Origin of the sequence: Corynebacterium sp. ACRPO, assembly GCF_022347205.1 — a bacterium.
In the GTDB taxonomy this organism is placed as follows: domain Bacteria; phylum Actinomycetota; class Actinomycetes; order Mycobacteriales; family Mycobacteriaceae; genus Corynebacterium.
Window position 1 is genome coordinate 1 of sequence record NZ_JAKRNE010000008.1, and the last position, 57,671, is coordinate 57,671.

At 55.6% G+C, this 57,671-nt stretch carries 53 protein-coding genes and 1 tRNA gene (1 of these 54 running past the window's edge); 20 read left to right on the plus strand and 34 right to left on the minus strand.

Annotated features, from left to right (window positions below; translation table 11 throughout):
* Positions 1-421 precede the first annotated feature (421 nt).
* Complete coding sequence (locus MHY22_RS06725; protein ID WP_239278646.1) at positions 422-619, minus strand: hypothetical protein; 198 nt, start codon at positions 617-619, stop codon at positions 422-424.
* Between the two features lie 552 nt (positions 620-1,171).
* Here MHY22_RS06725 and MHY22_RS06730 point away from each other — a divergent pair.
* Together MHY22_RS06730 and MHY22_RS06735 are read left to right on the plus strand one after the other, a co-directional pair.
* Entirely contained in the window at positions 1,172-2,224 is a 1,053-nt protein-coding gene (locus MHY22_RS06730) for a hypothetical protein (protein ID WP_239278647.1), read from the plus strand.
* 69 nt (positions 2,225-2,293) lie between these two features.
* Positions 2,294-3,442, plus strand: a complete 1,149-nt coding sequence (locus tag MHY22_RS06735) for a hypothetical protein (protein WP_239278648.1) — start codon at positions 2,294-2,296, stop codon at positions 3,440-3,442.
* 113 nt (positions 3,443-3,555) lie between these two features.
* Here the strand turns inward: MHY22_RS06735 and MHY22_RS06740 are convergent, their stop codons facing one another.
* Positions 3,556-4,470 (minus strand): UTP--glucose-1-phosphate uridylyltransferase, encoded by a 915-nt coding sequence (locus tag MHY22_RS06740; protein ID WP_239278649.1) that lies wholly within the window; start codon positions 4,468-4,470, stop codon positions 3,556-3,558.
* A 734-nt stretch (positions 4,471-5,204) separates the two neighbouring features.
* Here MHY22_RS06740 and MHY22_RS06745 point away from each other — a divergent pair.
* The gene (locus MHY22_RS06745) at positions 5,205-7,202 is read left to right on the plus strand and encodes a glycosyltransferase (RefSeq protein WP_239278650.1); all 1,998 of its coding nucleotides are present in this window, start codon (positions 5,205-5,207) and stop codon (positions 7,200-7,202) included.
* Positions 7,192-7,797 (plus strand): hypothetical protein, encoded by a 606-nt coding sequence (locus MHY22_RS06750; RefSeq protein WP_239194304.1) that lies wholly within the window; start codon positions 7,192-7,194, stop codon positions 7,795-7,797. Before MHY22_RS06745 ends, MHY22_RS06750 begins: the two co-directional genes overlap by 11 nt.
* Positions 7,798-7,845: 48 nt before the next feature.
* Here the strand turns inward: MHY22_RS06750 and MHY22_RS06755 are convergent, their stop codons facing one another.
* Positions 7,846-8,790: an NAD-dependent epimerase/dehydratase family protein gene (locus tag MHY22_RS06755; protein ID WP_239278652.1), complete on the minus strand. Its 945-nt coding sequence runs from the start codon at positions 8,788-8,790 to the stop codon at positions 7,846-7,848.
* Positions 8,791-9,111: 321 nt separating this feature from the next.
* On the opposite strand from MHY22_RS06755, the gene MHY22_RS06760 reads away from it, so the two are divergent.
* Positions 9,112-10,155 carry an ATP-grasp domain-containing protein gene (locus MHY22_RS06760; protein WP_239278653.1) on the plus strand — a complete coding sequence of 348 codons (1,044 nt, stop codon included), beginning with the start codon at positions 9,112-9,114 and terminating at the stop codon, positions 10,153-10,155.
* A gap of 168 nt (positions 10,156-10,323) precedes the next feature.
* Complete coding sequence (locus MHY22_RS06765; RefSeq protein ID WP_239194310.1) at positions 10,324-11,487, plus strand: hypothetical protein; 1,164 nt, start codon at positions 10,324-10,326, stop codon at positions 11,485-11,487.
* A gap of 53 nt (positions 11,488-11,540) precedes the next feature.
* On the opposite strand, the gene MHY22_RS06770 is transcribed toward MHY22_RS06765, so the two are convergent.
* From MHY22_RS06770 to MHY22_RS06800, 7 genes are all read right to left on the minus strand, one after another.
* Positions 11,541-13,388 carry a hypothetical protein gene (locus MHY22_RS06770; protein WP_239278654.1) on the minus strand — a complete coding sequence of 616 codons (1,848 nt, stop codon included), beginning with the start codon at positions 13,386-13,388 and terminating at the stop codon, positions 11,541-11,543.
* An 8-nt stretch (positions 13,389-13,396) separates the two neighbouring features.
* Positions 13,397-15,607: a glycosyltransferase gene (locus tag MHY22_RS11630; protein WP_239278655.1), complete on the minus strand. Its 2,211-nt coding sequence runs from the start codon at positions 15,605-15,607 to the stop codon at positions 13,397-13,399.
* A gap of 9 nt (positions 15,608-15,616) precedes the next feature.
* Positions 15,617-16,537, minus strand: coding sequence for a hypothetical protein (locus MHY22_RS06780; protein ID WP_239278656.1), 921 nt, complete (start codon positions 16,535-16,537; stop codon positions 15,617-15,619).
* 8 nt (positions 16,538-16,545) lie between these two features.
* Complete coding sequence (wecC, locus tag MHY22_RS06785) at positions 16,546-17,811, minus strand: UDP-N-acetyl-D-mannosamine dehydrogenase (protein WP_370658841.1); 1,266 nt, start codon at positions 17,809-17,811, stop codon at positions 16,546-16,548.
* A 123-nt stretch (positions 17,812-17,934) separates the two neighbouring features.
* On the minus strand, positions 17,935-19,842 hold the full coding sequence (locus MHY22_RS06790; protein ID WP_239278657.1) for a glycosyltransferase: 1,908 nt from the start codon (positions 19,840-19,842) through the stop codon (positions 17,935-17,937).
* Positions 19,839-21,380, minus strand: a complete 1,542-nt coding sequence (locus MHY22_RS06795) for a hypothetical protein (RefSeq protein ID WP_239278658.1) — start codon at positions 21,378-21,380, stop codon at positions 19,839-19,841. The genes MHY22_RS06790 and MHY22_RS06795 overlap by 4 nt, the downstream gene beginning before the upstream one ends.
* 115 nt (positions 21,381-21,495) lie before the next feature.
* Positions 21,496-22,272, minus strand: a complete 777-nt coding sequence (locus MHY22_RS06800; protein WP_239194322.1) for a DUF6270 domain-containing protein — start codon at positions 22,270-22,272, stop codon at positions 21,496-21,498.
* Positions 22,273-22,344: 72 nt separating this feature from the next.
* Here MHY22_RS06800 and MHY22_RS06805 point away from each other — a divergent pair, with 72 nt between their 5' ends.
* Both MHY22_RS06805 and MHY22_RS06810 read left to right on the plus strand, forming a co-directional pair.
* Positions 22,345-23,289: an ABC transporter permease gene (locus MHY22_RS06805; RefSeq protein WP_239194323.1), complete on the plus strand. Its 945-nt coding sequence runs from the start codon at positions 22,345-22,347 to the stop codon at positions 23,287-23,289.
* Complete coding sequence (locus MHY22_RS06810; RefSeq protein ID WP_218840688.1) at positions 23,279-24,124, plus strand: ABC transporter ATP-binding protein; 846 nt, start codon at positions 23,279-23,281, stop codon at positions 24,122-24,124. The genes MHY22_RS06805 and MHY22_RS06810 overlap by 11 nt, the downstream gene beginning before the upstream one ends.
* Here MHY22_RS06810 and MHY22_RS06815 read toward each other — a convergent pair.
* Both MHY22_RS06815 and MHY22_RS06820 read right to left on the minus strand, forming a co-directional pair.
* Complete coding sequence (locus tag MHY22_RS06815) at positions 24,107-25,513, minus strand: glycosyltransferase family 4 protein (protein ID WP_239278659.1); 1,407 nt, start codon at positions 25,511-25,513, stop codon at positions 24,107-24,109. The two genes, MHY22_RS06810 and MHY22_RS06815, sit on opposite strands and share 18 nt — an antisense overlap.
* A gap of 143 nt (positions 25,514-25,656) precedes the next feature.
* Entirely contained in the window at positions 25,657-26,994 is a 1,338-nt protein-coding gene (locus MHY22_RS06820) for a glycosyltransferase family 4 protein (RefSeq protein ID WP_239278660.1), read from the minus strand.
* A gap of 251 nt (positions 26,995-27,245) precedes the next feature.
* Between MHY22_RS06820 and MHY22_RS06825 the strand changes: the two genes are divergently transcribed.
* Both MHY22_RS06825 and MHY22_RS06830 read left to right on the plus strand, forming a co-directional pair.
* Positions 27,246-27,318: transfer RNA gene (locus MHY22_RS06825), tRNA-Asn, on the plus strand.
* Positions 27,319-27,672: 354 nt separating this feature from the next.
* Positions 27,673-28,566, plus strand: a complete 894-nt coding sequence (locus MHY22_RS06830; RefSeq protein ID WP_239278661.1) for a hypothetical protein — start codon at positions 27,673-27,675, stop codon at positions 28,564-28,566.
* A 721-nt stretch (positions 28,567-29,287) separates the two neighbouring features.
* Here the strand turns inward: MHY22_RS06830 and MHY22_RS06835 are convergent.
* The 4 genes from MHY22_RS06835 to MHY22_RS06850 form a co-directional block, all read right to left on the minus strand.
* Complete coding sequence (locus MHY22_RS06835) at positions 29,288-29,953, minus strand: DUF1707 domain-containing protein (protein ID WP_239278662.1); 666 nt, start codon at positions 29,951-29,953, stop codon at positions 29,288-29,290.
* A gap of 38 nt (positions 29,954-29,991) precedes the next feature.
* On the minus strand, positions 29,992-31,173 hold the full coding sequence (wecB, locus tag MHY22_RS06840) for a non-hydrolyzing UDP-N-acetylglucosamine 2-epimerase (protein ID WP_239278663.1): 1,182 nt from the start codon (positions 31,171-31,173) through the stop codon (positions 29,992-29,994).
* A gap of 87 nt (positions 31,174-31,260) precedes the next feature.
* Positions 31,261-32,475 carry a phosphatase PAP2 family protein gene (locus MHY22_RS06845; RefSeq protein ID WP_370658842.1) on the minus strand — a complete coding sequence of 405 codons (1,215 nt, stop codon included), beginning with the start codon at positions 32,473-32,475 and terminating at the stop codon, positions 31,261-31,263.
* Between the two features lie 190 nt (positions 32,476-32,665).
* On the minus strand, positions 32,666-32,815 hold the full coding sequence (locus tag MHY22_RS06850) for a hypothetical protein (RefSeq protein ID WP_239278665.1): 150 nt from the start codon (positions 32,813-32,815) through the stop codon (positions 32,666-32,668).
* A 156-nt stretch (positions 32,816-32,971) separates the two neighbouring features.
* Here MHY22_RS06850 and MHY22_RS06855 point away from each other — a divergent pair, with 156 nt between their 5' ends.
* Positions 32,972-33,253, plus strand: a complete 282-nt coding sequence (locus MHY22_RS06855) for a hypothetical protein (protein WP_005324241.1) — start codon at positions 32,972-32,974, stop codon at positions 33,251-33,253.
* 79 nt (positions 33,254-33,332) lie between these two features.
* Here the strand turns inward: MHY22_RS06855 and dnaG are convergent, their stop codons facing one another.
* Positions 33,333-35,255: a DNA primase gene (gene dnaG, locus MHY22_RS06860; RefSeq protein WP_239278666.1), complete on the minus strand. Its 1,923-nt coding sequence runs from the start codon at positions 35,253-35,255 to the stop codon at positions 33,333-33,335.
* Positions 35,256-35,466: 211 nt separating this feature from the next.
* Here dnaG and MHY22_RS06865 point away from each other — a divergent pair, with 211 nt between their 5' ends.
* Together MHY22_RS06865 and MHY22_RS06870 are read left to right on the plus strand one after the other, a co-directional pair.
* The gene (locus MHY22_RS06865; RefSeq protein WP_239278712.1) at positions 35,467-35,937 is read left to right on the plus strand and encodes a ribonuclease domain-containing protein; all 471 of its coding nucleotides are present in this window, start codon (positions 35,467-35,469) and stop codon (positions 35,935-35,937) included.
* A gap of 2 nt (positions 35,938-35,939) precedes the next feature.
* A complete protein-coding gene (locus tag MHY22_RS06870) occupies positions 35,940-36,173 on the plus strand; it encodes a barstar family protein (protein ID WP_239278667.1) in 234 nt (77 codons plus the stop codon).
* Positions 36,174-36,324: 151 nt separating this feature from the next.
* Here MHY22_RS06870 and MHY22_RS06875 read toward each other — a convergent pair whose 3' ends face one another.
* Positions 36,325-37,617, minus strand: a complete 1,293-nt coding sequence (locus MHY22_RS06875; RefSeq protein WP_239278668.1) for a deoxyguanosinetriphosphate triphosphohydrolase — start codon at positions 37,615-37,617, stop codon at positions 36,325-36,327.
* A 48-nt stretch (positions 37,618-37,665) separates the two neighbouring features.
* The gene (locus tag MHY22_RS06880; RefSeq protein ID WP_239278670.1) at positions 37,666-38,241 is read right to left on the minus strand and encodes a YdcF family protein; all 576 of its coding nucleotides are present in this window, start codon (positions 38,239-38,241) and stop codon (positions 37,666-37,668) included.
* 54 nt (positions 38,242-38,295) lie between these two features.
* Here MHY22_RS06880 and MHY22_RS06885 point away from each other — a divergent pair, with 54 nt between their 5' ends.
* Complete coding sequence (locus tag MHY22_RS06885) at positions 38,296-40,305, plus strand: YgcG family protein (RefSeq protein WP_239278671.1); 2,010 nt, start codon at positions 38,296-38,298, stop codon at positions 40,303-40,305.
* Between the two features lie 90 nt (positions 40,306-40,395).
* Here MHY22_RS06885 and MHY22_RS06890 read toward each other — a convergent pair whose 3' ends face one another.
* Genes MHY22_RS06890 through MHY22_RS06900 form a run of 3 tightly spaced genes read right to left on the minus strand, consistent with a single transcriptional unit; the run spans position 40,396 to position 42,727 of the window.
* Entirely contained in the window at positions 40,396-40,836 is a 441-nt protein-coding gene (locus MHY22_RS06890) for a hypothetical protein (protein WP_239278672.1), read from the minus strand.
* Complete coding sequence (locus MHY22_RS06895; protein ID WP_239278673.1) at positions 40,836-41,345, minus strand: hypothetical protein; 510 nt, start codon at positions 41,343-41,345, stop codon at positions 40,836-40,838. Before MHY22_RS06895 ends, MHY22_RS06890 begins: the two co-directional genes overlap by 1 nt.
* A gap of 2 nt (positions 41,346-41,347) precedes the next feature.
* Positions 41,348-42,727 carry a glycine--tRNA ligase gene (locus tag MHY22_RS06900; RefSeq protein ID WP_239278674.1) on the minus strand — a complete coding sequence of 460 codons (1,380 nt, stop codon included), beginning with the start codon at positions 42,725-42,727 and terminating at the stop codon, positions 41,348-41,350.
* Between the two features lie 184 nt (positions 42,728-42,911).
* On the opposite strand from MHY22_RS06900, the gene MHY22_RS06905 reads away from it, so the two are divergent.
* Together MHY22_RS06905 and MHY22_RS06910 are read left to right on the plus strand one after the other, a co-directional pair.
* A complete protein-coding gene (locus tag MHY22_RS06905; protein WP_005324221.1) occupies positions 42,912-43,202 on the plus strand; it encodes a helix-turn-helix transcriptional regulator in 291 nt (96 codons plus the stop codon).
* Positions 43,203-43,272: 70 nt separating this feature from the next.
* A complete protein-coding gene (locus MHY22_RS06910; RefSeq protein WP_005326453.1) occupies positions 43,273-43,692 on the plus strand; it encodes a Fur family transcriptional regulator in 420 nt (139 codons plus the stop codon).
* Positions 43,693-43,803: 111 nt separating this feature from the next.
* On the opposite strand, the gene MHY22_RS06915 is transcribed toward MHY22_RS06910, so the two are convergent.
* Positions 43,804-44,466, minus strand: a complete 663-nt coding sequence (locus tag MHY22_RS06915) for a CPBP family intramembrane glutamic endopeptidase (protein WP_239278675.1) — start codon at positions 44,464-44,466, stop codon at positions 43,804-43,806.
* Positions 44,467-44,605: 139 nt separating this feature from the next.
* Between MHY22_RS06915 and MHY22_RS06920 the strand changes: the two genes are divergently transcribed.
* Complete coding sequence (locus tag MHY22_RS06920) at positions 44,606-45,055, plus strand: hypothetical protein (RefSeq protein ID WP_239278676.1); 450 nt, start codon at positions 44,606-44,608, stop codon at positions 45,053-45,055.
* 3 nt (positions 45,056-45,058) lie between these two features.
* Positions 45,059-45,253, plus strand: coding sequence for a helix-turn-helix transcriptional regulator (locus MHY22_RS06925; RefSeq protein WP_239278677.1), 195 nt, complete (start codon positions 45,059-45,061; stop codon positions 45,251-45,253).
* Between the two features lie 12 nt (positions 45,254-45,265).
* Here MHY22_RS06925 and MHY22_RS06930 read toward each other — a convergent pair whose 3' ends face one another.
* From MHY22_RS06930 to era, 3 genes are read right to left on the minus strand one after another with little or no spacing between them, the layout of a single operon-like run.
* Positions 45,266-46,021: an isoprenyl transferase gene (locus MHY22_RS06930; protein WP_200288787.1), complete on the minus strand. Its 756-nt coding sequence runs from the start codon at positions 46,019-46,021 to the stop codon at positions 45,266-45,268.
* Positions 46,022-46,031: 10 nt separating this feature from the next.
* On the minus strand, positions 46,032-46,748 hold the full coding sequence (gene recO, locus MHY22_RS06935) for a DNA repair protein RecO (protein WP_179386829.1): 717 nt from the start codon (positions 46,746-46,748) through the stop codon (positions 46,032-46,034).
* 6 nt (positions 46,749-46,754) lie between these two features.
* Positions 46,755-47,792, minus strand: coding sequence for a GTPase Era (era, locus tag MHY22_RS06940; protein ID WP_239278678.1), 1,038 nt, complete (start codon positions 47,790-47,792; stop codon positions 46,755-46,757).
* A 140-nt stretch (positions 47,793-47,932) separates the two neighbouring features.
* On the opposite strand from era, the gene MHY22_RS06945 reads away from it, so the two are divergent.
* Positions 47,933-48,508 (plus strand): hypothetical protein, encoded by a 576-nt coding sequence (locus MHY22_RS06945; RefSeq protein WP_023021002.1) that lies wholly within the window; start codon positions 47,933-47,935, stop codon positions 48,506-48,508.
* Between the two features lie 82 nt (positions 48,509-48,590).
* On the opposite strand, the gene MHY22_RS06950 is transcribed toward MHY22_RS06945, so the two are convergent.
* The 8 genes from MHY22_RS06950 to hemW all read right to left on the minus strand — a co-directional run bounded on the left by MHY22_RS06950 (position 48,591) and on the right by hemW (position 57,066).
* Positions 48,591-49,607: a formamidase gene (locus MHY22_RS06950; RefSeq protein ID WP_005324207.1), complete on the minus strand. Its 1,017-nt coding sequence runs from the start codon at positions 49,605-49,607 to the stop codon at positions 48,591-48,593.
* A gap of 374 nt (positions 49,608-49,981) precedes the next feature.
* Positions 49,982-50,830 (minus strand): pyridoxal kinase PdxY, encoded by an 849-nt coding sequence (gene pdxY, locus MHY22_RS06955; RefSeq protein WP_005324206.1) that lies wholly within the window; start codon positions 50,828-50,830, stop codon positions 49,982-49,984.
* Between the two features lie 52 nt (positions 50,831-50,882).
* On the minus strand, positions 50,883-51,500 hold the full coding sequence (gene ybeY, locus MHY22_RS06960) for an rRNA maturation RNase YbeY (RefSeq protein WP_005326445.1): 618 nt from the start codon (positions 51,498-51,500) through the stop codon (positions 50,883-50,885).
* On the minus strand, positions 51,497-52,477 hold the full coding sequence (locus MHY22_RS06965; protein WP_040425220.1) for a PhoH family protein: 981 nt from the start codon (positions 52,475-52,477) through the stop codon (positions 51,497-51,499). The genes ybeY and MHY22_RS06965 overlap by 4 nt, the downstream gene beginning before the upstream one ends.
* A 23-nt stretch (positions 52,478-52,500) precedes the next feature.
* Positions 52,501-53,259, minus strand: coding sequence for a 16S rRNA (uracil(1498)-N(3))-methyltransferase (locus MHY22_RS06970; RefSeq protein WP_023021001.1), 759 nt, complete (start codon positions 53,257-53,259; stop codon positions 52,501-52,503).
* On the minus strand, positions 53,259-54,410 hold the full coding sequence (gene dnaJ, locus MHY22_RS06975; protein ID WP_239278679.1) for a molecular chaperone DnaJ: 1,152 nt from the start codon (positions 54,408-54,410) through the stop codon (positions 53,259-53,261). Before dnaJ ends, MHY22_RS06970 begins: the two co-directional genes overlap by 1 nt.
* Before the next feature lie 69 nt (positions 54,411-54,479).
* A complete protein-coding gene (hrcA, locus tag MHY22_RS06980) occupies positions 54,480-55,529 on the minus strand; it encodes a heat-inducible transcriptional repressor HrcA (RefSeq protein ID WP_023020999.1) in 1,050 nt (349 codons plus the stop codon).
* A gap of 397 nt (positions 55,530-55,926) precedes the next feature.
* Entirely contained in the window at positions 55,927-57,066 is a 1,140-nt protein-coding gene (gene hemW, locus MHY22_RS06985; protein WP_239278680.1) for a radical SAM family heme chaperone HemW, read from the minus strand.
* Between the two features lie 147 nt (positions 57,067-57,213).
* Here hemW and MHY22_RS06990 point away from each other — a divergent pair, with 147 nt between their 5' ends.
* On the plus strand, positions 57,214-57,671 hold the start of the coding sequence (locus tag MHY22_RS06990; RefSeq protein WP_239278681.1) for a hemolysin family protein. It continues 940 nt past the right edge of the window; the window shows 458 of its 1,398 coding nt (coding positions 1-458); its start codon is at positions 57,214-57,216; its stop codon lies beyond the right edge, outside the window.

Genomic DNA, 57,671 nt, shown 5'->3' on the forward strand with positions numbered 1-57,671 from the left:
CTGGCACGCGGCTTGCATCGACATATTTTCTGCCAAGATGCGATCTTCCACGAGACGGACCACACGGTCCTTTGCATCCTGGTCAAATTTTCTTGGCATATTCCAGATTTTCCCATCTACTCAAACGGAACAAAACCTGGGACACTTCACGTCAGTAAACTGAAGCTCCCCGGACTTACCAGGATTGATGCGGCGCAGCGGGTCAAAAACACACGGCCCAGAAGGTAGCGACCGGTGGCCGCTAGGTTCGACGGCGCATCCTCAACCGCGGGCTCTTCCACCATGCCCACGACCTCCTAGATCCGATCATCGTCAGCAGCCGCAATATCAAAGACGCCATAATTCGACACATGCAACGGTTCCACCTCCACCGCAAACAACGGCGAACCGCCATACTCTTGGTGCGCTCGGATCGTCTCACTCATGGGACGTTGGGCTCAAAACCGTCGCAAGGGAGCATCACGGCAAAGCAGTCTTCAAAATCACCCAAAATAGACCCGGCCAAACCTGCAGCTTGTCCTAGCACTAAAGGATTCTCCTGAGTCAGAGCAACTGGCTGAATAACCTCCACTTTCACTACCTTTTCATCTTTGCCGTTCGGGCGCGATAATGCCGCCAAGAAAGAATCTCCTCAAAGCCGCAACACCTCTTGCTTGATTAGCGACGTCACGCTAGCACCAATCTGGTGCCTCCGCTGCAACAGCTTCTTCCGTTGCTGCTCCGATCTAGCCAGATAAAGACTAAGCACAGCTATTCCTAGACAGGTTGCAGTGGTTTTCCTCGTTAACCAGCACTGCAGAATTAAAATCAGTCCAATTCTATTTATAGTTTCCTGTCCTATACCCACAGGAAACATCTACCGTGTAGTTCTCGCTAAAAGTAGTTAAACATTCCCGCCCCTACGTGAATATGTTCACCAAGATGATTGGGACTTGAACCTTACAGGGAAACATATCGGGCCGCTCATTCAAGTTTGTCAGTTTAGAAGAGAAACTAGCACAGCCGCCAAATAAACCGGCAAGTGCTATATGATCTATGTCACTTCCTCAGTACCGTCAAGCAGGGCCAGTTCCTACCCTGTCAAGCGACTAGTAATATAGGCTTCCAAAACGCCTCAACTACTCTTGGCAACCCCAGCTCCAAGGCCCTGCTTCGAACCTAAGGAAAACATATGGACCTACACTCATCAGTTCGCAATTTCATCCGGAATGAGATTATAAGCCCTGAGCTTGCTTTCAACGAGGTGCCGACCACCACCTCGGCGATTAAAAAAATTGTAGCTGACTTCAATAAGCTTGGCTGGGATACGCGCGTCTTAGACCCAGAAGGGAAACCACTGAGGCACGAGTTCTCCTGCACTAACACAAACGAAGTCCTTAAAATGACGGGGCCGAAAGTGTTTCACCACTCAATTCGAACTGAGCAGATTTGCCAGCGCAAGCACCTTACCAAGAAGCTCTTAGAACTCTCCCACGTAGCAGTCCCAGTAGGTGCAGATTTTACTAAAGGCGAGTACAAGGCAGCTACTGGATACTTCGAAATGATGGACTCACCGGCGGTTGTTAAACCCACCAACAGCGGAGGCTCGGCGGGAGTAACCATCAACGTACAAACCCCGGAGGAATTTACGCGCGCTTGGAAATTCGCGAAAGAAAGCGGAACAAATGACTCCAATATCCTAGTAGAGGAGTTTGTCACCGGCGTCGAGCTTCGCGCGATGGTGATAGGCCATGAGGCGGTAAGTATCGTAGCTAGGGTCCAACCGTATGTAGTAGGCGATGGCTCTTCAAAAATCTCCGAGCTAATCCGTGCGGTAAACGAGGAAAGGTCGAAGCACCGTCGCGCTGTACAAATGCCTATTAGATTAGATTGGGACTTTATTGGCAAACAAGGCCATCAAGAGAACTCTACCCCAGATAAAGACGAAATTGTCCTTCTTAATCCCCTTCCCCTTCCGGCACAAGGGGCGCTTACAGTCGACGTAACAGCTGCGGCCTCTCCTGTAATCAAGAACCTGGCAGAGACCGCTGTTAAAGCCATCCCTGAACTTGAATACGGAGGCGTCGATATTCTGGTAGATGACATAAGAAATGCGACAAAGCCCGTTGTTCTTGAAGTAAACACCGCGCCATCGCCGAACCTTCATCGCTATCCCACCCATGGCGACAGCCGAGAAGTCTTGGACGATATCGTCAACCATTTCCACCAGACATACGGAATCTAACGTCTCTTCAGCCGCCAAACGCTGCGATTTCTGTATTACTCAAGCCACACCCGAAAAGAAAATTTAGATATGCCAGGCAGTATAGAATTCACGAGATTAGTTACCACAAGTCAAAGCATTGAGGTCCTTGCAAAATTTGACGGTCAAGAACACAAACTATGGTACGAATTTGATCGCTCAGTACGCCCCAGTACTAATGCTATTGCGACAGCCTTGAGTACACTTTGCGGTACAAAATTTGACGCGATTTACTACGACTTTCCTGTTGCAGATCAAGTAGTCGAGCGCCTGGAGAACTTTACAAAAAGCTCGGTCAAAGCAAGTGAATCGACTTCCCCAATCGCGCCCCGCGGTGGTGGGCACATTTTAAGCTTTTCGGGCGGATTCGATTCATACGCCGCGCTAAGATTGCTGGGCCCTGAAACTCATCTCGTATCCCTTGACTTTGGAGGTTGGTTCGAACGAGAGGCTCGCTTCTTTACCGATTTCAACCCCCTAGTTATCAAAACGAACATCCGGCGAACTCCGACTCAAAAAGACTCGCTAGCGAGGAACCATTGGACGTTTATGGCGACTGGTGCAATTCTTACCGCCGAGTATTTCGGTGCCACTCAACATTCTTTTGGCTCCATCCTTGGTGAAACTTTCTCGAGGCCTGTAAAAGCACCCAAAAAAGTCGCCCCACTTGAAATCATGGGCCTCCAAGAGTCGCCTGTTACAAATGGAATTACCGAACTTGGTACAGCTAAACTTCTCCTTCAAAGCGATCCCGATCATCTAGCGGATTCAATCGATTCACTTGCTGGTAACACAGACCGGAAAAAGTTTTTAAAGACCGCTATCACTACGTTGCTAGCACCACAATTTTGCGAAAATATTCGTCTTCCACAGTTGCCAAACACATGGTCTAAACCAATTGACGTAACCGACTCATATACCACCACGATGAGTCTTCTATATTTTATTTCCCAAGGCCACAAGGAACTAATTGCCCCTCTCTTCAAGGAAATCCCAGATTCCTTGAATACATTCGCTTCGAAGACCGATATGAGCTTTATGCTTAAGGCCAACACGGATTATTACCAGTTTCTTCCACATCGGGTGGCCGGAAAACTGCTAGCGAATCTCGAGCGTTACGGATTCTCGCCTTACACGGAATTTGACTGGGAAAACGCGAAAGCTGCCCGAGAATTCCTAAATCAGCTTTTTGGAAAGTAAGACCCTTTGACTCACAGGCTTCGGTGGTGGAAAGTTCCTGCCTATAGCGAATCAATACGGAAATGGCTCTCTGGGAGGGCAAGCTTATTGATCAATCTCCCACAATGGCAGAGCTAAAATTTCGTACTCAACTGATTCCGATACTTTTCCATAATCGCTTCCAAATCACGGAACAGCGCCGGACCGTACTTTGGATGGCGCAATCCGAACTCGACGCTGGCGGGAATGAATCCTGCCGGGTTGCCGAGGTCGTGGCGGATGCCGTCGTGGACTACGACGTGGACGGGATGGCCTTCGGAGATGAGTAGATCGATGGCGTCGGTAAGCTGCAGCTCCCCGCCCTTGCCTGGTTTGATGCGACGGAGGGCGTCGAAAATCGCGCGGTCTAACAGGTAGCGACCGGTAGCCACTAGGTTCGACGGTGCATCCTCGACCGCAGGCTTTTCCACCATGCCCACGACCTTCTTCACGCGGGCGTCGCCAGTAGCCTCAATATCAAACACACCATAACTGGAGACGTGGGCGGGGTCGACTTCCACCGCCAGCAACACGGAACCGCCTTGCTCCTGGCGTACCCGAATCATCTCGCTCATGGCTACAGTCGGCTCAATGACGTCGTCCGGAAGCATGACGGCAAAATAGTCTTCATCGTCATCCAATACGGACTCGGCCAGCCCCACCGCGTGCCCCAATCCCAAGGGCTTGTCCTGGGTTACGGCAACTGGATGAATGATCTCCGCGGCACGCTCAACCTTTGCCGCCTGCTCATCCTTGCCACGAGCACGGAGAATCTCTACAAGGTCCGGGAACTCATCAAAGTGGCGCAGAACTTCATCTTTGCTTGGCGACGTCACAATAGCCAGCCTCGCTGCCCCCGCCGCCGCAGCTTCCTCCGCGATCATTTCAATACCTGGAGTGTCCACAACTGGGAGCAATTCCTTGGGGACAGTCTTGGTCGCGGGCAAGAAACGAGTACCCATACCAGCGGCGGGGACTACGACGGTGCGGACAGATTGAGAGTTAGCCATGAGGCAATCGTATTATATTGTGCACTCTGACCATCGTTACACCCTCCAGATTTCCGGCAAGCAAATTTCTGACTCGCGCCGACAATAGGGCTGGCTTCGCCCACGCTTAATGAGACTCCAAACGGTTCTTTGCCTCTGTATGCTAGACGCGCTGTGACCACGCATAAGTTAGAACGATGAACACTAGAGCTTCGAATTCATCGGCAGTACACATTTGATTGAGTCTCAAATAATGGGACGATGATGGACCAAGCTTTTATTAAAGCCTATCTCAGGTCCCGACCTTGTCTCGCCTGTCGCACCTATGCCCAGTATCATTAAAGATCTTGGTCTAGACCAGTAAAGGACTCTCTCTATGAAGAAAAGATTTTCCATTCCTTTCGACGCCACTAGTTGTTCCATAGCTCTTCGGACCGACAAGGACTTACGCTGGGCTTTTTATGCCTTCAAAATCGATTTCCCAAAGATTGAAAACCCTGAATCTTTGGCAGAATCGACTGGACTCAAATGGAGCCCCGGCCTCAACTCCCTCTACCGATATTCCAGTAGCTCTCAGGGAGGCGAAACCACGTACAACTCCCCCTTCAAACTGCCCCAAGGCTGTGACGAAGTAATCATCGAGCCCGTCCAGTGGAAGGATCGGGCTAACCCAATTCCCACCCCACCATTCGAACTAGTTGTCACGGCCAATTGGCCTGGGGCAAATGTAGTTACTATTTTTGGAGAGCAGCTTAATGACTGACATTTCTGTAGTAATTGGATTCCGCGATTGGGGCGCACTCCGGCTTGAGCTAGCACTGGAGTCTATCCGTCAATCTTTTGGCCAGTTCGATGGTGAGGTAATTCTTTCTGACTTTGGCTCTACCGACCATGAAGCAAACCGCAGGCTGGCACAGCGACTGGGCGTGAAATACGTATTTACGCCGGACCAAGGTTACTGGTCTCGTTCCGAAGCTCTTAATGCAGGATTCGTGCACGCGGACGGCGAAATCCTGGTATCTACCGATGCAGACATGGTTTTCACGCCTAAGGCATTTGAGCGCATTGCCGCCGTAGCTAAACAGGATGGACAATCTGCTTACTTCTTGCAGTGCCGAGACCTTCCCGAGGGAATGGACGATTCATGGGTAGCTGAGCACCCCAATAGCTGGAAGGAAATGGAACGAGCTTCTCGGCTACGTCCACGCTGGGGAATGGGCGGAATGATGGCCATTCCTCGAGAAGGCTTCGACCTCATTCGTGGGTTCGATGAACGCCTTCACACCTACGGCGGTGAGGATCTCGATTTCGCGCAACGCGCCCGTCGAGCTGGATACAGGACGGTCTGGATAGATGACCCCGAGGTGCGCATGTACCACATGTGGCACCCCAAGACGATCAACACCGTTAACCAAACCGACGAAGGAAGAGAAGCCGTACGCTTCAACAGGTCCGTCGTCCACCACGATAAGTCGTTCGTACGAAATACCAATCAGTGGAAACATCGCCGTGGCGACGAGAACCCGGCGGTATCGGTGGCCATTTCCACATACAACCGCGCAGATTTCCTGAGAGAAACGATTCTCTCGGTACTTAACCAAACGATGCAAGATTTCGAAATCGTAATCGTCGACGATGGCGGCTCTGACCACACGAAGCAGGTCGTAGACGAATTTAACGACTCCCGGATTAAGTACTATTGGCAAGAGAATCAAGGCATTTCGGCTGCACGAAACCTTGCAGCCGAGAAAAGCACTGGCTTCTACACTGCCGTCATCGATGATGATGATCTCATGCACCCTCACCGGCTCCAATGGCAGCTCGAGGGAATCGAGGCCGGCGCCGTTGGAAACGTTGGCAGCTTCATCAACTTTGAGCACGACGACGGAACCATGCAACTCTTCGTGGGTAAGAATCCTACCGCGGAGCGTTCCATTCCTACCGGTTCTGCACCGGGTCATGGTACTTGGATGCTGCAAACAGATGTCATTCGAAAGCTAAAATATGACACTTCTCTTTCCAGCGGCGTAGACAACAATTTCTTCCTTCGCCTGCTCCGCTCTGGCTACAAAGTAACCCACACAGGCAAGCCCCTCACGCTTCGCCGTATGCATTCAAGCCAGGTAACTAATACCGACGTAGGCAATCAAACGCGTGCGGCCGCAGAAACCCTCAACTTCTTGCGCTGGCGATATGACGGAGCACAGCGCAAAATCGCTGAAGAACGGGCCAATGCCACACCACAGTGGCCAAAGATTGGTGACAAAAAGGAGATGATGGAGGAAGCACGCCGCTACCTCCCCGATCACCTCAGCACCAAGAATTTAATCGTCACCTCGCCCCTACCCCAAGCGGAATGGACCGGCCAAGTTACTGCCACGAAGGTCCATCTACTAAAACACGGGGAAGACGAAGCCGAGGAAGTCATCACCGACGTTTCAATCATTCTCACCGCTAGCTACGAAGATATGGTTAAGCTGCGCCAAAGTGGGGCCGAATTCAGCGTTGCCCTGGCGGACGGAGATGCACCTAGTGATCCGTTAAATGTACTAGCAAACGGCATCATTCCTTCCCTGAATGCCAGCGAGCCCGATGCAGTATTTGCACTTTTCATCCGGCTCGCACCGGAAGGCAAGTTTGACGTGTTCGTAGGCGACCATGGCTTGATCGCCGACAAGTTCAACACTCTAGAGAACAAAGCCAACGCGTTTGTAGTAGGACCGAAGCACTTCGAGGCAGATAATGAAGTTTAAACGAATTCAGGAACCAGGAAACCGAACTGGCTACGAAGCCGTTCTCTCGGAATACGACTCTATTCCCCCGAGCAACAAGGTCATCATTGATGAACTGCCGGAAAAGATTGACCCGAACCGCGAGGCCATTGCGCTATATCTCATCTTTGGAAAGTGGGTAGGTTCTGATTTCGCAGTCCCGCAGTGGATGTCCCCTCATACCGGTGAAACCATTGCGCGGGCAGCATCACCTATCACTGTTCACCCAACGCCTTTTGAGTACTACCCAAAGGGCCTTCCTATAGGCAACCGAGACCTCTTATGCACCGACTCAGTCGAGGTTGGCAACGAGCAAAGTACGGTTTCAGTCCTTCCCGCTCACTCTTGGTCTGGCGCAGTGAGAGGTTTCGATTCGCTCATGGTTTCTTCTAACGCCTTTGTGTTTCAGGAAACCCCCGAAGACGTAGCCCCGCTAGTAGGAATCGCCGTTCTTTTCGCTGAGGATCTGAACGCCGATTCTGTTTGTGTCCGAGCTAATCTTGCCGAAAGTGAAGAGAACCGAATAGCCGAGCTTCTTTCAAGCGTCCGCTTGGGTTTTAAGGCTACACAGGGCTAACCACACAGAAATAAGGGCTCTCGCAAGTTCTAGCGAGAGCCCTTAACTCTATTCAGCGCCGAGGCCACGGAAATAATCAAGGGTTTCCTCAATTCCCCGCCCAAGGTCATACTCCGGCTGCCAGCCCAAATACCTTTTTGCTTTTGAAGAATTTAGCGAAGAACGAGGAACATCGCCCAATCGAGCCAGGGCAAACTCCGGGTCATCGGCCACACCCGCCGCCTTCGCTACTGCTGTGTGTAGTTCCCTATCGCTAGTCTCCACTCCCGTACCGATATTGAAACGCCCGAAGTCACCGGGTGTGGTAGCCGCCAAATAGAAAGCTCGAGCAACATCTTTGACGTACACGTAGTCACGAGTATTGGAGCCCGAACCAAATACCTTGGTGGGTTTACCGCTCAGAAGCCGCTGGCTGAAAATCGCAACGACCCCGGCTTCACCATGGGGGTTCTGGCGTGGACCATAAACGTTAGCCGGCGCTACGAAACTTACGCTGATGCCATACAACCGGTGGAACATCTCCAGATATAGTTCGCCGGCAGCTTTGCTGGCAGCGTAGGGGGACTCGGGAGCGAGCGGATTATCCTCGCTTACAGGAAAACTTTCGGGCCTGCCATAAATCGATCCTCCGGAGCTAGTGTGAACGATTTTCTGTACACCACTGCGGCGGGCCGCATCTGCCAGTTTGATCGTTGCAATAATGTTCGACTCAGCGTCTTCAACTGGGTCTGCCACCGAATGCCGCACATCAATCTGGGCCGCAAGGTGGAACACAACATCAGTGGGATGTTCTTGGAAGAAGGCACCGAAATCAAAATTCTTTATATCGCCTTCAATGATTTCAACTGTTCCGGATTTCATGGCGGATTCTAGATTGACTTTCTGACCCGATGAAAAATTGTCCAACACAGACACAGAGTGTCCCTCAGAAACAAGTAAATCCACCAAGTGAGAACCGATAAACCCGGCTCCTCCGGTAACTAGAGCGCGCATGCCCTTAACAATAGCACCGCTTCAAAATTCCCTGCCAATTAACTGTGAGCACAAAGAGGACCAGGGATTACTCCCCCTTTTCCTTCCCCCAGCCTCTTCTGCCATAAGCGTGAAGGACCACATGCTATAAGCCAAATGCTCTCAGGACTCTACCGACCAAGCATAGAAGCCCCGCCACATCAGAGACAGCATCTTATGAAAGCTCAAGGAACTGCCTCCACTCACGCCGCACGTGTTGCGGAGATTTTGCAGGCTCATCGATGGGGCGAATTAGTGAGTTAGTCGGTGCAAAAGCGAGAACCTTAAATGTACTATGACTACGTGAGCTATGATCCTAGAAACCTAATTGCTTTGGTAAGTGACGAAATTTTGAAACCAAAGCTGCCAATCAATACTTATGACCGGATTAAGTCCCGCACAAAACTTATGCTGGGCGAAGCGAGGTCCCGCGGCTGGGAGACCCAAAAAGTCAAAGACGGCACATGGATATTTTTGAATAACGGTAAAACGGTGGGAGGAACCGTTTACCACGGCCCTTCTACCCAGAGCATGTTCGCTAGACGGGTTTCCAACGACAAACAGGCCACAAAATTGACCCTTCAAGCCAATAACGTGCCGACGCCTAACGGCCAGAAGTTCAATTCAGCGACTAAGGCTGAGGCCCTCGAATATTTTAAGGCGCAAGATCGCCCTGTCGTGGTTAAACCGAATGGCGGTACCCGAGGGCGAGGCGTGTCTCTCAATATCAAAGATACCGAGTCGTTTGAAAAAGCTTGGACTAAAGCAGCTGACAGCGGCTACGGCGATGAAATTGTAATCGAAGAATACTTCGCTGGTTTCGACATTCGCGTCTTAGTCATCGGTGGCCGTGTACGCGTTGCTTGCTCTAGGCTAAACGCATTTGTAGTAGGTGACGGGAAGCATACGGTTCAAGAACTGGTGGATCTCGAGCTCCAACGCCGACAGGCCGATGCTTACCTAAAATCTACGGAGATCAACATAGATGAAGATTGGCTAGCCGAAAGCCCTTGGGCACTCGAGCAAGTGCCCGAGCACGGCGAAGTAGTCGTTCTAAATCCAATATCCTCCGTAGGTGGAGGCGGCTTCACGCTTAATGTCATCGATAAAATTTCTCGTCAACACATCGCGGTTGCGGAGCGCGCTGCTCGGGCTTTCCCAGGAACGGGAACAGTGGGAGTAGACATTTTCACCTCTTCCCTACAGCCTGACGCCGACATCACAGTTCTAGAAATCAATACGCAGCCTTTCTTCGACATTCACCACTATGTAAGTTACGGAGAGCCTGTTAATGCGGCTAGCTATATTGTCGACCAGATCGAGCGAACACAGCTGCTCTACTCTTAGGCACTAGTTAAGACTCTAGGCTTTGCTGGGTCGGCGTAACACCGCTGAACCTCTGCACTGCCTCGGGCTTAATAGTGAGAACCAAGGCGAACTAACTTGTCAGCCTGCCCTCGTTGCTAGAATCTGTGCGATAAGCAACCCACTCCTAGCTCAGATGATTGGAACTACATGCGTACCGAGCACCTAAACCATATTCTGGACTCTCTGCCCAGCCTTGAACAAAATTATTGGCAAGATGGCTACACCACAGGCATTCACAACGCGTGGATTCGGACTGTCCGCCGCTCGGGGCGCAACTTCCATATTGACCGCTCGAAAAAGAACCGTCCGTATATCACTCTAAAGGATTCTGCAGATGCACCCATCGGAGTAGTTACTCCTTGGAACGTACCTACCTGCACTAAGACAGCTGGGCGAATCTGCCAGAACAAAGTAAAAACACAAAAAATCCTGCACACTGCTGGCATTAATGTTCCCTGGTACCAGGTTTTTGGACCGGACGAGGCTGACAAAGCCTTCGACACCGCTTTTGCTCAAGGCCGGAGGGAAGTTGTGGTCAAAGCACCAAGCTTCTCCCAAGGTCTCGGAGTTTTTCTCAACGTTACTGAACAGGACTTCAAAGAGCGCTTCCACGAATGCGTGGAGATGCAAAAGGAACGAAAGCGAGAGCCCTCGGTAATTGTCCAAGAAATGGTTGACGGCTTTGAATTGCGCGTCACCGTTGTGGAGGGAGAGTTTTTCGGTTCAATCATCCGAATCCCTGCCTACGTTACCGGCGACGGAACCCACAATATCGAAGAACTGATGGCGCTTAAGAATGAAGAGCGTCAGAAGGACCGCGCACGAAGCAAGCGGCTTCTTCGCCGAAACGCGAACATGGAAGCGTTCATGCGCTCCAATTCATTGTCTTTCTCCGATATTCCCGAAGCAGGAGAACGCGTTCTCCTCAGCGCAATCTCTAATATTTCTTTCGGTGCTGAAACTGCAAATATCACCGATATCATTTCGGAGGAAATTAGGGACACCGCTGTTCGAGCAGTTGCCGCGATTCCGGGTCTATACACTGGCGGCGTCGATATCATGGTGCGTAGTTTGAAAGACGACATGCCACGAGTTTTGGAAGTCAACTCTTTCCCTCACGCGACATCCTTTATCTACCCCACTTACGGGGAATCTATAAACCCCATCGCGCACTATCTGGACTCGTACTACGCCCAGCACAAGTTTGCAAAAGGCACAGAAGAGACCTTCTCATTGAAAGAAAAGCAGATGCTTTCTTCTCGCCATGACTTCTGCAAACTAAAGCTGCAGCTATTTCCCACCCAAGACTAAAAGTGAGGTCGGTGAGCATGAGCACATCATGTTCACCGACCTACAGCCTTGGGCTAGTCATCTTTCGCCGCTAGCCATTCCTTCCGCAGCCAACGGTCAGCCACGTACAAACGCCAAATGAATTTCACGATCTCTCTTTGAGACGACTTTTCGGGAACGATAAGTTCTCCGTTTGCGGCCGCTTCCAAGATCTTCCCAAATTCGGGAGTGACCTTTGAAATGAGCAGATCCCAGTTAGCAGATTCCACCAACTCACTGGCCATCTGAACGGCCACAGCTTTGGTGTACTCTATCGCTTTTGAGTCTTTAAGCCGAGGATCCACCTGTAGGAATTCATCGCTCTCATGAGCAGGAACTTCGGCATATCGCTCGGCAAAGGAGTCTTCCCCAAGATTCTCCGCCGGACCAGCACTCTCAAACCGCCATTTATTGCCGTTGGACAAAGGAATGCGGTTCGCTTCGGGCCAAATCATTTCTAAGGCCCTAAAGAGAACACGCTGTGAAACCTTCTCTGACATCGTCATAGCGTCAGAAATCGCAGCTACCTCTTCATCAGCGATTGGATAAGCAATGACTGCATCACGCTCGTAAAGGTTTATATGTGCATGCAGCCAACGTCCCGACCTAAAGTTTCGGGCAAAGAGATACAAGTACTCGAGGTCGATAGACGTCTCTACTTCACGCTGCCATTGTTCAAGGAAATAAGCGTACTGCGCTCTGATCCCCTCGTTTACGAACCACCCGGCTTGTCGTCGCAAAGCGTTTTGCAAGCCCGACCCAGAATAGTGCAGCTTCTTTGCCTGACCGCCCTTCATTAGTGGCCACTGCCCCAGCATGATTGCGTCACCGGCAACACGCGGCGAGGATCCATAATAAATAGAAGTATGTGGTTCAGATGCCGGGATGCCATCAGACATGAGAATTGTTCGATCAACCTTTTCCGCCAAGCTTGACCGATCAACTGGGGCTGGTGCAGTTACTTCCAAGTTCTTTTTAGCTGCTCGGCACAAATTATGCGCCACTCGGACTTCTTCATCATTCGGCTTGCCAAAGGTTACCCCATAGACAGATTGCTCCGAGTCCCTAACTAGTCCGAGCAATAACCGGCTGTCTTTACCGCCACTCATTCGTACTTGGACGTTTTTGCCCGAAAAATTCGCTAAAGCTCTGTGCGTAGAGGCCTTTAGCGCGTCGGCGAGTGCTTCAGCTGCTTCCTCTTCAGAGTGAAGGTTAGGGAGGTTCGCGGTTAGACCTGCTGGACGAGGAATAATCTTTACTTCTCCGCCATTAACCTCGAGTGCCTCGTCCACTGCAATCGTAGATACGCCTTCAAACGGAGATACGGCATCGAGGTTAAACCCAAACATCAAATACTGATCTAAAAAGTCAGTTTCCAATGCCACTGGAGAAGCTTCTCCCTCTGCTCTTGCTACTGCAGCAAGAAGTGGTCTGTTGCTAGCGAAAACATAATCTTCCGTCTCCGCATAATGTACCGCTTCTAGAGCCGGAATTGTGTTCCATAGTATGACGCGATCGCGATAGCGCTCACCCCAGATCGCCGTATAGCTACCCCAAACAGGATCGGTGTAAACAACCTCGCCGCCACGCCTGGACACCTTCTCTAACAGGAGCTCGGAAACATCCTGGCCGCTCGAATGCGCCCACCAGTCTTTCTTTGCGACGACGCGGTTCGACTCGTTCTCCCTTTTCCACACGCCTATAGAGGCAGTCCCATGCTGTCCCGGTGTGGAAACTTTTATTTCACTGCGATAGTGATCACTGACCAAACTGCGGTATCTCTGGAAGCACCGCCGTAGCAATTCGGAATTATGCTCTGCAAGGTCGTCAGAAACGGTAGAGCGAAGCTTCTTCTTAGGCACCGCCAAAAGGTAAATGGACATCCTAGCTCCTAGATAGTTTCCGTACGCTCAGACTCCTTGACGGCAATATTTTGCCCGTTCAAGGCATCGATCCATTCGGAAATAATTTTCTTAACTCCCCAACGGGAGGCGTATTCACGTGCCTTTTGCCCCTCTTCTGCAAATGTCTCCGGTTCACGTAGGGCGAGTACGCGATCGATTGCGAGGTCACTACCTCCATCTACATACGGACCAAAAATGTTCTTCGCCCCGTCTCTCTCCCACACGATGGGGACTGCACGCGAGGCCATTCCTTCTGCAGGCGCAAGATGGAAACTTTCCTCATCACTTGGCGACAACACGATGCCGATCTTCCTAAACCAAGACGCCATATCTGGCCCAAAATCTTCAAACACTAAGTGATCCCGTAGTCGCTCGTTCGAGGCAATAGATGAGAAAAAATCTAGATACAACTGCTTCTGCAGCGGCTTACTCCATTCGTGAGGGTATTCCCATGGGGCCCTGCCTCTTATGTGAAGGATGTACCGGTCGTCTTGTTCCAATAGCTCTTCAAAAAATGAAACAGCTCTATCTGGTCGCTTCAAGAAGGGAACGTAGCCGACCAGACCAATATGGAACTGAGCTCCAAAAAGCTTTTCCCGGTCAAAGTCCACTAAATCAATTGCATTTGGAATTACCCGAGTAGCCGTGGATTGCAGCGGAAGTCGTTCCAGCGCCATTTCCTCGTAATGCTGCGAAACGAAAATCAATTCGTCCACGCCTTGCCAGTCGATTTCCTTCATCCATGGGCCGGGACCACGAAGTTCGAATCCATGTAGACGACTAATTAGCCTCTGCGCTGGTCGCTTATGCTCTGCATACCACCGAACTGACGGACCACACCATTCGCAAAATACAACGTCCGCCCAATCGACTAGTTTTCGGCTGCGTTCTTCGTCATGCTGATGCAGAGACGACCACACGTCCTTCTCGAGTATGAACCGTGGATCCTTCTCAAGCGCATCCACTAATTCGCCCATGAACTTGAAATCGTGGGATGCGATTACGACCTTAATCGCATCCATAGGCACCGCACGCTTACTAGAACGGACTATGCCGGCCGCCTCGAAGTAGCCAGTTAGACGCTCTACCGCTGAATCCATTGAAAAGTTTGCTACCTTACCCCGAACCTGTGGGCTCATTAGGTCAATAGAGTTTGCGGCTTTAGCTATGACCTTTGCGGCATCCACGGCAGTAGCTTGTGCATCAATAAAGAATGGATAATCGCTACCGAACAGAGCACGGCTGTCATCGTTAAAATTAACTAAGGCAGGAGTTCCAAGGGCAGAATATTCTAGCGCCTTTGTGGAAACCTCAAGGCTTGAATCTAGTACCGCTGTCCGCCAACCTAATCCAATATGGGCGGACGAAATGGCTGCCATGGATTCATCCCGAGATACACCACCTAACCATTCAACTCCGCTATCAGCATCTGCCGCTGCCTTCTCTAGCGCCTCTTTCATGTGGATGTGCCAAGAAGGATCTCTCTTATCCCTATTTATCTTGTCTCCGACAACTAATAGCTCTGAGTCGATTCCCAACTTTCTCAGATGCTTGGGAATCTCCAGCATTTCGAGTGTCTTCCAGTCCTTAGCCATCTTTCCCGCATAGACAATGCGGAGCTTGTCCGACTGTTCGTAGTTCTCCCCGCTTTTCTCCTTGGAAAACGCCTCACTCGGTACCATCGGGAGCATCAAGCAGGTCTTCCCTGCCGCGAATGGAGCGATCGATTCTAGATAGCTTCGGGCCGCTTCAGTTTGTACAAATACTCTCCGAGAGTTCGCCGAGATTCTTTGCAAACGGCCTACATTGGTTTTAGAAAGCTTGGTGATTGGGAAAGGAAGATCCGTTATATAAGCCCAAAGTATCGGCGCCAAGGTCGAAGAGCGACTTAATGTGTGTGCCAAATTCAGTCCTCGAGAAACGAGGATGTCAGCACCGACCTTATTGGCCAACGATTCAAGGACAGGAACCGCGGCTTCCTCGTTGAGTGGAGAACTGGTGTCCGGAGGAAGATGTAGAACGACGTTTTCAATCTTGTCTACGGACTGTAAGAGACGATAGTTATCCGGCTTCATTTTGAGCTGGAGATGGACCTCATCGCATGTCTTTGAAAGCGTTTCGGTTATTGACATGAGCCAGATCGACGAGCCATCTACAACATTCGGGCTGATGTCCCCATAAACTACAGCGGTGCTCACTTCTTAACCTCACTTACACGCGTATGCGTCGATAGCCTTTATCACTGGGTTCGCCATTTCGGCGCCCCGACAATCTTGTCCTGGCTTCTCAGGAAGCACAACATCAGCGGTGTCACGCAAAACGCTCGTCATATGTGAGGCCGGTGCATTAGCCACGACCGCCGTAAGGACATTATTCTTTCGTTGCGCTTTCACAATCTGGCTATGGAGCTCCTGAAAAAGATGCGTCCCTTGAGCTGACAGACTCCCAAACCAGCGACCACAGGTTAAAGACGCCTCTTCGATAACAAGACAAGAAATGTCGTTCCCTGCCTTCGCTAGGTCAACGGCAGAATCTATTTTCCGGACGGAGCAGAAGCCCGAGAGACTTTCACGGAGGTCGGAAGAGCCCAAAACGGCCACTACTCGAGTCATTTCGTTGGAAGGATAAAGGAGTTCCCGTAGCTTTTCCTTGGACCCCTCACCAGTGTCTTGCAGCGCCGCCTGTCGCCCGGCCACATGAGAGTTGGGTTTCTCCACGGGCTTCGATGCAGAGATACGCCTAGGGGAAAAATAGGATAAAGGTTCTGAGATTGCGCCCTCTGAGCCCGTCTCCCCGTGGCGCCATTCCTCGACCGCGGAATTGATTTGGGTTAGTTGTTCTTCTTGAAAGCGTTGACTCTCTCGCGATTTGGCTATACTTCCCGACATGTTTCGGAGCAGCGACAACTCTTTAGCAACGGACATTACACTGCGGTAATCCTGTCGGCGTTGTGCCTCTACTCGTCGTGCCCAAGAAACGCTTAAAATCAAGATCAAAGCCGCTACTACCACCGCCAAAATCAACAGCCCAGCGCGAACTAAGTTGCTTGACAGCACCGCGGCAATTAACAACACAGCGGCTAACACGGCAAGACTTGCAAGCGACTTGCCGGATTCCAACCTCTTCATCCCTAGGATCAGCTCCACATGCCACGTGTGTCAACGACATTCTTTCCTTCCAAGACGCTCTTTTCGAGGCTCTTGAAAGGTGTATGGTCCACTAAGACAGCAACCACGGGGCTTGAAGATATCGCGTGAGACGCGTCAACTAGCTGCACGTTTTGATATGCGGTTAGACTCTCGGGCAGCTCATTCACATTAGGCTCAGCTACTAGGATCTTTTTCTCCGGCCACTTCTCGGCCATTTGTTGCACGATAGACAGAGCAGGGGATTCTCTCAAATCATCGATATCCGGCTTAAATGCTATTCCCAGTGCGGCGATTGAGTCTGCGCCTTCGGCCTCGACTGCTTCAGTAATTTTGGCAATAACGTAGGCAGGCTTGCCGTCATTAACCTCCCTCGCCGTACGGATCAGCTTGGCTTCCTCCTGAGCCGAAGAAACAATGAACCAAGGATCAACTGCAATGCAGTGGCCACCCACACCAGGGCCCGGATTCAGAATATTGACTCGTGGGTGATGGTTGGCGAGTTCAATCAATTCCCAAACATCAATTCCAAGCTTGTCTGAGATGATTGACAGCTCGTTTGCAAAGGCAATATTCACGTCCCTGAACGAGTTCTCGGTCAGCTTTGCCATCTCAGCGGTTGTTGCATTCGTCAATAGCATCTCGCCATTGCAGAAAGAGGAGTATAGCTGTTTCGCCCTATCCGTCGACAGGGGATTTAGGCCTCCGATAACTCGGTCATTAGCGGCCATCTCCTCCATAATCTTGCCCGGTAATACCCGCTCAGGGCAGTGTGCGACTAAGAGACGGTTAGCACTTTCAGGATCCGTCGATAGGTCCGGCCTTTCGGCTAAAAGAATTTCAGCCATCTTTTCAGTGGTCCCTGGAGGGGAGGTTGATTCTAGGACCACGAGCGCCCCCGGTCGAAGCACAGGAGCAATATTCTTCGCTGCCGCTTCGATGTAGGACATATTGACTGAATAGTCATCATTGAACGGCGTCGGGACAGCCACAATGAACGCGTCTGCTTCCGCTACTTCTGTATCAGCCTTGAGATGTCCATCGGCGACTACGCTTTTTAATAAAGCTTCGAAGCCAGGTTCAAAAAAGGGCATTTCACCATTGTTGATCTTCTCCACATGGCGCTCATTGATGTCCACCCCCACTACGGAGATACCAGAATCAGCGATAAAAGCTGCAGTCGGGAGACCAATGTATCCCAGCCCAACAACACAAACCTTGTTTATGGGTCCCAATTGTTTCTCTTCAATGCTCACTAAAACCCCTCCTCGGGAGAAAAAGTATTTTCAAATTTTAATTCGACGTTTTAGAACCGCAGTATATTATTCCACAAAGGGGACGCTCCTACATCGAAAACCCTTGGGGAGCACGCGGTCCATCTAGCATTCAACAGCCTCGAAATTCCGACCAATCCCCACGACCTGCCCATTAGCCAAAAACGATGCATTTGAGACTTCCCAAGTATGTTGTCCAGCATTTCTCATCTGAACAAAGTTGAAGCGGTCTGTGGAATATATTTTCCCCCCTTTCCTCAAAAGAGAACGAATAAACGCAGTGTCTTCCCCTCGGGAACGCGCCTCAAATTTATTTTCCGCAAACGTATTGCGGGGACCGAAGAAAGTAGGGCCAGCTACGAAGTTCGTCCAGCGATGTTCCCTCTCCGGCCGCCTAACTATCAGCAATTCTTCATTGCCCAAAAACGCATAGTTTGCCTGTTTGCCTACCAGGTCAGCACCAGAAAAGGACCACGAGTTATACATATCCAAAAGATATGAAGCAAAGTAAAAATCATCATCATCAAACTTGGCGATGAAATCGCCTGACGAAGCAGCGATACCTGCATTTAAGCACTCTCCTAGCGAGGAACTTCGCTCCTCCCTAAGTACACGGTATTGATGAACTTTCGCCTCCTCAGCGAAGTTTGCAATCTCCTTGTCACCAACTTGAATCCCGTGCAGAACCAAAATCAGCTCGACATCCACTCCGGATTGCCGACCTACCTGCTCAAATACATGCTTCAATTGCCCTTCCCGCACCGTAGAGCAAATAACACTAACTTTTGGTTTAGCCTTCAGACCTTCAAATTCAGAGGGACTAACTCGTTCCAAAATCTCCATTGCCCGAGTTGTATAGGTATGGCTCTCCCAGATCCTTCTTTGCGCCCGATGTACCAGCCTGTCTCTCAACTCAGGAGAATTAACCAAGGCACGAATAGACAACGTGGCTTCTTCCCTACTATCTACAAGCACTAATTCAGTAGAAGGAAAAGTCACCTCAAGTGCCTTGCTCCATGTAGAGACTACAGGCGTGCCAGAAGCAAGAAGTTCAAACACTCTACGGGAGCACATACTGGGACTGTCGACTACAGAGTTCACATTTAGGAAGACTTTGAAATTCTTGTAAGCCGCAATCATTTTTTCGTACGGCAGAGACCCCACAACTCTTTGGGAAAACGGCTGCGGGAAAAGATAACGCTCGTCTTTTCCCTCGAATCTAGAGAAGATACGGAGACCGTCTTCAAGATGCCCTGATGCGTCCATAGCTCCGCCCAGCAGCATCTCCATTTGCTCACGGCGTTCTGGATATTTGTGAGCAAAATACATGCCTGCAAAAGCCACGTCTCCTTTCTGATAGTTAGGCATATCAGTCCGGATAGGGTTATGAATCGCAGGCTGAGCAGCAAAGCTCAAAGGCCACACTCGGTCATGCCCCAAAGCCTGCTTATAGGCACCTACCAAATTGACATCACTCGTAAACACGAAATCGAACAATCGTGCAGTATCCAAGAAGTCCTCAAAATGGGGAGGATCCTCTTTATTCCAGAAGGCCGTAGGAATCCCAAGTTGCTTACATTGCTCGACGATCACGGAAAGCGCGGTGCTGGGAGCGGCACCGCCAGTCAATTGGTATTTCCAGGCTCCTCCATTTCCGTCCCAAGCACTCTCGACCAAGAATAAATCAAGCTCAAGGGATTGAAGTTTCGATTCTTCCCCAGGCAAGATTGGCACGATTGTAAATTCCCCTCCCCATGCCAGGAGAGAAAATTCATCCATGATTACGCCAACGCGTAGGCCCTTAAATGGGCTTGTCCTGTTAGTTTTCCCTTGGGCGGTTACTGCTAGCGGGTCAAACGTAGCGGTCCTTTTGCTTACCGTTCCTACGTTAAATCGCTTTTTCGTTTGGCGAATTAATTCAGAAGGGCCTTCGTCTCGGGCCACCTGACGCGCTCGTTTAAAATAATATTCAGTTTTATTCACCATCTTGTTTAATCTTCCATTTTGAGTCACAGAGGCCACCCACTCCAACGAATTATTGTTTTGTACACTGCTTTGTTTAACCGATTCTCGTACGACAAGTTGAGCATTGGCCAGATTATTCTCCTAGTATTGAACGGAAGACCTATTGAGGGCCCTAATTCATATTCGGAGTATCCCGCAGCCGCCCAACTGGTCATTCGATTTTCCCAATAATAGAGGTCATAGAAGCTTGCAAGCGACGGGGAGACTGAATCTAGCTGGGTATAAGCTATGTACTCCTCCATCTCTGCGACAAGGCGAGAATTGGAGGAGAATTTACTCGTCGTAAACTTTCCGGCTAGGATTTCGCCGTTAACCGGACTCTCGGTCCTATCTTTATAAAAGACTGTGCCGATTTCACCACCGATCCCAAAAAGGACTACGGATTCTTTGGGGAAGTTCTGCCACAAAGATTTGGCTAAAGCCGGAAAACGAGCCCAAGTAGGAAACGATCGTTTGTACGCGGAAGCAAACTTTCCTTCAAAAATGAACGGTTCCACTTTCACTACCTTGTGCTGCAGACCAGACAGCATAGCTAGGAAATTGGCTCCTTGGAGGTCATTGATCCCTAAAGGATCCTTTCTCTCCGCGAAAATGTAGGTCATAGCTTTGGTGAAGTGCTTTTGGAAAAGATCAATACACGACAACAGCACTACCAAAGAGTCTTGGCCTGAGGTCAAAGCGAGATAGATTTTATCAGAGGTATTGAGCCACGCCGAAGTCTGCACCCTAAGCTCACCAATCAGAATGCGAGCGACCTCTTTTGGCGAATATTCCGCGGATACTCGGTGCTTTTCCAATGGGAAAATGCGGGAGTGCAGGGCCCTTTCCCCGTCAAAAGACAGCACACAATTAGCACTTACTAGCTCGGTGCAATCATGCGGCGTTATGCGGCCTGGCAACCATTTTCCCGCAGCACTCACATAGTCAGGATTTGAAAGAACCCAATATGCCCGCTTCCTCGAGAATTCTTCTATCTCTCTAGCGACCAACGCAGAATGCGATGCAGCGAAAAGTTGTTTATTTCTGACGGTCCAGTAACAACTTCTGCTTGCCATTGCATCTACGTGAATACGCCACTGGTCTTCACACCCGGCGATAAGGACGAACCGGCCCCCTAGCCACAGGACGTACTCATCAATCGCCTCGAGGCTATTTCCAGACAATATTAAATCAGCAATACGGTCAGCGATGAGGTCGCTATCAGATATTCCTTCCTCCGAGTCGATAGCAAGCCCCAGCACGGCAACTGAGACTCCACGTTTCTGGGCCAATGCAACAGGAAGGTTTTCTTCGACCCGAAGGCGCCCCTCACCTAGAGCCAGCTCCTTCCAACGCGGTGAAGGCGGTGGTTGAAGGAACCCTTGGTTGCTGAACTCATATCCACGCGAAAAAGCCCGCACTTCCCCGCTACTGCTAGACGTTCGCCGTTTCTCTCCCACCGCAGCGTCTGACAACCCGCGCCAAGCTCCTTGCAGGGTGGATTTCGCGTTTTCGTCCAATTCCGGTCCGAGAAAGCGAGTACCCACAGTCGCCTCGACTCTGGAACGCCCCCAGTATACTCGCGCTCTAATACCGTGCGGGATTTGACGAGCTCTCTTCAGCAAGGAAGCCAGCAAACCTTCTAGTTTCATATCTATGCCGCTAATTCCTGGTCTGGTGCACTGATTTCTTAATCTCGTACTCCATCGAAGCATACGCCGAACGAGTGAAGTGGAATGGTGCATTTCCCCACTTATGGTTCTCGTCAGCTACTGTGCCGTCGATCCTTGACACAGTAATCCCCAGCCTTTCTAGAACCACGTAATATCTACGGAACATCTCATTATACTGCGAGGCAGATAAACCACGTATCCGGCCAGTCTTCTTATTGTCTGAGCGATACTCGGCCCATTCCGGTGCCAAGACTAGGCATTTTTGCTTCAACCCCAGAAAATCCAAAAACTCAGTAAATAAAGCTGCAGCCCCCTGCCAACGCTGGAAGTGCTCGGCGGACCCGAAAGGAATCTTTCTGGCCTTTTTCAGATTTTGGGGCATGCCGTCCAGCCGCCTGAGTTCCGCGCTATTGGTAGCAATGCTCCCATCTGGAAACTCCCAAACCCCGGTCCGCTCAACGACCAAGTCCCAGACAAAAACATCAATACCGTTTTTCTTCGATATCTCGCGCATGAGGTTTCCCGACAAATCACTCTCTAACATGCGCTGCTGAAAAGAGCTTTTCAGTTTGAAATCAGGAATGTTGGATTTCGCGTCTGAGCCCACGGAAAGTAGAGACTGACGCGCCACATAGCGGAGCACCTTGAAGTCGGTGTGCTTCGCAAACTCAACAGTGTCCCGACTCACACACCCACCAAAAATAAAGGTACGGACAGGCGTGGCTTCTTCTTTGGAAGATGCCGGCTCAAAGTTTCCTAACTGCATACGATGATTCTAGACTATCCTCAGTGACAGCTTAGACCGTAACTACAGAGCAATCATCACAGTGGAGAAATTGTGGAATCACAATTGAACAACGACAGCGACAGTGCTCCCGAGGGAACCAACGCAAAACAAGAAAAGCCCAAGCGCGTTAAAAACGCTAGTTTCCGCAACTTGGAGCTCGTTGACGATTCCCAGTTATATAACCTACGGAGCCGAGATAACCTAGCGTCTTATACTCGTCGTCTTTTTGACCGCCGACATTTCATCTTGGCTTATGCACGCAGTAAATCGCTTAGCCGAGGTAGAAATATGTTCCTCGGACGCGCTTGGCTTATCCTTCAACCGATCCTAGACGTGGCAGTCTACGCTTTCATTTTCGGCTACGTTCTTCACGTATCTAGGGGAATGGACAATTTCATTGGCTTCCTAACAATCGGTGTAATTTACCTCAAATTCGCAACTGGCGGTTTGTCAGCTGGCACTTCCATCATCCGTGGATCAAAAGGGTTGATTAGCAGTTTTAACTTCCCCACAGCAGCCGTCCCTATTTCAACGACTATTAAGCAAATGATCGACCATGCAATCCCCGCCATGGTTGCGATAATAGGCGCACTTCTCTTTCAGCTCGATAAAGGAATTCCTTGGACCATCATTCTAGTGGTTCCCTTGTATTTCTTAATCCACTGCTTCTCGCTCGGTTGCATGTTCATTGTGGGACGAGCTACAGCATTCATCCCGGATCTAAAGTCAGTAGTGGGAATCATCAATCGAGGTCTCTTTTTCATCTCGGGTGTATTCTTCGATCTGAGCAAATTTGATAAAAATCCCCACATTCAAGAGATCATGCAAGCTAATCCCATTTACCAGTTTCTTACCGCCGTACGGCAACTGGTTTTGGACGGTGAGGTACCGCCCTTAGGCACTTGGCTGTATATTGCAGCTTGGTCATTCGGGGTATTGATTATTGGATACTTCTACTTTTGGCAAGCCGAGGAAAGGTACGCAGTTGTCAAATAACCCAACGGTTGTCGCTCGTAATCTCAAGAAGTCTTACTACCTTAATCGCTCCGGTTCTGAGCATGTTTTATCCAAAAAACTTTCGAAGCATACTGTGGAAGCAGTAAAAGACGTTAGCTTTGTAGCTTATTCTGGAGAATCGATCGGCATCCTGGGTAAAAACGGCTCAGGAAAGTCAACCCTTCTACGAATGATTGCTGGGTCATCAAAGCCCGATTCCGGCGACGTGTTTGTTTCCTCCCAGCCCACCTTGCTCGGCGTCGGGGCGGCTCTCCAATCGAATTTAAGCGGTCGCCAAAATATTAATTTAGGCCTCTTGGCAATGGGGCTAACCCCAGCGGAATCTTCGAAGCTAGTGGATCCGATTATCGATTGGGCGGATCTCCGGTCTGCAATCGATCGTCCCTTAAAGACTTATTCGTCGGGCATGAAATCTCGCCTGACTTTTGCGATCTCTACAGCAGTTCGACGCGAGCTACTACTAATTGACGAAGCCCTTTCCACCGGAGATTCCACGTTCAAAGCTAAGGCTAAGGATCGTATGGACGAGTTTCTCGCTGGATCCGGAACAGTCTTTCTCGTGTCTCATGGTGCTGCGACAATTCAAACTCACTGCACTCGTGCCATATGGCTGCACGAAGGCGACATGATTGCTGACGGAGATGCGGAAACCGTAACTACAACTTACCGTGTCTGGGGAAACAGAGTTAGTACAGGAAAACTTGAAGAAGCTGACCGCATCATCAAGCGGCAACGGAAGGCGTTTAAGCCGCACAAAATCCTACTGGATTCTGAAGCCGCAAAGTTTTTGACCCATTCATCTTCCCCTCAGTAGCTCTAAGTACAGACCCTCCAAGATGTGCGCATTCCGCTCCCATGATCGCTTCTTGGCCCATTCTTCAAGCTCCCGAGGATTCACGATGAGTTCCCCCTGCCGGACTAAATCAACTGATTTGGCCAGCGCGGAGGGGTTATCCGGTTCAACTTCAACCATTAATCCACCGGTGATTTCCTTTAACGCTGGTAGGTCAGTTCCGATTACCGGTACTCCGCAGGCCATCGCCTGTAGCGGCTTAAGCGGAGTGACTTTCCTACAAACTTCAACGTCTCGCCGCGGTACCACGAACACATCCAAGGCAGAGTACCAAAGGTGAATATCAGTAGCCGGCTGCTTACCAGTAAAGACAACCCGATCATTCAAATCAAGCTCATCGGCTAGGTCTTCAAGACCTGGTCGAGCCACTCCATCTCCTACGATAATGAGAGTTGCGTCTGGAATCTCCTTCATCGCAGCTATAGCAATGTCTAGCCCTTCGTAATCCACGACTGAGGTAATTGCACCGATTAAGAACTCGTCGCCTAGGCCCAATCGTTTCCGGGCGTGCGCTTTGTCAGTATGAGTTTTAAGCTGATCAGCTTCCAGAGCGTTCGGAACGACCTTGATTTTCGATTCTGGAACGCCTCGACGCGTTAGGTCCTCTTTCGACACCTCACTTAACGCTATTACTTGATTTGCAGCCATCATCGCCGCTGTTTCGGCCTGACGCGCTAATTCAAAAAACTCCGAGCTGCGGCGTTTTTCTGGGTCTGGAGACTGCGAAGCCCACGTGCTCTCGGGCTCGCCTCGGACCTCATAGATCCATGGGACGTCAAGTAGAGCGGCTGCGCGAGCCACCACGCGCGCGTTTGTGTACGGGGTGGTGGTGTGAAGTATGTTTACTTGCTTTTCCTTCGCGAGTCTTACTAGTTGGCGGACGGCCAGATCCTCCTGGCGAGTAATTGAAAACGGAGCAAATAAGGAGCCCAACACGAAATATTCGAGACCATCGTTGACAAAATATGGACCATGATGGAATCTACCGATATTCTCCGGATATCCGTAGCGCGTACAAGCAAACGCTTCTACTCCCCTTGCCCTTAAACTCTTGAATAGTGCTTTAGACCGAAGCGTGTATCCAGATTGGGTATAGGGCAATGCATTCGTGAAATGAAACAGTACCCGCGGGGCGGCTGCGCTACCGCTGCGTTCAACTGCTCCCTCAAAGCATTCAACTGACTGGAGTTGCAGAAGTTTCCCGCGGAGATATCTCTCAAACGAAAACGTCAATGGCCTAAGGAATCGCGCCTTTTTCAGCTGTTTTATCGCCCTACTCAATTCCCCGGCCTCGGCGGTCTCGTACCCGGGGCTCCTCATTGCCGAAAGTACAAAGTGCGCCCCCTTCACACATGCTCGGGCTACCTTGGACTCTGAGTTTAAGCGCACGAATTCAACCATTTGATTCGAAAATCGCACAGGATCCTGTACAAGTCCCACAACATTGATGGACCAAAATTTGATGACCGAGCGACCAATTCCAGCCGGCATGCTTATGACTCCATCTGCTTCAAGAACTTAGCAATCAAGCTGGGCACAACGTTGTTCCGTTCGTTCTCAACCCAATGTTTAGCTCTTTCGCTAGCCTTGAGAGACAATTCGCCCTGAGCTAAGGCACACCACAGGTTCGCTAGAGCTTCCGGCGACTCGGGAGGAACCGCATAACCGGCTTCCAAGGACTCGATCAACCTGACCGATTCCCCGGCTACAACACCTGTTATTGGCACCCCGTACTCCATAAGCTCGAACAGTTTAGAGGGAACAGTTCTTTCTAATGGCTTCCAATCAGTTAAATGGACAAGCGCGGTATCTGCCCAGTCGTAATAGTCTGAGATGGAGTCAGCTGACTTCCGCTTAATGAAAGTTGCGGGAACTTTTCTTTGCTTTGCATAATCTTTTACTGACAAGCGAGCATCTCCTGCGCCCACGAACTTTAGCTCAATCGGCACTCCACGCTCCGCCGCGATCACCGCTGCATCAATCACGTTTTGAAGTCGTTGGGCGCGACCTATAGTGCCGGCATACAGCACCTTTAGAGGTCCTTCCCCTGAGCCTGGAGCCTTCTTCTGCCCCAATCCCTCTCGGGGAAAAACATTCCGGATAGTAACCATATTGTTCAGAAGTTTTGAGTTCTTCCGCAGCTGAGGTCGATTCTGAAAATCTAATTTCAAATCTTCTGCCGTAAAAATGACACCTTGGGCTTTCCCCAAGACGTAGTAGAGAGTCCTGGCAACCGCAAAACTAACGAACTGAATCGGCCCTCTGCTCAAGATTTTATGCTTTAGCGAAGCACTCTTGATCCCCTTATTCCACTCACTCGAATAGGCTAAGAGGTCGGGCCAGGCGTCTCTTAAGTCGATAGCCAATTTCGCCCTTGAGATTTTCGCAGCTACAAAGGCGACCACGGCGGTTGGCAAAGCCGGCACTGTACCTATAACCAATTCAGGCTTCCAAGATTTCCGAAAGCCAAACTCTACTAGTACTGCATAGAGAGACCCCAGAGCGATGCCTGCTTGACCGATTGCACGCTGTATCAATGAGCCACCGCACGGGATAAACCCACTCCGGATGACTAAATCTACGGCGTCATTCTTTTCTTCTTCTGTTCGAGGACGGAAAAGAGATGCGCTCCACCAGTGCTTAATAGAGGCCCGTCGAACAGAAGCCGGCGGAGGAGCAATGACTCTAATCTCGTGGCCTTGAGACTTTAGAATGCTAGCGATCCATTCCCAGCGACGCTGCGGCACGTTACTTTCTGGCGACCAATACTGCGAAATGATGAGGATCCGCAATTTTCTCTCTTTCGTTAGTACTAAATCCGTCGCTCTCAAGCCTCAATAGCGTACTGAGCCACTATTTCCAGCTTACTGGTTCCCATAGAACTAGTCTTCTTACCCACCATTTTTGCACAGGAACCCCCGTGAGTGGAGTCCTGACCCATTTCTGACGCGTTCCCGCTACATAAGGACAACGAATTCAGTCATTTTACCGCCGTGTGCTGGCAATTTGTTGAAATCGCATGAACCCTATATAGTTATTCCTCGTTGCACAGAGAACACAGAGTTCGACGTACAGCATGTATTCCTCCATAGCTCAGTTGGCAGAGCATTCGACTGTTAATCGAAGGGTCACTGGTTCGAGCCCAGTTGGAGGAGCAAGTAGCCTAGTGGAGTTATCCACTAGGCTGTTCTTCATAGTTGGTCAAGCCGCTGCAACCCTACCAGGATCAGCGTTAAGCAATATTTAATATGCCCACCTCGAAAGCTTCCCAACCTTCTCCAGTTATATAAGCTATACACTGTAGACGAGGTCGAATACAGCTCGGTCCCGCCCCATAGCTTTTACCTAATTGTTCCAAATAGGCAATTTTAGCCAGACGACTGGCCATTTCTACCACGTCTCCACCTCAGCTTTTGGAGAACTCGGGACTACGTACTATCGATCGAGCCAAGTAGTATACTTCAGTAGATTGTTTAGCCTGCTTCTCCTTAGGAACCACCTCACACCTTATGCTCACCCGCCGCGATAATTTCTCTCCTCATCACAAATTCGATTCGTTGCTTGACTTCTACTCATCCTTCCCCCCCCTTGAAGGGGTTTCCACGATTCGGTACGGCCAAGGAGAGCTCGATATTAAAGTGGTGAACCGCGGTTCAGACACAACTCTCGTCTTATTCCACGCAGCTATCTACCGGCGCAAAGTTAAACACTACCCACTCTTTTCTGGGCAACGGATCACTCGCCATCTGAATGCTAATCTCATATTCGTCTCCGATCCGTCTCTTGCCCTCGGGTTAGATCTAGGATGGTTTGCCGGTAACCGAACTCAGTGGTTGCAAGCTGATCTTCCCGGTATATTGCGGCATGTCTCCTATTCGTTTGGATGGGACCAGAAGATGATATTTTTTGGTGCTTCCGGCGGAGGTTTCGCGTCCCTCTATTATTCTTGGCATTTCCCCGGTTCTACAGCCATTACCGTGAATCCCCAGACGAATATAGCCGAATACACCTCTAGCCCGGTCGAAGCTTACGCCAATGTTGCCTGGGACGTTGCCGACATTGAATCTTCACCAATCACTTTTGATTTGAGGTCTTTATACTCTCATGGCTTTCCCAACCGCGTTATCTTCCTCCAAAATGCCTTCGATGGACTACACAGAGACCGCCACCTCGCACCGTGGTTACGGGCGACCCCCGAACCCGATAACAACATGTGGTTATTAATGGGGCGCTGGGGGCGCGGTCACACACCTCCTGATTCTGCTCTTCTGAAGCAGGTCTTAGAAGCCTCTATCTCCCCGTCTACGTCCTCGTTGGAAGAGCTGGGGTTCGAACAAGCGCCGCCCAGAAATAGGCCTAAGACTTGGTACCAAGCTCTGAAACAAGCCGGCTCGGCTTCGTAGCGGTCTAAGGCACCGTAACCCGGGAAATAGAATCATCAAGTGCCAGTTTGGCTGCCTTTCGTTCCGGCAATCCAGTACTCTAAGCCCCGAATTTGGGCAACCTGTTCTTAGGTAGATTCAACTGGCTGGAAGCCTAAGTGCTATCGGGCTGGCGATGCCACTAGGCGGTTTTACTACTAGGCCTAAGCGTTGTATTAAGAATGCTGCTGATTCTCAGTCCTGTCAGAGGTGACGCGAAAACCGCAGGCCGTGACTAGCGGTTTGCGGCAGCCGAAAGGTGTTAACTCCAAGAGGTACTCACCTAGATTGAGCTGAGCCGAGCCTGCATAAATCTATGCAGGCGTTCTTGTTAGCGTTTTCGATGTTGAGAAATGAAGTCGGCACCGTCTTGGCCACAAGGGCAACTCGAGCTAGATCCACCGATTTTCTGTAAATCTTGGCTACGGTGCCGGAGAATTCTTCGAAGTGGGAGTGGGCTTACAGGTGCGCTAGAAAGACATTTAGGCTTCTAATAGGCTGCTATCTCACGCGGCCAACTACTGGTGCAGAGGCTTTCACGCTTATCGTCGGCGCGTGGAAGTGAGTAGTCAACGCTATCTACAGCGCCCCATGAGGTTATTAGTTGTGTGGGTTTTCCTTCCACACGAAAAGTGCTCCCTGCACTATTCAGATGCGGCCCAGTCCAGTCAACGAGAGACTGTCAGGGCCAACAATTGTATAGCTACCCGCCATAGCGGCGTCCCACATGCACCTCTACGCCGCCGAAGAGGCTGTAGCAATTGACGTTGATTTCTGGAGCGTCTACCGGGAGGTCATTCGGATGGATGGCGCCGTTCTCTACCTTGAGGTCATGTCCGCCAAAAAGGCCTACGCCGCTGACGTGGACGCGGAAGCCTTCGGGAATATAGACATCGACGCCACCAAAGACGCCCGCCGCGTTGATGGTGGTAGTACGACTGTGCAGGGCGACGCCCGTGAGATCAATATCCACTCCGCCGAAAAAGCCCAGGGCTGTCAGGGAACGAGCTACTGCCCCACCGCTGACAGTGGACCCGCCGAAAATCCCCACCGCAAGGGAGCGGGTCTCCTGCACGCTCGGCTGCACCTGGCGGATAGCCTGCTCCACCTTGGCGATGGCTTTGGATTCTTGCTGGCCCGCATAGGGCTTTGCGATTTTTCGTTCCTGCCCAAAAAGGAGAACTTCTGGGTTCTCTACAAGGTCAGCCAGCGGCTCGATGAGCTCAGCGCGGGTCGTTGCATCGACGCACGCAGCCGAGCGCTTTTCAAAATCATCGAGGTCTATCTGCCCTGCCGAAAGCGCATCTCCTAAAATGTCTGCGGCTTTCATACGCTCTTGGTGGTTACAACGGATTTCCAGCGGTTTCATACTTTTATAATATCCGCTATAGCCACCATGCGCGCGGCTTATTCCTCGCCTTGGGGCCCCTTAGAGGAATCGGCCTCCGGCAGAAAATCTTCTACGCGCTCGCCTACCCCGGTCAACTCTGCGATAGCCGCAATAGCGCGCTGCGCGCCCTTGCCGTCACCATAAGGATTGACGGCGTTGGCCATGGCGTCGAATGCGGCGGCGTCGGAAAGCAAAAGCTTTGCCTCTGCCACAATGAGCTCGCGATTAGTGCCCACCAGCTTAACCGTGCCGGCAACGACGGCTTCGGGGCGCTCGGTGTTTTGGCGCATGACTAGCACCGGCTTGCCCAATGCTGGTGCCTCCTCCTGGACTCCGCCGGAGTCAGTCAGGATGATGGTGGCACGGTTTTGTAGCTGCGTGAACTGGTCATAAGGCAGCGGATCCGTGATGATGATATTTGGCAGGTGCTCGACCTCCGGCAGTACCGCTTGGCGCACCTTTGGGTTTAGGTGCAGCGGCAATGCGAAGTTAATCTCCGGGTAGGCTTCTGCCAAGTCCTTAACTGCCCCACCAATTTCCTTCATCGCCTCAAGGTTCTCGCGGCGGTGGGTGGTGACTACGACAAGCCGCTTATCGGACTCGGCGGCTTCCTGCAGGGCAGGGTCCGCGAACTTCGTATCCCACGATGCTGCTTCCAGCAGAGCGTCAATGACGGTATTACCGGTGACCACGATGTCCTTGGAGCGCACGTTCTCGCGACGCAGGTTCTCCATCGAGCCTGCGGTTGGGGCCAGGTGCAGTTCGGCTACCTGACCAATGAGCTTACGGTTAGCTTCTTCTGGGAACGGCGAGTGGATATCGCCGGTACGCAAACCGGCTTCAAGGTGAACGATCTTTACCCCACGATGGAAACCGGCCAGCGCTGCGGCCATGGCAGTAGAGGTATCACCCTGAGAGATAATGACATCCGGCTGTTCTTCTTCAATGATGGAATCCAGACCCGCAATCGCGCGGGACACAATCTCATTGAGCCCCTGGCCCGGCTTCATCAGGCCCAGATCGTGCTTCGGGGTGATGGCGAACATGGAATTGACCTGCTCCAGCATCTCTTTGTGCTGGCCGGTAGAGACCGGGATGGATTCAAAGCGCTCATCATTATCCAGCCCCTTGATGACCGGTGCCACCTTGATAGCCTCTGGTCGGGTGCCATAGATGGTCATTACCTTGGGCTTAGTCATTTTTCTTTTCCTTTAGAGTGATCGAGATTCTTCATATATTGAACCATGAACGGGAGACCTATACCCCCGCGCAGGTTGTAGAACCTGCTAGCCGCTAACGTTCACGCCGCCGTCTGGGGCGATGGTCACCTTGGCTGCCATGGCGCGGGCTAGATCGAGGCGTTGCCACGAGCCTCCCTCCGCTTGCCAATCCAATGGGTTGCCAGCTGGGCGGGCAGTCTGGCGGAGCACCTCGGCGCGCTGCTCCCAGGTCAGTTCTGGATGGGACGCTGCTAGCAGCACTGGAGCGGCCTGCGGGACGACCATCGGGGCGTCGGTGCGGTAGCGCGGGGCAAAGTCATAGTCCAGGAACTTGGAATATTGCTCTACCGCATCCGCTGTGGACCGATAGTCGGTGCCCTCTTCCCTATCCTGGGCCACCAGTTCTTCTACCGTCTTGCCGGTGCGCCACTTGATTTCTTGGCGCACTTCCATCGAGGCTTCCCATAGGGCATGGCGCATGCGCTTATCGTTGAGGCGATCTGCCGCAGCGGCCTGGCCGGTCATGCGCCCACCAATGACATCCAGCGGGTAGTGCACGCCAAGGACCACGCGGTGGTTGCCGGCCTCAGCGCCGCGCAGCATGAGCTGTGGGCCCACCTCTGGCAGCATGAAGGACATCAGCGTGGTGATCCACGTTGCCTGATTGGTGTGGCCCGAGGGAAAAGCTGGCGAGGTGGGATAAAGATCTTTGGAACCGTCGTCATAGCGCTTAATCGCCTGCGGCGCGCGCTGGTACGGGCGCTGATAGTTGAAGTAGTACTTCTCCGACATGGTGGAATTAGCTAGCCCGCCTGCACGAGCGGCGTACCCATTGCCTAGGAGGTATTCGGTCTTGGGCAGGCGGTGCTCGGCCAAGGCGGCGCGGAAGGCATCGCCTAGATTCTTGCCCATGGCATCAGACACCGCGTTGAGCACGCTGGTGGAGCTGGCCTTGGCATCGGCCTGCGCGCGGCGGATCAAAGCGGGGTCACCGGCTGCGGCGTTATTAATGGCCACGGCCTTGTCCATATTTTCCTGGCGGATTTCTGGCTGGGCCTTGATGTGATCAAAAAGCTGGACTACCTGCCAGTAGTTGCCAAATTGATAAGACGAGACATCGGATTCAAAGCCCGCGATATAGTCCGTGCTAAACGGCTCTGGAACCGGGGCACCTGGGTGCTGGACTGGGGCTGCGCCGGTGGACTGCTGGGTGACAGGCTCACGCAGCTGGGGCACGGCTACGGGAAGGGCTGTGGCCGACGGTGCGAGGGATATAGTCAGCCCAGTAGCCGCGCACAGGGCGAGCCCACGGACTGCGGGGCGAAGATTATTCCGATAGTTCAACGTAGAAACCTTTTACTAGCATCAAATTCCCACGAATAATATCTAGCTAAAGTTAAGGGGAAGTGAACGCGACGCTAAACTCGCATGCACAATCGTGGATTGGCGGGTAGACCTTTGCGGTCACCACTCAGCACTCTTCAGGCCAATTGAGGCCTTGGTGCGCCGCGGCGGTATCCGGTTGGTGGCCGGAGGATTCCGCAGAAATGCTCGCGGTAAAAAGCGCGGCCAGCGCCACTGCTGAAGCCGCCGCCGAATCCCTGCGCTTGTTATTTTCCACACATTTAAACTAGCGCGTATTGCGCGCCATGAAAAGTGCTAGTCCAATGCGGGGCTAGCGTCACCCCTCACTCGTAGCTGGCGGCGCGCGGCAAGGCTTCGCGGTAGGCTAGTGGGGAACTTTTACTCGCATAGAAATAAGGGGACACGCTAGATAATGATCCAATTCGTCTTCGGCGCCGCAGCAGGATACGTTTTTGGCACTAAGGCTGGCCGCAAGCGCTACCACCAGATCAAGGGCGCCTACGAAAAGGCCGTCAACTCCCCCGTGACTAAGTCTGCCGTCACCTCGGCGCGCAAGGCAGTAGCCAACCGCTTGGATCCGGAACCGCGTATGCGCGAGGTTCGCGATCTATCTTCCAAGCGCAAGGGCAAGGGCCGGCTGCGCGGATCGCAGGTGGATAATGCGGACCGCATTTATGAGCCCGATGAGGACTAGGCCGGTAGCAAGCTAACCTTTAGGCCTCTCCCCTCCCCGCGGCACGCACTTTATTTGAGCTCGTGTCGAGGGGAGATTTTTATGCTTGGGGAGGCGTGCCGCGGAAGGCGCGGTCATTAAGCTCGCGGCGGGCCTGCTCGAGGGCAACGAGGTCGGCGAAGAGCGAGTTATAGCTGGCCTCATCATCGGAGGGACGCATGCGGCCGAGGCGGGCCTTGAGCTGGGCTATCTGATCGCCCACCACGGTCTCTTGCAGGCGGGAAAGTACGGAGTCGGCGTATTTTTCGGGGCCGACGTCGGTAGGCAGGATTGCTTCCACGGCGAGCTCGGAGACGAAATTGCGGCCGGTGAGGTCCTGCATCTCGCCGGCTACTGCGGCAATCCATTCCACGGCGGGCATGGACGCACCCTGGGCGGCGCCGCCGGCGGTGGAAATTGCCTGGCGGACGAGGCGGTAGGCGTCGTTAGTATAGGCGTCGGCAGTAATGCCATCGAAGTACGAGCCCGCCACCTGCGGCATCTGCAAGGCCAGCTTGAGGGCCTCGCGCTGTGGCCACAGGTGGGTTTCCTTGGGGCTCGGCGGATGGATCATCGGCACGTCCTGCTGCGCCGGCTGCTGCTTCGCGTTGTCGAAGCGGCGGATGGTGGGCTTTTCGGCCTTCTTGGGCTTGCGCGCCTCCGCGCGGACCTGCTGGAGGACCTCCTCCGGATTGGCCCAACCCACCCAACCGGCGAGGCGGCGGGCGTACTCGCGCTGGAGGGGCTGATCGCGGATCTGCGCCACCACGGGGACTGCGCGGCGCAGGGCCTGCAGGCGCCCCTCCGCGGTATCGATGCGGTACTCCGCGATGACGGATTGGATGACGAACTCGAACATGGGGATTCGGTCCGCGATGAGCTCGCGCACTGCGGCATCGCCCTTCTGTAAACGCAGATCGCACGGGTCCATGCCGTCAGGCGCCACGGAGACGAAGGACTGGCCGGTGAATTTCTGCTCACCGTCAAAAGCGCGCATGGCGGCCTTCTGCCCTGCCTCATCGCCGTCGAAGGTATAGATGAGCTCGCCGTTGAAGTAGGAATCATCCAGCATCAGTCGGCGCAGCACCTGGAGGTGCTCCCCGCCAAAGGCGGTGCCGCACGATGCCACTGCGGTCTTCACACCGGCGGCGTACATGGCCATGACGTCCGTATAGCCCTCGACCACCACTGCCTGGTGGTTATCGGCAATATTGCGCTTGGCCAAGTCGAGGCCGAAGAGCACCTTGGACTTGCGATAGAGCATGGTCTCGGGGGTGTTCATGTACTTGCCGAGCTTGTCATCGTCGAAAAGCTTGCGCGCGCCAAAGCCAATGACGTTGCCGGAGAGGTCCTTGATGGGCCACAGCAGGCGGCGGTGGAAGCGGTCAATGGGACCACGCTTGCCCATCTTGGAAATGCCGGCCGCCTCCAGCTCCTCGAAGGAAAAGCCCAATCGCAGCAGGTGCTTGGTGGCGGTATCCCAGCCCTCCGGCGCATAGCCGCACTCGAAGTCATAGATAACCTCGCGGGAAAAGCCGCGATCCAGCAAGAAGTCCCGGGCGGTAGCGGCCTGCGGGGTTTCCAATTGCTGACGGTAGAACTCATGCGCGGCCTTATTCGCGGCGATGAGGCGCTGGCGGGTACCAGGCTTCTCGTTGCGCGCTCCCGTGGAACCGCCCTGGTAGTTAATGTGGTAGCCAATCTTCTGCGCTACCGCTTCCACTGCCTCTGGGAAGGAGACCTGCTCCATTTCCATCAGGAAGCTAAAGACATCGCCGCCCTTGCCGGTGGAGAAACAGTGATAGTAGCCGCGCTGCGGGCGCACGTGGAAGGACGGGGTCTTCTCATCCTTGAAGGGGCTCAGGCCCTTGAGCGAATCGTGTCCGGCGGGCTTGAGCTGGACGTACTCGCCCACGATCTCTTCTAAAGGCGCGCGTTCACGGATAGCTTGAATATCGCTGTCCGGAATTCTGCCTTTTGCCATGCGTACAGACTACCCCGCGCGCGGCGAGAATGTTCAAATGGCTGGGCCAGGATGGTGTGGTGCCTGTGGGTTCACGGTTTGGGCGGAAATTACCCTCTGATGGGGTGTCTTCCACCTACCTTTACCTACCCCCGTGACGGGGGAATTTTTGGCCTTGTTGGGAGCGTCGGCCGATTTCGGTATTCACCGCTGCACCTGCAAGAATAAGGGTATGCCCAAGTCCCAAGCGTCCAAGAAATCGCTCCCAGTAGCCCTCGGCGGCCTTGCGCTTGCCGTCGTTGCAGGCTACTTCGGCTTCGACCTCGGCGGCGATGGTGATTCCTCTGCTTCTTCCGCCTCCTCTCCGTCCGAGTCCGCAGGAGGCGCTAAGGCTGGCGACGCCGATACCTGCGAGATGTCCTCCCTCCCCGCCGAGGCGAAGGACACCGCGGACGATATCTTGGCCGGTGGCCCCTATGACTACCCGGATAATGACAATGCCCGCTTTGGCAACTACGAGGGACGCCTGCCGCAACAGGACAAGAATTACTACCGCGAATACACGGTAGAAACACCTGGCAGCAAGAACCGCGGTGCCCGCCGCATCATCACCGGCGGCGGCAGCGAGACCGACCCGGACGTGTGGTACTACACCGATGACCACTATGAAAGCTTCTGTTCTATCCCAGACGCGGAGGAGTAATAATGCAACGCATCCTCATTACTGAACACATCCGCACCCGCGCGGACTTCTTCAACGCGCTTGGCCGCACTCGCGGCTGCGAGGACTGCGGGCCCCGCAACCTCGATGACCTCGCAGACTTCCTGCGCGAGCAGCGCACCAGCGTCATCATTGCCTCCCACATGGAAATCGCGGACGAGGAACTGGAGGGCGTTGCCACCGTTTTGGAGGATCAGGGCGTGAAGTTGGTGCGCTAGCGACTCGGGCCCCTGGACTGGGGCTGGGGGCGTTAGGTCCATAGATATCAGGCCGAATTGAGGGTTGTGAGCTCTCAATTCGGCCTTTTCGCGCTCAGATCGGCCCGATGAGTTTCGCCCTAACTCTAGCGCGGTGGTGGGTAAGCCAGGTTTAGCTGAGGAACCCAGACAGCTCCGCACTCCGGCGGGCCAGGCGCTCGAGGCGGGACTCGGTCATGGAGGCAATCTGGTCGATGATGGCGCGGTCGCGGGCGGCGTCGGTATCGGCTTGTTCCCACCACAGCCGGAAGGTGGCATCGAGGGAGCCGGGGGTGCCGGCTACCAGGTAGTCGTAGACGCGGTAGATGCGCTCGCGCTGGCGGTCTTGGCGTGCGAGGTGGGCGGGCTCGTCCATGACGTAGAGGACGGCGATGGTTTTGAGCAGCTTTACTTCGGCTTCGGCTTGCTTGGGCACGATGAGGTTGCCGTGCATGCGGCCAAGGCTATTGGAGGCGATGAGATCGGCATTGGCCTCGCTGGTGGCGCCAACGGTCGCGCCCACGTAGCGGCCGACGAGCTCCGAGGTCATCTTCTTCAGGTTGGCGTAGTCGCACAAGGAATAGTCAAAGTCACCGATAGCGTTGATGACACTTAAGTTGCGCAGGCTATCGGCTGCTTCCAGGAGCTCATCGGCGGTGCCGCCGAAGGCCTTGGCGCCCTTTTCTGCTAGTTGGGCGAGCTCAACTAGATCCCAGAGGACATTAAGGGAGATGCGCCGGGAGATGATGCCATCTTCCACGTCGTGCACGGAGTAGGCGATGTCATCGGACCAGTCCATGACCTGGGCCTCGATGCACTTGCGGTTATCGGTATGGCCCTCGCGCAGCCAGTCCAAAAGGTGCGCGTCTTCGTCGTAGGCGCCGTACTTGCGGTTGGTGGTGCCATCCGGGTTGGTCTTGGTCCAGGGGTATTTGCAGGCGCCGTCGAGGGCCGCGCGGGTGAGGTTGAGGCCAAAGCTTTGGGGTTCGCCGCGGGCATCGTCCACGATGACTTTGGGCTCCAAGCGGGTGAGGATACGCAGGGTTTGGGCGTTGCCTTCGAAGCCGTTGAGAGCCACCTCATTGAGCGCATTCTCGCCGTTGTGGCCATAGGGCGGGTGGCCGATGTCATGGGTCAGGCCGGCCATATCGCAGAGATCGGGATCGAGGCCGAGCCCGGAGCCGATGCTGCGTGCGATTTGGCCGACCTCCAGGGAGTGGGTCAGCCTGGTGCGCGGGGTATCGCCGTCGCGCGGGCCGACGACCTGCGTTTTATCCGCTAGTCGGCGCAGCGCCGCCGAGTGCAGCACGCGGGCACGATCGCGGGCAAAGACCCCACGGTGTTCCTCCACGGGGTGGAAGGCTGAGCCCTTCGGCTTTTCATCGGCCAGGCGGGCAAAGTCGGCGACGGAATAAGAATAGGACACGGCCTCAAGTTTATTCCGCGAACAGGCCTTTTGGGTGAGCAACGTGGCCTAATCTCGGTCGTCTTCCTGCTGAATCGTCTGATGCCGCAGCTTCTGATTGGGCCGCAGCACCTGCTCCACGCGGTAGAATCCATTGCGCAGTGCTGCGGCACCGCGAGCGGGAAGCAGGCCGGCCACTAACGCATAGGCCACGCCACCAGTTTCGTGGGCAAGGTAGCGCCACCAGGGCTTAGAAAAGCGCGCGGCCGGGTAGTACGGCGTGCCGGAGACGGTGGCCGTGATGCCCTCTTGGCGGGCGATGAGGGCGGCGCGCAGGCGGTGGAGGGGATCGGTGATGATGGTGGCGTCGGAAAGCGCGAAGGCTTCCTTGACCGCGCTGAGGGAGCTGCGGGTATCCATGCCCTCCTCCACCGCGTGCACGGTCAGGTGCGGGAAGTGCTCGCGCAGGTAGGTGCGGCCGACGCCGGCCTCCGTAAACCTATCCCCGGGCAGCTTGCCGCCCACGGTAATGACCTCCAACCCCTCGGCCGTGGCGAGCTCACCGGCGTGGCGCAGGCGGCCGGCCAGGATGCGGGAGGGGCGGCCATCGTATTGGGCGGTTCCTAAAACAATTGCGTACTTCACTGCCCCACCACACTACCTGCCGGAGAGCTAAGTTAAGCCGGTAAAGTGGTGGGCATGAATTTGAGTGCACGTTTAGGCCGCGCGGCCATTGCCGCTTTCATTTTAGGCTGCACCTCCCTCGGTGCGGGGTCTGCCTTCGCCGCCGAGACCACCACGGTGGCACAGGGCACTGCCACCCTCCAGGACAAGGTCACCGATGAGGCCGGCGTGCTCAGCGCGGAGGAAAAGAGCCAGCTGGAGGAGAAGATTACGCAGCTGCAAAAAGACGAGCACTTGACGCTCTTTGTCTATATCACCGATGAGCTGGGCACGGATCCAGAAACCTTTGCCGGCCAGGCGGTCAAGGACAAGGGTCCGAATTCCGCAGTCTATGCGCTATCCATCAATGACCGAAAGATGGGCGTGCAGACCGGCAAGGACTGGCCGCAGGGCCGGCTGGACCAGATGTATGACGCCGCCTATGACAAACTGGCCAGCGATGAATACGGTGCTTCGGCCGTCGCGCTTGCCGACGCCGCCCTGGGCAACTCCGCTTCAAATAGCTCCGCCTCCGATTCCTCCGGCCTGGCGTGGCTGGGCGGTGGCGCGGCCGCCATCGTCGCCGCCGGTGGCGGAATCATGTACTACTCGCGCCGCAACACCAAGAAAAATAATGCGCAGACGCTGGAGTCTGCCCGCGAGATCGCCCCGGGCGATACCGATCAGCTAAACCGCCTGCCTCTGGAAACCTTGGACCAGCTGGCCCAGGAGGAGTTGGTCTCTACCGATGAGTCCATCCGCCGCGGCAAGGAGGAGCTCAATATCGCGCTCTCCGAGTTCGGCCCCGAGCGCGTGCGCCCCTTTACCAAGGCAATGAACCACTCCACCTCTACCCTGCAAAAGGCCTTCCACCTGCGCCAGCGCCTGGATGATGCCGTGCCGGAGTCCCCGGCCGAGCGCCGCCAAATGCTGGTAGAAATCGTCTCCTCCTGCGGCCAGGCCGATGACGCCCTCGACGCGCAGGCCGAGGAGTTTGCCAAGATGCGCGACTTGCTCATCCACTCCGATGAAAAGCTGGACGAGCTCACCCAGCGCACCGTGGGCCTGCGCGCCCGCCTGCCGGAGGCCGAGTCCACGCTGGCCGGCCTGAAGTCCAACTATGACGAGCACGTGCTCTCCTCCATTGCCGATAACCCCGAGCTTGCCGCCGCTTCGCTCGATGAGGCCGAGAAACTGCTCGACAAGGCCCGAGGGGTCCAGGCCCAGCCGGCCGGCCAGCAGGGTCCGCTGGTGGGACTTATTCGCGATATCGAGCACGCCTGCGAGATGACGGATCGCCTCATTTCCGGCGTGGAAAACGCCGAGGAGAATATCGCCACCGCCCGCGGCAATCTCGAGGCGCTTATTGCCGAGGTCGAGGGCGAGATCAACGAGGCCCGCGAGCTCGAGCGCCAAGGCAAGGCCCAGGGAACCACCGCGGATTGGGACAAACTCGAAGAGCTGCTCGGCCGCGCCGGCAGCGCCGTAGATGAGGCCAAGGCCCACGGCCAACAGGATCCGTTGGGCCAGCACACCGCGCTGACCTCCATCGATACCGAGCTAGATGAGGCGCTCGACCGCGTGCGCGAGAAGACCTCCACGCACGCGCGCCAGCTAGACCTCTTCCGCCAGCAGATTTCCGTGGCGGAATCCAATATCCAGGCCGCAGAAGACCTCATTTCCTCCCGCGGTCGCATCATCGGCTCGGGTGCGCGCACCGCGCTTGCCGACGCCAAACGTCTCCACGCCCAAGCCCTCCACACCGAGCGCAACGATATCCGCGCCGCGCTGCAGTCCTCCCGCGACGCAGTGGCCGCGGCCCAGGCGGCGCTGCAGCGCGCCAAGGATGACGTGGATGAGCACCGCCGCCGCCAGCAGCGCCAGCAGATGGGCAATGCCGCCAATAATATCGTTACCGGCGTGGTCATCGGCCAGATGCTCGGCGGTGGCCGTGGCTTCGGCGGTGGTTTCGGAGGCGGCGGCTTCGGTGGAGGCAGCTTTGGCGGCGGTGGCGGCGGTGGCGGCTTCCGCGGCGGCTCCTTCTAGGCCTCCCAGCCCGCCTCCACGGCCCAGCAGTCCGGCAAGCCGGCAGCCCGGCTCTAGGCTCTCGCGGGTGGCCCGGCTCGCGGCGCTGGGCTAGGTGCGGAGGGGGCGCGGGGTGGCGTCGAGAAGCGCGCAGGCGTAGCTCAAGAAGATGGCGTCGAGCTCCGGCAGCTCGCCCACGCTCACGCGCAGGCCATCGCCGGCAGGTGCGGTGCTGGCAACCTCGGCGCCCGTGCCACGGGCTACGATGCGGCGCTCGCGGCGGAAGGGGTTGCGGCGCTCCAGCAGGTACCCGCGGTCAGCGCAGGTCGCGCGCAGGCGGGTGACGGTAAACCCGGCCTGGGTGACCGAGAAATCCTCGCCCGCGGCGGTCTGCGCGCGCAGGAAGAACCGCGGGGAGGAAGAATCCAGCGAGGATTCTACTGCGAGGCGCTCGCCGGCGGCGGTGGCAAGCACGCCGTCGCGCACGGAGGCAAGCTCGTGCCCCTCGGCGTTGGTGAGCGCGCCCGCGCGCCAGGTCCACTGCGCAGTCATTAGAGGACGAATAGTGCGACGAGGGCGACGATGGATGCTAGGACCAAGGTGATGATCCAGGCCCAGGCTTTGCCTTGGGTGGTGGCATCCAAGATGACGCGGGTAAACCAGCTAAGACCGGCGATTTCCGCGGTGGTCAGGCCCTCGGCATCGTGCTCGAATTCGAGGATGGACTTGCGCACGCCGGAATTGCGGGCGGTGAACTGCCCTACCTTTTCATCATCGACGTCATCGATGATCCAGTCGCCGCTGTTTTCGTTGATGAAGGTGAAGGTACGGCCGTTGAGCGATGCCTCTAGGCGCTTATCGCGGCCGGGGCGGCCGGCGAGGCGGTAAATGGAGCCGTCGGCAAGCGTGGCAGAAGCGCCAAGGTCACTGACCTCGGTGCGCCAGAAGTGGCCGTCCACCTCCGCGGAATGCTCCGAGAATACGCCCAGTTGCTCCGGGCCTTCCTCGGCCAAGAGCACGGGCTTTGCGCGGTCGGAGCGATCCCAGCTGGTGTAATGCATTACTAGCACCCAATCAGGCGAGCGGCGAGGTAAGCCTCGAGGTCATCGAGCTTCACGCGCTCCTGCTCCATGGTGTCGCGCTCGCGCACGGTCACGGCATCGTCCTCGAGGGTGTCGAAGTCGAAGGTGACGCAGAACGGGGTGCCGATCTCATCCTGGCGGCGGTAGCGGCGGCCGATGGCACCGGAGACGTCAAAGTCCACGTTCCAGTGGGCGCGCAGCTTATCGGCCAGCTTGCGGGCTGGCTCGGAAAGCTCTTCCTTCTTGGATAGCGGCAGGACGGCTACCTTGATCGGTGCTAGGCGGCGGTCCAGGCGGAGGACTACGCGCTTATCGGTGCCGCCCTTGGCGTTGGGAGCCTCTTCCTCGTCGTAGGCATCCACTAGGAAGGCCATCATGGAACGGCCCAGGCCGGCGGCCGGCTCGATAACGTACGGGATCCAGCGCTCCTCGTTGGCCTGGTCGTAGTAGGACAGGTCCTCGCCCGAGCCCTTGGCGTGGACGGACAGGTCATAGTCCGTGCGGTTGGCCACGCCTTCCAGCTCGCCCCACTTGGAGCCCTTGAAGCCAAAGGCGTACTCCACGTCCACGGTGCGCTTGGAGTAGTGGGAGAGCTTTTCCTTCGGGTGCTCGTACAGGCGCAGGTTTTCTTCCTTGATGCCCAGGTCCACGTACCAGTTGTAGCGGTCATCAATCCAGTACTGGTGCCACTCTTCGTCCTCGCCCGGCTTGACGAAGAACTCCATTTCCATCTGCTCGAACTCGCGGGTACGGAAGATGAAGTTGCCTGGGGTGATCTCGTTGCGGAAGGACTTGCCGATGTTCGCGATGCCAAACGGCGGCTTCATGCGCGAGGAGGTCATCACGTTCTTGAAGTTAACGAAGATGCCCTGTGCGGTTTCCGGACGCAGGTAGTGCAGGCCTTGCTCATCGTCCACCGGGCCCAGGAAGGTCTTGAGCAGACCGGAGAAGGCCTTCGGTTCGGTCCAGTCACCCGGCTGGCCGGTTTCTGGGTCATTGATATCTGCCAGGCCGTTTTCTGGCTCGTGGCCGTGCTTTTCCTCGTAGGCCTCAATAAGGTCGTCGGCACGGTAGCGCTTGCCGGTGTGGCGGGATTCCACCAGCGGGTCAGAAAAGACCTCGACGTGACCGGAGGATACCCAGACCTGACGCGGCTGGATGACGGAGGTATCTACGCCCACGACGTCTGCGCGGGACTGCACCATGTGGCGCCACCACTGGCGCTTGATGTTTTCCTTGAGCTCTACACCAAGAGGGCCGTAGTCCCACGCGGAGCGGGAACCGCCGTAAATTTCACCTGCCTGGTAGACCAAGCCGCGGCGCTTACACAGGTTTACAACGGTATCGATGACGGATGCCATAAGTTTTCGGACTCCTCTGGTAGGGGACAGTCTTGACAATCTCGTTCAGTCTAACCCGAAGCGCTTCCCGGCGGTGGGATTGGGGCATGAATTTAATCTGAAATAAATACAACGTATTGCAAGTATCGGGTAATATAAGGGTAACCGACAGGTAATAGGTATTTAATTGAAGGTGACATTCCCTATGACGACCACTTACAAGGCCCCAAATACTTCTGCGGCTGCCGGCGTTATCGCTGCCCTTGATTCGCCCCTACGCATCGCAATCATCTCCCGCTTGGCCGAGCGCGATCACTTTGTCCATGAGCTGGTCAAGGCCACCGGCAAGTCCCAGCCCCTTATCAGCCAGCACCTGCGCGTGCTCAAGCAGGCAGGCATCGTGGACTCCGAGCGCAGCGGCCGCGAGGTAACCTACTCGCTCATTGCGCCGCGGGTTTTGGACCTGCTTGCCGACGCCGCCAAGATCGCCTCCTAGCCCCTCCCCTCCTGCATAAAAAGCCGCCTGACTGTGCAGTTATTGAAAAAGCACTGATAATATTGAGGGCATGGCTTTACACGACAGTATTCCCAAGCTAGGCGCGCGCAATACCAAACAGCGCACCGCAGTGGTTGAGGTACTGCGGGAAATGGAGAAATTCGCCTCCGCCAAGGAGATCTACCACGAGCTCCAGGAGCGCGAGGAAAAGGTGGGCCTGACCACCGTGTACCGCACCCTGCAGTCCCTGACCGATATCGATGCAGTGGATGCCCTCCACATGCCCAATGGCGAAACCCTGTACCGCCATTGCGATACCGACGCCCACCACCACCACTTGGTGTGCACCAAGTGCGGCCGCACCGAGGAAATCGACGGCGGCCCCATTGAAAAGTGGGCCACCTCCGTGGCCAAGGAGTACGGCTTCGAGCTCACCGGCCACGATGCCGAGGTCTTTGGCATCTGCAGCGACTGCGCCGCTTCCGCTTAAAGGCGCTCGCGCTTCTCCTTGAAGCCACCCCTCCCCTAACCTCAGACCCCAACCTCCGGAGCCTGAGGTCTTTATTTTGCGGCGCACACGGGACCATATTTCACGCCAAGACTATAGCGCTGAGATTGCAATCAACTGCACGGTTAGGTTATTAACAAAGTGCAAAATAAGGCCTGCACGCAGAGAATTGTGGAAGCGAGTTACTAACGCGCACCCCATCCCCAGGAAAGTCGCATACACAATGACCGGTGGAGCAATATGAGCGGCGCCAAACAACAGCGAACTGAGGATCACACTGGCGAACGCTGGAACACTGCGATCCAAGTACCCCATGAGCAGGCGGCGAAACACAATTTCTTCTATCAGCGGCGCCAAAAATAGGTAGCACGCTAAAGAAATAACCACCATAGCGCCGCGACCGTCAGCTGAAGATGTACTTTCCGAGGGTGCAATACCCAGCAGCGGACCCACTATTGCGGCTGCCGCTCCCGCCATAAAGATGGCGAGTGGAACCTGCCACAATAAGTGCCAACCACGCCGACCCAAAGGAAGAAAACCGAGACCAATTCCCCGACGTTTTAGGTAGAACACCAATGCAGTCGTCGGCACTACCACCGAAAGAGCAAGCACAACGGGCATTATCGTGCCTAGTCCACCCGTGGTTAAACCAGCCTTCATCATGACAAAAACTGTCGCCACTAAGAGGGCATCCATTGCAATGACGGCCACTAGTCCAATAAGCGCATCTTTCAACCTGATGTTATCCACTGCCATGCCCCCTACCCTAAAAGGCTGCCTCTCATCCTAAAGAATGAATTTACCCAGAATGGTAAAGCACCCTTTACAGTAAAGCGTCCTTGACATATAGTGTGTGTCAAGCACGCTTTACAATCATTTGCTTCAGGAGGTTTCTGTGCAGACCACTCGCTTTGGCCGCCCCAAGTTCGGCGGCACGCAAACCAAACTCATTACTTTGTCCGTGGCTGCAGGCGCAGCCATCGCAGCAGCCGCCGGTGCCATCATGGCCGCGTTCATACACGATGATTCGCCGTGGCTAGCTTTTGCCGTGTACTCGCTGTGCCTCCTGCCTGTTGCTACGGCGGCTAGCTGGGGATTCATGGTGGATCGGTCCACCATCCGCGGGGCGACACCCGACCCGGAAAATTCCATCGAATCCCATTGGTATTCGCAGGCTTCCGAAAACACCCTGCACGCCATGCTCTTTGGCATCGGCGGCCTAGGAGTTGTCTCCTCATTTTGGGAGTTCCAGGTTTCCGGCACCATGCTCACCATCATCTTGGGAGTATTTGTCACCGGAACCTTTGGCATTAGCTACTTTGCCCACAAGCGGGCAGCGAGCTAAACCATGGACAACCGGCTAAAAGAGATTCGCGAGAGCCAAGGTCTCTCGCAGCAGGGCTTAGCTACGGAGCTAGGTGTCTCGCGCCAAACAGTCATCAGTATTGAAAAAGGGCGCTACGATCCTTCACTCCCCCTCGCATTTCAGATCGCGCGCCACTTTTCCTGCCACATCGAAGACATTTTCATCCCCGAGGAATAACCACGCTGCGCGCTACTTCTTCACGCCGCCGAAGCGGCGATCGCGCCGTGCATACTCCTCGATGGCAGCGAAGAGATCCTCCGGCGTAAAGTCCGGGAAGAGCTTGTCCTGGTAAATCATCTCCGCATAGGCGGACTGCCACAGCAGGAAGTTGGAGGTGCGCTTCTCCCCGGACGGACGCAGAAAGAGGTCCACATCCGGCATGCCTGGGTCATAGAGGTGCTGCGCGATGGTTTCTTCCTTAATATCGCGCGGGTTGAGCTCGCCGGCGGCCACCTGCTTGGCGATGTCCCTAAAGCCATCTACCAGCTCTGCCCTACCGCCGTAGTTCACACACATGGCCAAGGTCATCTTGGTGTTATCCTTGGTCAGCTCCTGGGCAGCCTCGAGCTCCTTAATCACTGAGCGCCACAGGCGCGGGCGGCGGCCGGCCCACACTACGCGCACGCCACGCTCATTGAGCCACTCGCGCTGGCGGCGCAACACGTCACGGTTAAAGCCCATGAGGAAGCGAACCTCCTCAGGGCTGCGGCGCCAATTCTCCGTGGAGAAGGCATAGGCCGAAAGATAAGGAACGCCGGCGGCAAGGCAGGCATCGACGACGTCGAGAAGCACGGCTTCTCCGCGCCTATGCCCCTCGGTGCGCTTCATGCCTTTTTCCTGGGCCCAGCGGCCGTTTCCGTCCATGACCAGCGCAATATGGCGCGGCATGAACTCATCCGGGATATTTGGCGGGGTCAAAGTGCGGTTCGGGTCTGGCGTAATCACGGGCTATATTCTACTGTTCCATAACCTGCAATGCGGAAACATTGCGCTCCATGTGCCATTGCAGGTGCGCCCGCGCTAGACGATGCCCCTCCTGCTTTTGCGCATTCGTCGGATTGGTCGGGTGGTTATGCGCCAAAAGCCACAGGTGATGCAGGGTTTCCGGGTCTACCTCCGCAGCACCTGGCGGCCGACATTCGTGGCACGCCGCACCGCCTACCGCCGGGTGGAAGGCGTGGTGCGGGCCGGGCCGGTTGCACTGGGCGCAGTTGAAGAGGCTCGGCGCCCAACCGGCATGCGCCATGGCCTGCAGCAAGAAGGCATCCAGCGTCATGGTCGGGTCCGCGGTTTGCAGCTGCTCCAAGGTCGCGGTGACAGATTCGTAGAGGTAGGGATCATGGGCGGCGTCGGCAAATGCAAGGCGCTCGGCCGATTCCAGCACCGCGCACGCGGCCGTGTAGCGCTCATAGTCTTCAATGAGGCGCGCGCCAAAATAGTCGACCGTATCCGCCTGGGAGATGGTGGCCAGGTTCTTGCCCACATACAACTGGACATCGAGGTTGACGAAGAGCTGCAGGCGCGAACCAAAGCGCGACTTGGCGCGGCGCACGCCTTTGGCCACCGCGCGCACGAGGCCATGATCGCGGGTAAGCAGGACTATGACGCGATCGGCCTCACCAAAGTCATAGGTGCGGATGACCACTGCGCGGTCACGATAGTTCTCGCGCATATTGGTTTAGAACCCGAGCCTGCCCAGCGACTTCGGATCCGACTGCCAGTTCTTTAACACCTTGATACGCAGGTCCAGGTACACGTTTTGGCCCAGCAGCTTAATAATCTCCTTGCGGGCGTTGCCCACAATGCGACGGAAGCGCAGGCCATCCTTGCCCTCAATAATGCGCTTTTGGCCGGGACGCTCTAGGTACAAAATGGCATGGATATCCAGCACGCCCTCGCGGGTGCGCGACGGCAGCATCTCATCAACCTGCACCGCCACCGAGTGCGGCAGCTCCGCCTTCAAGCCGGACAGAGCAGCTTCACGAATGAGTTCCTCGATGCGCTTTTCCTGGCCTTCATCGGTGATGTGGTCATCCGGGTAGAACTTCGGGCCTTCCGGCAGGTGATCCACGATGACCTGCACCAGCTCATCCAGTTGCACACCCTCCTTGGAGGAAACCGGGATGACTACCGCATTCGGGTCATCCTGGGAGAGCAGCTCGTGCAGGGCCAGCAGCTGCGCGCCAACCTGATCTTTGCTGGCCTTATCCAGCTTGGTGACGATACCGATGATCGGGGTCTTTGGCGCGATGCTGCGCACGTTTTCCAGGATCCAACGGTCACCCGGGCCAATCTTTTCATCAGCCGGGATGGTCAGGCCGATTACATCCACATCGGCATAGGTGTCTTTGACTACCTCGTTGAGGCGCTCGCCCAGAAGGGTCCGCGGGCGGTGCAGGCCCGGCGTATCCACGACGATGACCTGGGCATCATCGCGGTGTACCAAACCGCGAATGGTGTGGCGGGTGGTCTCCGGCTGGTCCGCGGTGATCGCAATCTTCTGCCCCACCAGGGCATTGGTCAGGGTGGACTTGCCGGTATTCGGACGCCCAACAAAGGATACGAAGCCTGAGCGGAATCCCTCCGGGGTATCGGTGTATTGCGAATAATCAAGCGGGACTGCCGTATTCTCGGCGCCTTCCGGCACGGCATCATCGGGGTCTTCTGGCAGACCCTCGAATGCCGCATCAAACTGTGCATCAAAATCAGAACTCATTACCCGCAATAATAGCCCACAGAGTCAAGATCTCCGATTAGTTCGCGGCCAATTCGCACCGGTGAAGCGGCATAGGACTAATCTATGGAGAAACCTCTTCTCTCCAGCGCATACCGCGCTCACTCTCCGAAAGGCTCCTCATGCCCCGCAAATCCCCTGCCCTACTTTTGGGCGCTGCCCTTACTCTCATCCTTTCCGCATGCTCCTCGCCTAATTCCGAGTCACCCGCCGAGACGAGTACTAGTTCTTCGGCTACCTCTTCTTCATCCGCCACCAGTTCTTCAAGTACGGCCTCTTCTGCCGCTACCATCAGCAGCGAAGAGAGCATGGCGGAAGAACCTGCAAAAAGCGCCGCTCCTGAGCCGGAGACCCAGCCTCAAACCGCGGCTGCCGAGCCGGAGCTGCTGTATTGCGATCCGGGAAATTTGACCATCATCGGTACATTTTCCGACGGCACGCAAAGGCCCACAGAGCTATGCGATACTCCCGCTCATCGCCGATCTGCACGCGCAGAAGGAGTGTGCGGCAGTCTAGACGGACGATATAAGTACCCCGAAGAATGGGCCGAGCTGTGCAATGGAGGCCTTCCGCCTTCAGATTCAGATTCGTTGAATGACTATGGCGACGTAGATGCTGGATACACGCCAGAGTCCGACGCAGTGTTAGATACGCCAGCCGATGCCGATACTGGTGCGGTAGAAGGCTACGAGTATTAGCGGGAAAGACCGCACGCTGGACAACGCCAAAGCCCTGCGCCCGTCGAAACGGGTGCAGGGCTTGCCGCTAAATTAGTGAAGCTTACTTAAACTCATCCGGCAGCGGTCCAAGCTGCGGGCCGTCCGGGTAGTACTTCCAGCCATCCTTGATGCGGACGTCGTCAGCCCACGGCAGCTTATACTTGCCCTTAGCCAAGTCCTCGACCCAGGTGAGATAGTTGTCGGTCTTGCCGCCGGGGTAGCCCACGTATCCGCGGTTGCCCAGGTTGAAGATGTTGTTTTCTAGGCCCCAATTGATACGGGCCTTGTCAGCCAACTCTGGGAAGATTTCGGCGGTGACGATCTCGCCGGGATTGCGGTGGCCCTCAGAAATCATGTGGCCGTCGTAATTGCAGACGTTACCTTCACCGAAGTAGTAGAAGGTGTTGTCGTAGCCAGCCAAGTTTACGGATGCGGTGTACATCAGGTTCTGGAAGGCATTCGTCTTATTGGTCATGATCCACTGATCCTGGGTCTGTGTGGAGTAGCCAGAGATGCGGATATAAACGTTGGCGCCCTTGTATGCAGCCTCGCGTGCGAGCTCAGGGAACATGCCATCGTGGCAAATGTTTACGGCAAGCTTGGAACCCTTCGGGCCGTCGCAAACCGGCATGCCCAGATCGCCTGGGTACCAAGGCTCGATGGGAGTCCATGGCTGCAGCTTGCGGTAGTGCAGTGCGATTTCGCCATCGGAGTTGATGATGATGGCGGTATTAAAGGGCGGCTTTCCTTCCTCATGGTTTGGCTCCATGATGGAAAAGACGCCCCAGACATCATTGTCTTTGCAGGCCTGCTTGAACTGGTCCACCTTTGGGTCATCGAGGCCGATGAGGAATTCATCATAGGACCAAATCTTGGTGTTGAGACCGGAGGAAGAATATTCCGGGAAAACAATAAGGTCGAGGTCTGGGTAGCCGGCCTTGGTGGAACCCACCATGCGGCAGATTTCGTCCACACTAGCCTGGACGTCTTCCGGGGTATTGACCACCGGAACGGGATACTGAATGAGGGCCATCAACAGGCCGTCGGGGGATGCGCTAATGCTGCCGGTGCTGGACATAGTGGACTCCTATCGCAAAGTAGATGATGTGACGGGAGCCATATTACCGACGCACTAGTGGTACGTCACACTATTAGCCCGGAGAAGTAGTCTCGTATAAGAGACTCATCGTAAGCCGCCTTTGATGAAATAAGAGAGCCGAGCTGAGGGGAAGGCTACTCAGCTCGGCCGACACTCGATAGACCTTGGGTGGGCGTAGGTACGGGTTCTTAAGGGGGCGGAAAAGAAAAGTCGAGAGAGATCAGGCTGAATTGAGGGCGAAAAGGCCGATCTGAGGGGTAATTTTCCTCAGATCGGCCCGATCAGAATGGACCTAACTTTAGGAGGCCCAATTTAACGGGATCCCACGCGCGAGAACGGGGGCCGCGCAGGGTTTAGAGCTCCTCGGCGCTGAATTGCATGCGCGGGTGCGCAAAGACGTCCTGGGACTGGATGAGCTGGAGCTCGGAGGTCTCAGCCTCGTAGGTGTTTTCTAGCAGGTCATACACGGAAGAGGCGGTGCGGCGCAGGGACTCCTTGACGTCGCTGGTCTCGGTGTAGTGGCCGGTAAACAGGGCGGCGGTTACGTCGCCGGAGCCGTTGCGCTTGAACGGCAGCAGCGGCGTGGATACGAGGAAGGCGCGGTCGCCGTCGACGGCAAGCATCTCAATCTGGTCGTCGGCAGTCTCGGGGCGCTTAACGGAGGTCACCAGCACGGTCTTTGGGCCGATTTCCTGCGCCTTCTTTACTGCGGCGAGGGTCTGATCAAGTGTGCCGACCTCGGAATCGGTGAGGTAGCCCAGCTCAAACTGGTTGGGGGTGATGATATCGGCGACGGGCACGACGCGGTCGCGCAAAAGCGGCGGGATCTCATCGGAGACGAAGCAGCCGGACTTGGCATTGCCCATTACAGGGTCGCAGGCGTAGAGGGCCTTGGGGTTGGCAGCCTTGATGCGGCGGACGGTTTCCACGATGGCGTCGGCAATGTCGGCGCCGCCCTGGTAGCCCGAAAGGATGGCGTCGATCTGCGGGAAGGCGCCGCGCTTCTCAATGCCGTCGATGATGGAGGTGACGTCGCTGGCTGGAATCATCGGTCCGCCCCAGTCGCCGTAGCCGGTGTGGTTGGAGAAATTCACCGTGTGGACCGGCCATACCTCATGGCCGGCGCGCTGCAGGGGAAAGACGGCCGCGGAGTTGCCAACGTGGCCGTAGGTGACGTGGGACTGGATGGAAAGGATAGTCATAGCTACCCATTGTGCTACGCTGCCCGCGCGCTCACCAAGGAAAAGACAAAAATTATTCCTCCGGGCGATCTTGTGGCTCGCCCACCGCAGGGATTCCGCCACCGGGAACCTGCTTGTCCAGGTTGGCGCGCTCGGCGGCGTCAGGAAAAGCCTTCGGGCCAGAAGGCTTGGGCTGATAGGAAACGCCACGCTCGGCTGCATCGTCGTACCAATCCGCGAGCAGTTCGTTTTGGCGGCCGAACATTTCCTTCTCCTCGGCCGGAGTGGAGTGGTCATAGCCCAGCAGGTGCAGGCAACCATGGACGGTAAGCAGGGCCAGCTCGTGACCTAGGGAGTGGCCGGCGGCCTCCGCCTGGCGCAGGGCGAACTCGGGGCACAGGACGATATCGCCCAGCATGGCCGGGCCTGGGTCGGCGGCATCGGGGCGGCCGCCACCGGCGATGGCGCCAGGGGTGAGCTCATCCATGGGGAAGCTCATGACATCGGTGGGGCCTTCCAGATCCATCCAGCGCACGTGCAGATCCTCGATGGTCTTCAAATCCACACAGGTGATGGTGCACTCGGCATCGGGGTTGATGTCCATCGCACCGAAGGCATAAGAGGCGACGTCAATCAGCATCTCCTCGTTGACGCCTTCGAAGCCGGATTCATTGAGAAACTCGATACTCATTCCATTTCCTCGTATTCTGCGGCTTTCTTATTATCAAAGGTCTCATAGGCATTGACGATGCGCCCGACCAGTTGGTGGCGCACCACGTCTTTAGAGCCCAAGTCCGCAAAGTGGATATCGTCCACGTTGCGCAGGATGCGGCGCACGATGCGCAGGCCAGAGACCTGACCATGCGGAAGGTCTACCTGCGAGATATCGCCGGTGACCACAATTTTGGAGCCAAAGCCCAGGCGGGTGAGGAACATCTTCATCTGCGCGGGCGTGGTGTTTTGGGCCTCGTCAAGGATGACAAAGGCATCATTGAGCGTTCGGCCGCGCATATAGGCCAGCGGGGCGACCTCGATGATGCCGGCTTCCATGAGCTTAGGAATCATTTCTGGGTCGAGCATGTCCCGCAGGGCGTCGTACAGCGGGCGCAGGTACGGGTCAATCTTGTCATTGAGCGTGCCCGGCAAGAAGCCGAGCTTCTCCCCTGCCTCCACGGCCGGGCGGGTGAGGATAATGCGCGAGACCTGCTTGGTCTGCAGGGCCTGCACGGCCTTGGCCACCGCCAGGTAGGTCTTGCCGGAACCGGCCGGTCCAATACCAAAGACCACCGTATTATCGTCGATGGCCTGCACGTATTCAGACTGGCCCACCGTCTTCGGGCGGACGGCCTTGCCGCGGCGCTTAACGATGTCCGCCGCCAGCGCCGCAGAGACCGACTGCGGCGCCTCCACGGCCACCATGTCCATGGTGTGCTTGACCGTATCGGTGGACACGGCGTGGCCGCGGCGGGCAATGGCCTCGAGCTCATCGAGGATCTTGGCGGCACGGGCCACCTCATAGTCGGGACCGGTGACGGTAACGACATTGCCGCGGGCAAAAAGGTCCGCATCCAGGCGGTTATTGAGCACGCGCAGGTTATCGTCCGCACTACCCAGCACGCTGCTGACGTAGGCGGAATCTAGCTCACATTTCTTCGTGATGATAGGCACGTGCTTTAGGCTACCAGCGCCGCCTACCAACGCTCGGTGCGCATGCCGATTGCAGCAAGCGCCACCATTGCCGCACTCGCCGTGCGCAGCACTTCCGGGCCGAGCTTGATGGGTGTGGCACCGGCTTCTTTGAGGCGATCGAGCTCGGCGTCGCCAATGCCGCCCTCGGGGCCGACGAGCAGGACGACGTCCTCTGTGAGCGGCACGTCTTTGATGGAGGCGGTAGCCTCTTCGTGCAATACGAGCACTGTGGGTGCGTTGGAGGAAGCGCCGTCGCGGCGACCGGTGAGCTCTTGAACGAGCTGCGGGGTGGTCAGCGGGCCGCGCACCTGCGGGATGCGGGCGCGGCGGGATTGTTTGGCCGCGGAATCGGCGGCCGCCTGCCATTTGGCCACCGCCTTCGGCGCCTTCTTACCGTCCCATTTAGCCACGCAGCGATCCGCCTGCCAGGCGATGATCTCATCGGCGCCGGCTTGGGTGGCAAGATCCACCGCGAGCTCGGCGCGCTCGGACTTCGGGATAGCCTGCACCACGCTCACCCGCGGGGTGGGCTCGGGCGCGGTGTCAATGGAGTCGACCGTGCCCTCCAGGGAGTCCTTGCCCGAGGTAGCGGTGATGGTGAGGGTAAGGCGGGTACCGGTGCCGTCGATAAGCTCGAGGCGCTCGCCCTCCCCCATGCGCTTGACCGTCACGGCATGGCGGGCCTCCGGGCCGGAGAAGCTGAAAGCCTCGCCGGTGCGCGCGGCGGAAAGATCCGGGTGGATGAAGACGGGCAGCGACATTAGCGGCGGAACTTATCGCGGAGGCGGCTGAAGAAGGATTCCTCTTGGCCGTCGCCGGTGGTGCGCACGCGCGCGCCTTCGTCGCGGGAATTGCGGATCTTCTCCAGGGCCTCGCGGGTCTTGCGGTCCAGGTCCTTCGGCACAACGACGTCCACGTGGGCAAAGAGGTTGCCGTAGCCATCGGTGCGCAGGCGCGGCATGCCGGCGCCGTCGACCTTGATGGACTCGCCCGGCTGGGTGCCCGGCTCGATGTCGATGGTGAGCTCTTCGCCATTGAGCTGGTCGATGGTGAAGTTGGTGCCCAAGGCGGCGTCAATCATCGGCACGCGCACGGTGAGGTTCAGATCATCGGCATTGCGCTGGAAGACGGGGTGCTCCTCCGTGTGGACCTCGACGTAGAGGTCGCCGGCCGGGCCACCGCCGTGGCCGACCTCGCCCTGGGAGGCCATGCGGATGCGCATGCCGTCATTAATGCCGGCCGGGATATTCACGGTGATATCGCGGCGCTTCTTCACGCGGCCGTCGCCGGCGCAGTGGTTGCACGGATCGGTAATGACCTCGCCGAAGCCCTGGCACTTCGGGCACGGGCGGGTGGTCATGACGTTGCCCAGGAAGCTGCGCTGCATCTCCTGGATTTCACCCATGCCATTGCAGTTATCACAGGTAACTGGCTTGGCCTTGGACTCGGAGCCGGTGCCGCCACAGCTATCGCACAGCACCGCGGTATCCACGGTGACCTTCTTCTTCAGGCCGGTGTAGGCCTCTTCCAGGGTGATGCGGGTGCGCAGCAGGGCATCGTTGCCCGGCTGGACGCGGGACTTCGGGCCGCGGGAACCGCCGGCACCGCCGCCGAAGAATTCGGCGAAGATATCGCCGAGGCCGCCGCCACCGAAGCCGCCAAAGCCGCCGGCGCCGGCACCGCCGCCACCCTGCTCCATGGGGTCGCCGCCCATGTCCACGATCTGGCGCTTTTGCGGATCCAGCAGGACCTCCTGGGCCAGCGCGGCATCGCGGAACTTTTCCGCGGCAGCGTCATCATCCGGGTTCAGATCCGGGTGATACTTGCGGGCCATTTTGCGGTAGGCCTTCTTAATCTCCTGGTCAGTTGCGTTTTTATCAACACCGAGGATGCCGTAGTAGTCACGAGCCACTGTAAGAGATATTCCTTCTAATTCGTCTTGTTGGGGTTAACTTGAAAAAATAATGCGCGGCCAGCCAGTTTACTCGCACTGCTCGCCGGCCAAAATTTCGCTCACATACCGTGCAACGGCAGAGACCTTAGAAATTGTTCCCGAGTAATCCATAAAGGTAGGCCCCACCACGCCGAGGCCGCCGAGTGTGGCCACCTCATCGCCGGTGCCCAGGCCATAGCCCGTGGCCACCACGGAGGCTTGGCGCAGCTGGTCTTCCTCGTTTTCCTCACCGATGACCACGGAGACGTTGCCCAGATCGGGCACGCGGGCAAGCAGCTTGAGGACGACGACCTGCTCTTCTAGTGCCTCAATAATCTTGGGCAACCCTTCCGGAAACTCGCGCGCCACGCGCGTCAGGTTAGAAGCACCGGCCATAATCAGCCGGTCGGAGGGCTGTTCCACCAAGGTCTCGATGAGGGTGGTGGCCACCTTGAGGACGTGGTGTCGGATATCCAAGGGGGCGTCGTCGACGAGGTGGGCGAGCTCCACGGAGGCGTCGCTAAGCGTCTTGCCCACTAGCGCGCTATTGACGATGTCGCGCAGGCGGAAGGTCTGGTCCTGGTCGATGATTTCATCGAGCTCCACATTGCGCTGATCCACGCGGCCGTTATCGGTGATAAGCACCAGCAGCAGGCGCACTGGGGAAAGCGCCACGACCTCGCAATGTTTGACGCGGGATACCTTGAGATTAGGCAGCTGGACGACGGCCGCCTGCTTCGTCACCTGCGCCAGTAGCTGCACCGAGCGGCGTAGCACATCCTCCAAGTCGACGCCGCCTTCCAAGAAGTTGAGCATGGCGCGGCGCTCCGGGGCCGAAAGCGGCTTGACCTCGTGGAGGGAGTCCACAAAGTGGCGGTAGCCCTGCTGGGTGGGCACGCGGCCGGAGCTGGCGTGCTGCTGGGAGATAAGGCCCTGGGATTCGAGCACGGCCATGTCATTGCGGATGGTGGCCGAGGAAACTCCCAATTGGTAGCGCTCCAAGAGCGATTTAGAGCCAACGGGCTCTTGGGAGGCAATATAGTCCGCCACGATGGCGCGCAGGACTTCCTTGCGGCGGGCATCGGTTGAGGTAGACACTATGGCGCTCCTATTCGCTTCGGCGAATGATAAATTCTTTAAAGTTCGGGACGGTGTACCTGACTTTACCGTGCTCAGGGGAATAAATGAGACCTTTGTTTATGAGCTTAGCCCGCACCGGACCAAGAGCTTTATTATCCTTCCCTAGACGTTCACCGATTTCTTTCGTTTCCGCTGAACCATCGCCTAAGGCTGCCATGGCACTGAGATAGTCTCTTTCAGCTGGCGTAGCTCGATCCCAGCGAGCTTGGAAGAAGCCTGCGTCTTAGGAACCAGTTCACCAGTCACGGCAAAAGACTAACAAGAAAATAGCGGAATAACAGGTTTCTCATCGACTGAGTCAAAACTAACTGGTTTGGTTTCTACTGGACTAAGTCTAAAGATCTGGGAACGAGGATTAGGTTTCTTCGGCGACGAGGAGATCGGTGATGATGCCATCGGCCAGCAGACGGCCGGGCTTGGTGATGCGTACGCGATCGCCGGCGCGCTCGAGCAGACCGCGGCCAATGAAGCGCTCGAGGGCGGGCGCAGCGTGGGCATCAAGCCAGGCCTCCGGGATGCCCTCGCGCAGGCGCAGGCCGAGCATGATTTTCTCCATGTGGCGGTCGGCGTCGGTAAGCGTTTCGGTTTCTTTGATGGGCAGCTCGTCGCGGCCGAGGGCGTCTATATAGCGCGAGGGGTGCTTGACGTTAAAGAAGCGCTCGTTACCCAAGTGCGAGTGGGCGCCTGGGCCTGCACCCCACCAATTGCCGTCTACCCAGTAGATGCGGTTGTGCTCGCACTCGCCGCCGGGCTTGGACCAGTTGGAGACCTCGTACCACTCGAATCCTTCTGCCTCGAGGGTGGTAGAAATCATCTCATAGCGCCGTGCCAGCACGTCCTCATCGGGGGCGGGCAGGATACCTTTATTGACTTTGCGCGCCATGCGCGTGCCGTCTTCTACGATGAGCGAATAAGCACTGACGTGGTCCACGCCGGTTTCTAGCACTCGGTCGAGCGTCTCGCGCACGTTGTCATCCGTTTCGGTGGGAGTGCCATAGATCATGTCGAGGTTGACATGCTCGAAGCCGGCGGCGCGGGCCTCGCGGGCGGCGGCAAAGGCACGGCCGGGGGTGTGGGCGCGTTCGAGGACTTGGAGAACGCCCGGGGATGCGGACTGCATGCCGAGGCTGATGCGGGTATAGCCGGCGTCGGCAAGCTGGGCAAAATACTCCGGCGAGGTGGACTCCGGGTTGGATTCGGTGGTGACCTCCGCCCCTGGTTTCAGGCCAAAGGTCGAACGGACGGTGTTCAGGATGCGGCTCAGGCCCTGCCCTCCCAGCAGCGAGGGCGTGCCGCCGCCAATGAAGACAGTCTCGGCCGGGCGGCCCACGCGCGCGGCCGCCAACTCCAGCTCGCGGTCCAAGGCATCCAGGTAGGGGCCGGTGAGATCGCGCGGGCTGCCAAGCTCGCCTGGGGTATAGGTATTGAAATCGCAATACCCACAGCGAGTGGCGCAAAAAGGAACGTGGATATACAGCCCGAAGGGTTCAGTCATGGATAAAACCCTAATAGGGCAGGAACAAAATGGCCGAAAACAGGGTTAAGAATGTAGTATGTTTCCATCTTCCCAAGTAGAAAGGCACCCTCAGTGGAACCTCCGAGTCGATGTCCCTACCTCCTTCTAGGCGGTGGGGAGTAAATCATGTTATCGGCTATCTTGATGATCCTGGCCGGCTTTGTAGTCATTGGCCTCATCATCGTCGCGAACGCATACTTCGTGGCCCAAGAGTTTTCCTATATGTCCGTGGACCGCACGCAGCTGCGGACCCAGGCTGCTGAGGGGGATAAGACAGCACAACGCGCGCTGGCTATTACTCAGCAGACCTCCTTTATGCTCTCCGGCGCGCAGCTCGGTATTACGATTACCGGCCTGCTCATCGGCTATGTGGCCGAGCCGCTCGTGGGCCAAGGCCTGGGTATCTTGCTTGGCGGCGTCGGTGTTCCCTCCGCGGTATCAGTCACCGTTGGTACCATCGCGGCACTTTTCATCTCCACGATTGCGACGATGCTGTTTGCGGAGCTCTTCCCCAAGAACTACACCATCGCCGCACCGATGAAGACGGCGCGCTGGCTGGCCGCCTCCACGCAGCTTTACCTGCG

Coding starts and splice junctions, on each gene's coding strand:
- MHY22_RS06730 (WP_239278647.1), top strand. CDS start 1,172: ATGGACCTACACTCATCAGTTCGCAATTTCATCCGGAATGAGATTATA.
- MHY22_RS06735 (WP_239278648.1), top strand. CDS start 2,294: ATGCCAGGCAGTATAGAATTCACGAGATTAGTTACCACAAGTCAAAGC.
- MHY22_RS06740 (WP_239278649.1), bottom strand. CDS start 4,470: ATGGCTAACTCTCAATCTGTCCGCACCGTCGTAGTCCCCGCCGCTGGT.
- MHY22_RS06745 (WP_239278650.1), top strand. CDS start 5,205: ATGACTGACATTTCTGTAGTAATTGGATTCCGCGATTGGGGCGCACTC.
- MHY22_RS06750 (WP_239194304.1), top strand. CDS start 7,192: ATGAAGTTTAAACGAATTCAGGAACCAGGAAACCGAACTGGCTACGAA.
- MHY22_RS06755 (WP_239278652.1), bottom strand. CDS start 8,790: ATGCGCGCTCTAGTTACCGGAGGAGCCGGGTTTATCGGTTCTCACTTG.
- MHY22_RS06765 (WP_239194310.1), top strand. CDS start 10,324: ATGCGTACCGAGCACCTAAACCATATTCTGGACTCTCTGCCCAGCCTT.
- MHY22_RS06770 (WP_239278654.1), bottom strand. CDS start 13,388: ATGTCCATTTACCTTTTGGCGGTGCCTAAGAAGAAGCTTCGCTCTACC.
- MHY22_RS06780 (WP_239278656.1), bottom strand. CDS start 16,537: ATGAAGAGGTTGGAATCCGGCAAGTCGCTTGCAAGTCTTGCCGTGTTA.
- MHY22_RS06800 (WP_239194322.1), bottom strand. CDS start 22,272: ATGCAGTTAGGAAACTTTGAGCCGGCATCTTCCAAAGAAGAAGCCACG.
- MHY22_RS06830 (WP_239278661.1), top strand. CDS start 27,673: ATGCTCACCCGCCGCGATAATTTCTCTCCTCATCACAAATTCGATTCG.
- MHY22_RS06835 (WP_239278662.1), bottom strand. CDS start 29,953: ATGAAACCGCTGGAAATCCGTTGTAACCACCAAGAGCGTATGAAAGCC.
- wecB (WP_239278663.1), bottom strand. CDS start 31,173: ATGACTAAGCCCAAGGTAATGACCATCTATGGCACCCGACCAGAGGCT.
- MHY22_RS06855 (WP_005324241.1), top strand. CDS start 32,972: ATGATCCAATTCGTCTTCGGCGCCGCAGCAGGATACGTTTTTGGCACT.
- dnaG (WP_239278666.1), bottom strand. CDS start 35,255: ATGGCAAAAGGCAGAATTCCGGACAGCGATATTCAAGCTATCCGTGAA.
- MHY22_RS06865 (WP_239278712.1), top strand. CDS start 35,467: ATGCCCAAGTCCCAAGCGTCCAAGAAATCGCTCCCAGTAGCCCTCGGC.
- MHY22_RS06870 (WP_239278667.1), top strand. CDS start 35,940: ATGCAACGCATCCTCATTACTGAACACATCCGCACCCGCGCGGACTTC.
- MHY22_RS06885 (WP_239278671.1), top strand. CDS start 38,296: ATGAATTTGAGTGCACGTTTAGGCCGCGCGGCCATTGCCGCTTTCATT.
- MHY22_RS06890 (WP_239278672.1), bottom strand. CDS start 40,836: ATGACTGCGCAGTGGACCTGGCGCGCGGGCGCGCTCACCAACGCCGAG.
- MHY22_RS06895 (WP_239278673.1), bottom strand. CDS start 41,345: ATGCATTACACCAGCTGGGATCGCTCCGACCGCGCAAAGCCCGTGCTC.
- MHY22_RS06900 (WP_239278674.1), bottom strand. CDS start 42,727: ATGGCATCCGTCATCGATACCGTTGTAAACCTGTGTAAGCGCCGCGGC.
- MHY22_RS06905 (WP_005324221.1), top strand. CDS start 42,912: ATGACGACCACTTACAAGGCCCCAAATACTTCTGCGGCTGCCGGCGTT.
- MHY22_RS06910 (WP_005326453.1), top strand. CDS start 43,273: ATGGCTTTACACGACAGTATTCCCAAGCTAGGCGCGCGCAATACCAAA.
- MHY22_RS06915 (WP_239278675.1), bottom strand. CDS start 44,466: ATGGCAGTGGATAACATCAGGTTGAAAGATGCGCTTATTGGACTAGTG.
- MHY22_RS06925 (WP_239278677.1), top strand. CDS start 45,059: ATGGACAACCGGCTAAAAGAGATTCGCGAGAGCCAAGGTCTCTCGCAG.
- recO (WP_179386829.1), bottom strand. CDS start 46,748: ATGCGCGAGAACTATCGTGACCGCGCAGTGGTCATCCGCACCTATGAC.
- era (WP_239278678.1), bottom strand. CDS start 47,792: ATGAGTTCTGATTTTGATGCACAGTTTGATGCGGCATTCGAGGGTCTG.
- MHY22_RS06945 (WP_023021002.1), top strand. CDS start 47,933: ATGCCCCGCAAATCCCCTGCCCTACTTTTGGGCGCTGCCCTTACTCTC.
- MHY22_RS06950 (WP_005324207.1), bottom strand. CDS start 49,607: ATGTCCAGCACCGGCAGCATTAGCGCATCCCCCGACGGCCTGTTGATG.
- pdxY (WP_005324206.1), bottom strand. CDS start 50,830: ATGACTATCCTTTCCATCCAGTCCCACGTCACCTACGGCCACGTTGGC.
- ybeY (WP_005326445.1), bottom strand. CDS start 51,500: ATGAGTATCGAGTTTCTCAATGAATCCGGCTTCGAAGGCGTCAACGAG.
- MHY22_RS06970 (WP_023021001.1), bottom strand. CDS start 53,259: ATGTCGCTGCCCGTCTTCATCCACCCGGATCTTTCCGCCGCGCGCACC.
- hemW (WP_239278680.1), bottom strand. CDS start 57,066: ATGACTGAACCCTTCGGGCTGTATATCCACGTTCCTTTTTGCGCCACT.